Genomic DNA, 57671 nt, shown 5'->3' on the forward strand with positions numbered 1-57671 from the left:
GTGTTCCAAAGATTTAGTATTTTCAATCTCTTCTGCTCTTGCTTTGTCAACAATTTCGTTCATCTCTTGAACCTGTTTCATTGCACTCTCCATTTTATATTTTAATTTTTCTTCTGGAGTCATGTTTCTTAATCTTTCTTCTTCAGCTTTCTTTTCAGCTTCAATTTTAGCTTGTTTTTCAGCTTCTAATCTTTTTTGTTCTTCAATTTTTGCCTTTTCATCAGCTTTTTTAGCTTCTTCTTCAGCTTTTTTCTTTGCTATTTCCTGTTGTTTATAATACTCTCTTTTAACTTCCATTAATTTTATAGGATCATCTATAGTCCCTGGTTTATACTCAACTGTTGGTGTAGCTCCTGAACATCCTGTCATTGCTGCTGCTAAAATTAACATTCCCGCAATATATAATTTTTTTCTCATATTCCCTCCTAAGTTAACCTTAATTTTGGTTTCCTCTAACAGCACTTATCTTTTGGAAATCTGCAACGATTCCTTCATTTACTGCAAGTGACTGCTCAAGTTTACCTAAATACTCTTTGTATTTTTTAGTTAAGGCATCAAAATCATCTTTAAAATATCTACTTTCCCTCTCGATACTTGCATCAGCAATTTTTTCTTTAACTGTAGCTATAGCTTCATTTAACTGCACAATTTTTTGTTCAGCTAGCTGACAGTTTACTTTTTCTTCTTCAAATCTTGCATTTTCTTCATTTACTAACTGTTGGTATTGTGCATCTAAATCTTGAAATTCTGCCATGATGTCCTGTGAAGCATAAACCTGAGATACCAACAATGTTGCAAAAAGCACCACTAAAACTTTCTTCATAATGTCCTCCTTTTATTCGTTATGGGGATATTGGTCTCCATTTTTATACTTGTTTTGACTTTTTAAAACTTTCTTTTTTTTCACCAAAAAAATGTTCTCTATTTTTTCACAATTTTATCACGAATACAATAATTTTTCAACTATTAAAGCAGTATATAAAAAAAATTTTAACTTTTAAAACCATATAAATTGTCTTAATTAAATATCTTTTGAATGATTTTAAAATGTTTTTATTTCTTTTTTACTCCCTATACTTTATATTTAACTCTAGTAGTTAAATTTCCTTTAAAATAATTAGAAAAAATTTTATATCTTCATTATACCATATCTAGGCATCATCCCTCAACCTCTATTATAGCCCACTTTTATAAATTTTGCTTGATTTTTTTATTATTTTTTATTTTTTATAGATTTTAATAAAAAAATGACATCTTGAAGATGTCATTTTTATTGCAATTATTTCATATATTTATAAAGATTTCCTACTAATCCAACTGCTTCTTTTGCTTTCATTACTTTTTCCTGTGCTATAGCTCTTGCTTTCTTTCCACCTTCAAATAATACATCTTTTATGTAATCAGGGTGTTTAATAAGCTCTTCTCTCTTTTCTCTTGCTTCTCCAAAGTATTCAAGTATTGCATTTAATACTTCTGTTTTAGCATGCCCATATCCATAATTTCCAGCCAGGAATTTTTCTTTCATTTCATTTTGTTTTTCAATAGTTGCAAAAAGTGCATAAAGTTTTGCTACGTTGTTGTCTGGATCTTTTGGCTCTTCAAGAGGTGTTGAATCTGTAACAATACTCATAACCTGCTTTTTCAGTTCTTTTTTACTTGCAAACATATTTATAGTATTACCATATGATTTACTCATTTTTTGTCCATCTGTTCCTGGTACAATTGCTGAATCATCTAAAATTAAAGGTTCTGGAAGTTTAAACAGGTCAACTCCATATTGCTGGTTAAATTTCATAGCTATATCTCTTGCAAATTCAAGATGCTGCTTCTGATCTTTTCCAACTGGCACTATATCTGTATCATACATCAATATATCTGCTGCCATAAGTACTGGATAAGTTAAAAGTCCTGTGTTAGGAGAAATTCCTTTTGCAATTTTATCCTTATATGAGTGTCCTCTTTCTAATAGCCCAACTGGAGTAACGTTAGATAAAAGCCATGAAAGTTCAGTGTGTTCAGGCACATCTGACTGTAAAAATATTGTTGATTTTTTAGGATCAAGTCCTAAAGCTAAATAATCCAATACTATATTATATGTATTTTCAGTAACTGATTTTGGATCTGGTAAAGATGTTAATGAATGATAATCGGCAATAAAGTAAAAACAGTCATATTCTCCACTTTTTTGATTATCTACAAATTGTTTTATCGCTCCAAAATAATTCCCTAAGTGTAGTATTCCACTAGACTGAATACCAGATAAACTTCTTTTCATTTTGTCCTCCTAATTATTTTGATTTCTCTTGATTATACCACAATAATTTTTATCTTTCTACTATCTAAAAAAACATATTTCTTATAATTTTATTCTGTAATAGCAACTTTTGTAGTATAATCTAATTAGAGTATAATTAAGGGAGGTATGTCAGTATGCATTACTATGTGGGTATTGATTTAGGAGGTACTAATACTAAAATTGGAATTCTTGATATAGAAGGGAATATCTATGAAAGTACTTTTATTAAAACACTGTCAGCTAACGGAGCAGAAAAAACTTTACAAAGAATTTGGGATTCTGTTAAAGAGTTAGCACAAAAAGGAAACATAAATTTAGGGAATATTAAAGGTATAGGAATTGGAATTCCTGGACCAGTTATCGATCAAAGTATCGTAGCATTTTTTGCAAATTTTCCTTGGGGAGAAAATGTAAACATCAAAGCTATGATGGAAAAAATATCAGGTATTGAAACAAAACTTGATAACGACGTAAATATCATTGCGCTGGGAGAAGCTAAATTTGGTGCAGCTAAAGGAAGTCGTGCAAGTGTTACTATCGCTTTAGGAACTGGTATCGGTGGAGGAATCTATATCGATGGACGTCTAATTTCTGGTTTCAACGGAGCTGGTGGAGAAGTTGGACATATGAAGCTTGTAAAAGATGGTAGACTTTGTGGTTGCGGTCAAAAAGGATGTTTTGAAGCATATGCATCAGCAACTGGTCTTATAAGAGAAGCAACTTCACGTCTTCTGGTAAATAAAAATAATCTTCTATACACTTTAATTGAAGGTAAAATTGATTCTTTAGAAGCAAAAGATATATTTGATGCAGCTAAAGAGGGGGATCAGTTTTCACTTGACTTAGTTGATTATGAAGCTGAATATCTTGCAATGGGAATCGGAAATATTTTAAATATAATCAACCCTGAAATTGTAGTTTTAAGTGGGGGAGTTGCACTTGCTGGGGACATTTTAATGAATCCACTTAAAGAAAAATTACCTAAATATGCTCTTGCAGTAGTTACAAAAGATATAAAATTTGTACAGGGAGTATTAGGAAATCAAGCTGGTATAAAGGGTTCTATAGGATTATTCCTATAATTTGAAATTTTTTTTCAATTAATCAATTTTTCAGTAATTTTTTTATTACAAAGTATTGACAAATATTAAATAAAATATTATCATTATTATAAGGATGGTTAATAAAAAAACCAATTTTTTTGAAACAAATTTATTAGTTCGTATATCAAACATATATTCTTTAGGAGGGAATGAGAATATGAAAAAAACAGGACTTTTTTTAGGAGCATTATTATTAGCAGCTGGTTTAGCTGGATGTGGAGACAAACCTGCTGAACAAGCAAAATCTGCAGCACCTGAACAAAAAAAACTAAACATTGGATTTACTGCTTACAAGTATGATGACAACTTTATCGCACTTTTCAGAAAAGTAGTTCAAGAAGAAGCTGACAAGATGAAAGACAAAGTTAATCTTACTATGAACGACTCACAAAACGCTCAACAAATCCAAAACGACCAAATCGATGCAATGCTATCTAAAGGTGTAGATGGACTTGCTATCAACTTAGTTGACCCAGCAGCTGGTGAAACTGTTATGAAAAAAATCAAAGCTGAAGGAGTACCATTAGTATTCTACAACAAGAAACCTGCAAGATCAGTTCTTGATGCTTATGACAAAGCATATTATGTTGGTATCGACCCTAACGCTCAAGGAGTTGCTCAAGGTGAATTAATTATGAAAGCTTGGAAAGCAAATCCTGATTTAGACCTTAACAAAGACGGAGTTATCCAATATGTTATGATTAAAGGAGAACCAGGACACCCAGACGCTGAAGCAAGAACTATTTATTCAGTAAAAACTTTAAATGACAATGGAATCCCTACTGAGCAATTAGCTCTAGATGCTGCTATGTGGGATACTGCAGCAGCAAAAGACAAAATGGATGCATGGTTATCATCTCCTATAGGAGATAAAATTGAAGTTGTTATCTGTAACAACGACAGTATGGCATTTGGTGCTATAGAAGCTTTAAAAGCTGCTGGTAAGAAACTTCCAGTATTTGGTGTTGACGCTCTTCCAGAAGCATTAGTTAAAATTAAAGATGGAGAAATGGCAGGAACTGTTCTTAACGACGCTAAAGGTCAAGGTGTAGGAACTTGGGATATGGTAGTTAACTTAGCAGAAGGTAAAGACCCTACAGCTGGAACAGATTTCAAACTAGACAATAAAGAATTATTAATTCCTAGTATTGGAATTGACAAAGATAACGTTGATCAATTCGACAAATAATTTAAGTTTATAATTATTTTATTATATGTGATAGAAGGGGAGTTGTGCAGACAATTCCCTTTTTATAAAAGAAGGAGACTGTCATGGAAAACTGCAAATATTTACTGGAAATGAATAACATATGTAAGGAATTTCCAGGTGTAAAAGCATTGGATGGAGCAACTTTAAAAGTCAGACCACATTCAGTTCATGCACTTATGGGAGAAAACGGAGCTGGAAAATCAACTCTGATGAAATGTCTCTTTGGAATATATGAAAAAGATTCTGGAGAAATTTTATTTGAAGGAAAACCCATAAATTTTAAATCTTCTAAAGAAGCACTTGAAAATGGAGTATCAATGGTTCACCAAGAATTGAATCAGGTTTTACAAAGAAATGTTCTCGATAACATTTGGCTTGGAAGATATCCGAAAAAAGGACTTTTTATAGATGAAAAGAAAATGTATGAAGATACTAAAAAGATATTTAATGATTTAGGTATCAATGTTGACCCTCGTTCTAAAATGGGGGATCTACCAGTTTCTGCAAGACAGATGGTAGAGATTGCTAAAGCTGTTTCATACAATTCAAAAATAATAATAATGGATGAGCCTACTTCTTCGTTAACTGAAAAAGAGGTTGAACATCTATTTACAATAATCAGAAAACTTAGAGAAAAAGGTTGTGGAATAGTTTATATTTCTCACAAAATGGAAGAGATCAAAATGATTTCTGATGATATAACTATTCTAAGAGACGGTAAATGGATTGGAACTAAATCAGTTGCAGATCTTACAACTGACCAAATCATCAGTATGATGGTTGGTAGAGACCTTACAAATCGTTTCCCACCTAAAGACAATAAAGTTGAAGAAATGATTCTAAAGGTTGAAGGACTTACAGCTAAAAATCAACCTTCGATTAAAGACATATCATTTGAACTACATAAAGGTGAAATTCTTGGTGTAGCAGGACTAGTTGGAGCAAAGAGAACTGACATAGTTGAAACTCTTTTTGGAATTAGAGAAAAGGAAAGCGGAAGAATATTTATACATGGTAATGAGGTTAAAAACAATACACCTAATGAAGCAATCAAAAATGGATTCTCATTAGTTACAGAGGAACGTAGAGCAACTGGTATCTACAGCGTATTAAATATCTGTTTTAACTCTACAATATCAAACCTTGATCACTATAAGAAGAGTAAATTCTCTCTACTTAGCAATAAAAGTTTGAAAACAGACACTCAATGGGTAATTGACAGTATGCACGTTAAAACTCCTTCACAAAGAACAACAATCGGTTCTTTATCAGGAGGTAACCAACAAAAAGTTATTTTAGGTAGATGGCTTCTTACTGAACCTGAAATTCTTATGCTTGATGAACCTACAAGAGGTATAGACGTACTTGCTAAGTATGAAATATATCAACTTATGATTGATTTGGCTAAAAAAGGAAAAGGTATTATCATGGTTTCTTCTGAAATGCCTGAACTGTTAGGAGTAACTGACAGAATATTAGTAATGAGTAATGGTAGAGTAGCTGGAATAGTTAAAACTTCTGAAACAAATCAGGAAGAAATTATGGCTTTATCAGCTAAATACCTATAAAATTTAATTATTAAAAAGAGGAGATAAAATTATGGCCCTACGTACAAAAGATGGAAATATTGATTTTAAGAAACTTTTTATAGAAAGCGGATTGTATCTTGTTTTATTTATAATGCTTGTGTTAATTATTATTAAGGAACCTTCATTCCTTAGTATAAGAAACTTTAAAAACATTTTAACTCAATCTTCAGTTAGACTTATAATAGCACTTGGAATTGCTGGACTTATCGTTACAACAGGTACAGACCTGTCAGCTGGTAGACAAGTTGGATTTGCTGCTGTTATCTCTGCATCACTTCTTCAAGCAGCTACTACTGCTCATAAGGTTTATCCTTCAATTCAGGATTTTCCAATTATAGGTGCAATACTTGTAGTTATGTTTGTTGGTATGATTATAGGTGCTGTCAACGGTATCGTTGTTGCAAAACTTAATGTTCACCCATTCATTGCTACATTGGGAAGTATGACTGCGGTATATGGTATTAACTCATTGTATTATGACTTTGCTGGTGGTTCACCTATCTCTGGATTTGATCCTAAGTACTCATCATTTGCTCAAGGATATTTCCAAATTGGAGATTTCACTCTTCCATATTTGATTATCTATTCATTAATAGCTACTATAATCATGTGGATATTGTGGAATAAAACAAAATTTGGTAAAAACGTATTTGCTGTTGGAGGAAATATAGAAGCTGCTAAAGTATCTGGAGTTAACGTAACTCTAACTCTTGTAGAACTATATGCTCTATCAGGTATCTTCTATGCATTTGGTGGTTTCCTAGAAGCAGGACGTATTGGATCAGCTACTAACAACTTAGGATTCATGTATGAAATGGACGCTATCGCAGCATGCGTTATCGGTGGAGTTTCATTCTATGGTGGTGTTGGTAAGATATCAGGAGTTGTAACTGGAGTTATCATTTTAACAGTTATTAACTATGGACTAACTTATGTTGGAGTTAACCCTTACTGGCAATATATCATCAAAGGTGTAATCATAGTTGGAGCAGTTGCATTTGACGCTATCAAATATGCTAAGAAAAAATAATATAATAATTGAGAATAAGAAAAACGCAGTCGATGACTGCGTTTTTTATTATATGGAAATATCTTTCTTGTAATAAACTTTTCCTGTTTCATCTCTTATAGTTAAAAGTGCACTGTGCATATTTTTATTTTCAAGATATACTGCTGCACTTACAAGAGACTCTCCTGTTCTTGAAGAGTTTCCAAGCTTACCTTGATATACCTTTCCAGTAGCTCTATCCTCAAGGCTATAACTTAGTTTTAATGCACTATTTCCTTTTGAAACAACTGTTGCATCCATCTGCAAGCTATTTCCCCTTTTAAAGTAGTTTAATTTTGTTATCTCTCCTGAAACATTTACATTGTTTCCCATTCCATATACAGGTATTGATATCTCTGCAAGTATCCCTATATTAGATGAGATGGCATCTGAAGAACTTTCAGATGTTGTGGTTTTCTTCTCCTGCTCCTTAAAGGTAATGTAACTTTTAAACTCTCCATCCTCTTTTTTAGGAGTAACTCTGAATCTCACTATCTGTTTTCCTCCAGGTTTTACTGATACCTTCTTGGGAAATATTTTTATATTGTCATTAAGGTTATATTCCTCTCCAAAATTCTTATCAACTTCTGGAAAAATCTCTATTCTCAAAGGAACAGTAGTATTATTTACTATGAATAGCTCCTCTGTGTTCATCTTACTCAGATCAAACTCAAATCTTGTTGGATAGATTGAGAAATCAAGTGACAATGATACAGTTGAGATAATTAATAATAAGATTAATACTATTTTTTTCATATGTTTCTCCTATTCATACCATACTTTTACTTTTAAAGTTCCTTCATAATCTCCAGATTCTGCATTTTCTGGCACAAGTAGATTACCTTTTAATGTCATTTTTTTCTCTCCACTTTCTAAAGCTAGTGGTTGGCTTAATTTTAGATCCAATTCTGGACTATAAGTTAATGTTGTTGAATTTGAATTTGTTTTCGATTTTAATGCTACTGTAAGTCCACTTATAGTATCTTTCCAATCCTCTGTCATTCCATCAGCAAATTGAATTTTTACCTTTTCACTAGCTTGACCTTTGATTACGATTTCTCCATTTTCTATTGGTGCATTTTTTTTAGATCCTTTTGCAACTTTACCAAATTTAACTTCTTTTGTTGTAAGTTCTAAAGGTTCTACTACTGTAGCTGTAACTTTCACCTCTGCAGTTTGTTCACTATTAGTATTTTCTGCTCCTACTGCTGTTAGTGCCATAGCCATAAAACATACAGCTAACATTGTTTTTTTCATTTGTAAATTCTTCCTCCTTAATTTTTCACTCCGTATAACGGTAGTGCTATCTCTGTTATTATATTTAGATTAAAGATTAAATCTTTATTCCCATTATCTATATTTGCTCCATTTTTTGGAACAACCTCTCTTAAAACAAATAGATTCTTATATTTTCCTTTTTCTAATTTATCAAGTTTTCTTACTGTAAATCTGAGTTCTTTCTTTCCTCCAGGTTTTATTGAAATCTTTTTAGGAAAAATGACTATATTTTCAGAGAGAGCTTTATATCCCTCTTCACTTTCAAAATATGCCATTAATCTCAAAGGTTTTCCTGTATTATTGGTAACTTCAAGAGAGTAGGTTCTGGTCTTTTCCATATCAATTTTAAATTTTACAGGGGACACTGAAAAGTTAAGTGAATAACTTCTAATCCCTATAAAAAACAAAAATATCAGCAAAACTAATTTTCGCAATCTTTTCCTCCTGAATCTAAAAACATATCTACATCATAACCTTCAAAATATTCACCTGTGTCTCCACCTGTTGTATCAACATCTATCTCAAGTTCTTTCTCAGAAAATTCAATATCCTCTGGCCCAAAATATATAAATCTTATTTTGTATCTTCCAGGTAATACATCTTCAAAGAAATACATTCCATCAAATTCAGGTTTTGTCTCATCTACTATTTTTCCATCTTTTACCAGTTCAATACTTACAAGAGAGAGTTTTCTGCTGAATTTATTTTCTGGAACATCAAGTTTATTATATATATTTCCAGATATTATTGAGATAATATCCAATGGTATATCTAAAGCCATTTTTGTTGATGGTAAGGTTTTAATTCTAATCTTGCTAAAATTTGACTTATACATAGGGTCTATTGTTTTTCTATCTACTTCCAAAGACACCACTGTTGGAGTAGCAATACCATTTGCTATATAATCTCCATTTTCATTGCTGTAAAATTTACTTCCATCAATTAATACACATGCTCCTTCAATAGGAATATCTCCCTCATCAAATATATCATTTGAGTTTTTATCCAGATATATTTTCCCATGAATAGACGCATTTGTAACTGATGAACGGTTGTCATACTGTGCTGTAGGATTTCCCAAATCAAATACTTTTGTTACTTCCAAACCAGTTATTGTTTCAGATTTTGAATTCTGACTTTTTCTTGTATCAGTAGTTGTTCTCATATATATAAAGTCATCAAATTTAACACTGAAACTTATTCCATATCTCATTTTTTCCGTATCTCTGCATGGAGAATATCTTACAAATATTCCAATATCTCCATAAAGTTTATCCTGAATTATCTTTACATCCCTTTTATCAAGCTTTAAACTATAATAATCTTTCCATTTTCCTCTTTTATCTTTTTCAAATCCACCTTCTAGAATTGTAGTAAAAAATCCATAGTATGAAATAGTAGGATATACTCCATACTCATTACTTTCCTCTTCTAAACTTTTTTCAAACTTAACTGAGAGGTAGAAAGGATTAAAACTGTAGCTGTTCCAATAAATATACATATTTTTCCTTCTATTTTTCCTATATTTTAAATAATACTTTTCTTCCAGTCCAACTTCAAGATAATTTCTATTGAAAGTTCTTCCAAGAGAAAGTGAATTATATTCTTTAATTGAATTTTCATTGTATATATACTCAGAATATTTTTCATGTGCTAACTTCATCTGCATTTTCTTATACTTCTGAGTCAATGTTATATTATAGTTATTCTCATTAGAGTTCATTTCATAATAATTTTTAAATTCTATAAGTGTTGGTGCAATTTTATGTCTGCTGTTATACAGAATTTTATTTCTAAAAAAATCAAATTTTTTACCAGAAGGAGATGTTAACATTCCATATCCAACTCCTGCTGTAAGATTATCTGTCAATCCATAATATAAAACAAAATTTCCCTGCTCATGACCTGTTTTACTCTCTTTTCCAATCTGCATATTTATCTTATTTTTTCCCTTTTGAAGAATGTTCAGGTCATTTATAGAAAATACTTTTCTCTCTTCATACTTTCCATCAGCGTAATATATCTTCATAATATAACTGTCAGACATACTTCCATCTGATATCTTAAATTCAAAAGTTTTACTTGTAGGGTGGATATAGTCAAGGAGGAATGAACCAGTATAAAGTTCCACTGTTTCTGCTCCCTCTGCTTCCCCTTTTATTATTGTCATTCCACTATCACGAAAGAAATATGTCCTCTCATTGTTCAGACTTATCCCTATTACATCACCACTTGCATTTATAAAATGTGGTTTATCCATATAGATATTTCCAAGAACAAGGTCATTTTCTCCCAAAATATCATCATATGTAAGGTTTCCATAATTTACAATATCTCCATCTTTAAGATTTCCGTTTAAATATAAACTTCCATATAAAAACTGATTTCCATATTCATAGCTAAGATTGTCGTATTTTGGAAAATCGTAACTGTAATAATTCAACTTTACAAAACCAGGTGTTAAGACCTTTCTTCCCATAATTATATAATCATCTTTTGTATCCTCATCTTTTTGGGCATCAAATCTTAATCTGTCAATTTTTCCCTGTACTCTCTCTTCATTGGGCAAAAGAAAATTTGGTATCAGACTAAGTGTAAGCATGGAATAATCAAAAGTTATGTTTCTAAAATCAAATTTTTCCTTTAAGCTATCCATTTCAACATAAAGTTCATCATCTAAAATAAAAGCTTCTCTCTCATCAAGTTTTATCTTCTTTTTTTCTCCCTTAACTGTATAACTAACAGTCAATTTATCTAAATCTGTCTCTACATCATATAATTCTAAAAAATAAAAAAGTGCAGTAATCCCAATATACACTTTTTCATTTTCTCCATCATATCTCATTGGGAAAAAGCTGTTTCTTAACTGTCCACATCTTATCTCTGCATAGGACTCATCAAAAGTTTCATAATTTTCTACTCCTGAGGCTGTAACAAACAGTGATAAAAAACTTATTACAATAAGTATATATTTAATTCTCATCTGTATACTCCACCCTCACAATAAAACTCCCCTCATATTTTCCATATTCATTAGGTTTAGTTCTACATACACCATCTATTATAAAGTGGGTAAAAGCAAATCCATCTCTATGTTTAGAAGGTGAGTATCTTCCATCTTCACTTGCATTTCTAAATCCAAGATTAACATCTAAAGTCTGCTCATTCCTCTGAGTATTTTTTATTGTCACTTTCTTGGGCATATGTACCTTGAAGTTATTTCCCTCTTCGCTCTCTATAGTTATTTCTGCAGGTGTTCCTGTTCCTCCAAGTCTTGTGCTCAATGTTCCTCCTGCAAAGGTTTTTCCCAAGTCCATATTTTTATCAACTATAACCTTAAGTTTTTTTTGTGGTTCTATATCAGGTTGTGGCACTCCAATATAGATTGTTTCTCCATTTCCCAGTTTACCTAATTTACACCTAAGATTAGAACCATCTGTTTCTCTACTATTCCAATTAATTGTACAATCCAATACTAATTCTATCGCAGTTACTGGTTCCCACTCTCCTATGTAATGTCTAAAATAACAGTAAGGATTCTGCCAATCAAAATATAAACTATTTGGATTTTTTAATTCAGCTCTAGTCAACCATCCAGTGCAACTTATATCATTATTATGGGTCTCAAAAACAAAATAACTATAATTATCTTGATCGTTATAATTTTCTATAATAAATCTGATAATTCCCCTTGCTGCACTATCAAAACCTGGTTCTGGTTGAACACGTTGAAACTGCTTATCTACCTGTACTTGAATATTCCTGGCAAAACCTGAAACTGATATAGTAAATAATAATATCAAAAAAATAAAAAAATTCTTAATTGTCAAAACCTCCCATAAACTTTTTAAATGATATGTATCCAGTAAAATGAAAATTAAATAGTAACATCAAAAAATATTATAAGAATTATTTTAAATTAGGAATTTTAATTAATCTACACTATTTTTTTTTACTATATATGCACGAGTTTACAATACAACATAGCATTAATCCTCGTTTTCATTATGATGAATATATACTTAAAATATCACAATTGAAAAGAACTCACATTTTTTGCAAGTCCTTCATTTAAGTCTGTTATTTTAGTCTAAATCAAACATATTTAAGTTAAAATTAAATATAATTTGATAATTTTAATATGTTTTAATAAAAACATTGCTTTTACATTTTAATGTCACACGAATTATAGTACACTTTTTTTCAAAAATCAATTCTTTTTTAGAAAATTATATTTAAATTTTTTATTGCATTATTTAATCAGTAGATGATATAATTTATTTGGTACAGATGTACCTATATTAAAACCTTGTGGGAAAGAGAGCTCAATTTTGGCTCTTTTTTCTTTTAAATAAAAAAATACCCCCTTTACTGTTTGTCCAGTAAAAGGGGTACGCATCAATCTCCAAACCTTAAGATTATTTATGTTCTATTTTTTAGAGTTAGAAACTATAACTCCATCCTTTATTATAAGCTTTCCATCAATAACGTAATCGTCACAATTGAGGTCCTTTGCTGTAATGTCCATGTCATCCTCTTCCTGAGAACCTAACTCTTTTCTAAACCGTCTGTGAAGTAAGTCCATAACGTCTTCTCTCGAATCCATAAACTACCTCCCTTATATCACTAATTAACACACAATTAAATAAAAATATACAGCAACTTCCCTTACTACATTATACAATATTTTCCTTAAAATGCTTAAACTTTTTTTATTTTACTTGCAAATTTTACTAAGATAAAGTATCATATTATGATAGCATTAAATAAATTATTTTAAAAAATAAGGCCATGCTTCTTATCAGCATAGCTTTTTTATTTTTAGAAGAGAAACGTGGTTATTTCGTTGCTTACCATAGAATATTTTGTGAATTTTTATAATTTTTAGAAAATATTTTTTCCTTTTATTTATTCTTATTTTTAGGAAGATTTCGCATTTTATGGTAAAATATATTGTAGTAAAGAAGAAAATTTAGAAAAAAGATTAGGTGATATTATGTTTTTACCTACAACGATGGAAGAGGTAAAAAAATTAGGCTGGGAACAGCTAGACATCATACTTGTATCTGGTGATACATATATTGATACCTCATATAATGGAACAGCCATAGTTGGAAAATGGCTTTATAAACATGGATTTAAAGTTGGAATTATTGCCCAACCAGACGTGGACAGTGATATTGATATAACAAGACTTGGTGAGCCAAAACTATACTGGGGAATATCTGGCGGATGCGTTGACTCTATGGTGGCAAACTATACTGCTACTAAGAAAAAAAGAAGAAGTGATGACTTTACTCCAGGGGGAGAAAATAATAAGCGTCCTGACAGAGCAGTTATCGTGTATACAAATTTAATTAAAAGATTTTTTAAAGGAAGTCCAATTCCAATAGTAATAAGTGGAATTGAATCAAGTCTAAGAAGAATTACTCATTATGACTACTGGAGCAACTCTCTAAGACGTCCTATAGTCTTTGATGCCAAAGCCGACATCATATCCTATGGTATGGGAGAGAAATCAATGTTAGCCCTAGCTGAGGCCCTTAGAGATGGAAAGCCATGGGAAGATATAAGAGGAATCTGTTATATAGGTAAGGAAGAAAAACATGGGTATTTAAGACTCCCATCATTTGAAGAGTGTAAAAGTGATAAATATAAATTTATACAGGCATTTAATACATTCTATCACAACTGTGATCCTATTACAGCAAAGGGATTGTATCAACAATGTGGAGATAGATTTTTAATTCAAAATCCTCCTACTGAAAATTATACAACTGAAGAGCTAGATGAGATATACTCTATGGATTTTGAGAGAGATGTTCATCCTTATTATAAGAAAATGGGTGAGGTAAGAGCACTGGATACAATACGTAACTCAGTAACAACTCACAGAGGATGTTATGGAGAGTGTAATTTCTGTGCAATTGCTATTCATCAGGGCAGAACAGTTATTTCAAGAAGTGAAGACTCTATAATTAAAGAGGTAAAGGAACTTGCTAGTGCTCCAAAGTTTAAAGGATACATTGCTGACGTAGGTGGTCCTACTGCCAATATGTACCAGATTGAATGTACAAAAAAATTAAAACTTGGTGCATGTCAGGATAGAAGATGTTTATACCCTGAAAAATGTCCTGCTCTTAAGATAAATCATCGTAAGCAGATTGATCTATTAAATAAACTGAAAAAAATAGATAAAATCAAAAAAATATTTATAGCTTCAGGTATAAGATATGATATGATTCTAAGTGATACTAAATGTGGACAGGCATATCTTGAAGAGATTGTTCGTGACCATGTATCTGGACAGATGAAAATAGCTCCAGAGCACACTGAAGATAAAGTATTAAATCTTATGGGTAAACAGGGAAAAGCTCCTTTAAAAGAATTTAAAGATAGATTTTATCAAATAAATAACAAATTAGGTATGAAGCAATTTTTAACTTACTATCTAATTGCAGCTCATCCTGGTTGTGATGAAAAAGATATGTTAGATCTTAAACGATTTGCTTCAAGAGAGCTAAAAGTAAGTCCTGAACAGGTTCAGGTATTTACACCTACACCTTCAACTTACTCAACACTTATGTATTACACAGAGATTGATCCATTTACTGGTAAAAAACTCTTTGTAGAGAAAGATAATAACAGAAAACAAAAACAAAAGGATATAGTTATCCCAAGAGAACAAAATCAAAATAGAAAAAGAAAATTTAAAAGAAAATAAAAAAATAGGAGGTTATATAATGAAACCTATTGTTGCAATAGTTGGAAGACCAAACGTTGGTAAATCAACTTTATTCAATAATCTTGTAGGAGATAAAATCGCAATTGTTGACGATGCTCCTGGAGTAACAAGAGATAGATTATATAGAGAAACTGAATGGAATGGAACTGAATTTGTAGTTGTTGATACAGGTGGACTTGAACCTAGAAACAACGAATTTATGATGACTAAAATAAAAGAACAGGCTGAAGTTGCTATGAATGAAGCAGATGTTATTTTATTTGTAGTAGATGGAAAATGTGGGGTAAATCCTCTTGATGAAGAGGTTGCATATATTCTTAGAAAGAAAAATAAACCAGTTATTTTATGTGTAAATAAAATTGATAACTACCTTGATCAGCAGGGAGATATCTATGAATTCTGGGCTTTAGGATTTGAACACCTGATTGGAATCTCAGGAGAACACAAAGTAAACCTTGGAGACATGCTTGATATGGTTACAGGTTTAATTGAAAAAATGGATTTCCCTGAAGAGGAAGAAGATGTATTAAAACTTGCTATTATTGGTAAACCAAATGCAGGAAAATCATCTCTAGTTAACAGACTTGCTGGAGAAGAAAGAACAATAGTAAGTGATATAGCTGGTACTACAAGAGATGCTATAGATACAATCATAGAGTATGATGATCAAAAATATATGATTATTGACACTGCAGGTATTAGAAGAAAATCTAAAGTTGAAGAGAGTCTTGAATACTACTCTGTATTGAGAGCTATCAAAACTATTAAAAGAGCAGATGTATGCCTTCTTATGCTAGATGGACAGGAAGGACTTACTGAGCAGGATAAAAGAATTGCAGGTATAGCTGCTGAAGAGTTAAAACCTATTATCATTGTAGTTAACAAATGGGACCTTGTAGATAAAAATACAAATACAATGGAAAAAATGAGAGAGAGCCTTTTAGCTGAACTTCCATTCTTAAACTATGCACCTGTAGAATTCGTTTCAGCTCTTACTGGTCAAAGAACTACAAGACTTTTAGAAATCTCTAGTCAGATATTTGATGAATACAATAAGAGAATTTCTACTGGTATCCTAAACAGCGTTTTAAAAGAGATAGTTATGATGAACAACCCACCTACAAGAAAAGGAAGAGTTGTAAAAATCAACTATGCTGTACAGGTATCAGTTGCCCCACCAAAATTTGTATTATTCTGTAATTACCCAGAATTGATTCACTTCTCATATGCTAGATATGTCGAGAATAAATTCAGAGAATCATTTGGTTTTGAAGGGTCTCCTATCTTAATTAGCTTTGAGAAAAAAAATAGCGAAGAATAATTTTTTTCTTTTCGCTGTAACAAAAAAGACATAAAAACATTGTATTATACATACATATAAATCTTTCCCCAAGATATTTTATATATTAGATAACGAACTAAAAGCAAACCGTCGGAACCCTACCGACGGTTTGTTACTATATGGTTCGTTTCCCAAATAACATTTTATAACTGAAAAAGCATCTGGAGATCCCCTAGATGCTTTTTTATTTTTCCATATTATATATCCTATAGGAATTTTGCTCCTATTTTTGCAAATTCTTCAACCATTTCTTCTGGCCAGCAAGATGCTTGAACTTCTCCAATATGAAGTTTTTCAAGGAAGAACATACAGATTCTTGATTGTCCAATTCCTCCTCCAACTGTATAAGGAAGTTCTTTAGCAAGTAGAGCTTTATGGAATTTTAATTCTTTTCTATCTTCTCTATTTGCAAGTTTTAATTGAAGGGCAAGAGTTTCTTCACTTACTCTTATTCCCATTGATGATAATTCAAAAGCTTGCTCAAGTATTGGGTTCCATACTAAAATATCTCCATTTAGTTCCCAGTCATCATAGTCAGGAGCTCTTCCATCATGTTTTTCTCCAGATTTTAAAGTCTTACCAATTTGAGATATAAATACTGCTTTATACTCTCTGCAGATTTCATTTTCTCTTTCTTTAGCTGTAAGTTCTGGATATCTATCTTCTAATTCCTGTGATGTAATAAAATATATATCCTCAGGTAATTTTTTAGAAAATACAGGATATTCTCTATTTACATACTCTTCTGTTTTTCTTAAAGCATCATAGATTCTCTTTACTATTTTTTGTAAAGTCTTAGTTGTTCTTTCAGCTTTGTCAATTACTAATTCCCAGTCCCATTGGTCAACATACATAGAGTGGATATTATCTAAATCCTCATCTCTTCTGATTGCGTTCATATCTGTATAAAGTCCAGTGTGTACAGGAAATTCATATCTTTTTAGAGCCATTCTTTTCCATTTAGCAAGTGAATGAACTATTTGATATTCTTCCTTTGCATCCCAGTGTGTATCAAACTTTACAGGTCTTTCCATACCGCTTAGATCATCGTTCAATCCAGAAGACTTTCTTACGTATAGTGGTGCAGAAACTCTTGTTAGGTTAAGTTCATAAGCTAGAGCTCTTTCAAAAAAGTCTTTTACTTTTTTAATAGCCACCTCTGTTTCGAAAAGATCTAGTTTGCAGTCATACTTTTTTTCCATTAATCTCACTCCTCTATAAATAAAATATTTTTATAAACCTTAGCTATTAATAAAAAAGCCATTCGGTTGCACCCGAATGGCTTTACTTACAATGTCGGGTACAAATCGTTTTAATCTCAAAAAGGATTTGTACCACAAGTAGAATACCTATACTACTTAAAGTCCAAATCTCGACATATTATTATTATTATTAAATTGTGCAGTTATTCCAAAAATAAGCGTTTTCATCTTCTGCCTCCAACTATTAATATCTACCAACTAGGATACACTTTTTTGAAAGAAATGTCAATGATTTTTTTGAAAAAATATTTTTATTTTATATTAATTGAAAAAGAAGTTCTAAAACTGTTTAACCAGAATTAAAACTTCTCTTTTATATCAAACTATTTATTCATCTCTTCTAAAACTTCTTTTAAAGCTTCTACTTTGTTACATTTTTCCCATGGAAGATCTAAATCTGTTCTTCCTATATGTCCAAATGCTGCAAGATCTTGATATTTAAAGTTTCCACTTCTTAATTCAAGAGCTTTTTCTATTCCTCTAGGACTTAAATCAAATACTTTTGCAACAGCTTTAGCTAAATCAATTTCACTAGCTCTTCCTGTTTTAAATGTATCTACTTTTATTGAAGTAGGTTCTACTACACCAATAGCATAAGATAATTGTACTTCACATTTATCTGCAAGGTCAGCAGCAACTATGTTTTTTGCTACCCATCTAGCAGCATATGCAGCAGATCTGTCTACTTTTGAAGGATCTTTTCCAGAAAAAGCTCCTCCACCATGTCTAAAGTATCCACCATATGTATCAACTATTATTTTTCTTCCTGTAAGGCCTGTATCACCATGTGGACCTCCGATTACGAATCTACCAGTAGGATTGATATGGTACTTGTTAACTTTGCTTGGATCAAGGTCATACGCCTCTAGAACAGGAACTATAACTTTCTCTATAACATCCTTTTTAATCTCTTCTTGAGTTACATCAGGATTATGTTGTACTGATAATACTATTGTATCAACGTGATCTATTCTTCCAAATTCATCATAAGCAAGTGTTACTTGAGATTTTGCATCTGGTCTAGCCCATAGAAGTTCATTACTTCTAGTAAGTCTTGTAAGTCTAACAATGATTTCTCTTGCTAATACAAGTGCAAGTGGCATAAGTTCTGGAGTTTCTCTTACAGCTCCACCAAACATTATTCCCTGGTCTCCTGCTCCACCTGTATCTACTCCCATAGCGATATCTGGTGATTGAGAATGAATTGCAGATAATACTCCACAGTTTGCATCAAATCCCATTCCTTCAGAATATCCTATTTCAGCAATTTTACTTCTTACAATATCTTGAACATCTATATAAGTTGAAGTAGTAATTTCTCCACCAACAATAACTTGTCCTGTAGTACAGAACACTTCACATGCTACTCTTGAGCTTGGGTCATCCTTAAGACATGCATCTAATACAGCATCTGATATTTGGTCTGCAACCTTATCAGGGTGTCCAGGTGATACAAATTCAGATGTAAAATAAGTTAAATTTTTCATTTTTTCCTCCTCTAATTTTTAAACAGCTCTAACCACAAAATCTCCAAAGGCATAAAAAAATCCCTTCATCCTCTGATAGATGAAGGGAATATATAACAATTTTATATTCCATCTATCAGGAGTTAGCACCACACTTCATAAAAAGCAGGTTGCTGAGATGTCACAGGGCCGGTCCCTCAATCTCTCTTGATGGTTAAATACGATTTTTAATATTTCATTTTACGTGTAGCATTATAACAGTAAAATGTAAAATTGTCAATTATTTTCTTATTTTTTTATTTGTCTTACAACGTCTACTACAGATCCATCTCTATATTGAACTACAGCAACAATTCTGTCTTCAAATTTGATTGGTTCTTCTTTTCCACACATAGACTCAGCTATTTCTTTTAATTCTTCAATAGTTTTTATTGGAAGATTTGAGTTTTTAAATCTTTCAATTAAGTCTTTTCTAAGTGGATTGATAGCTATACCTCTTTCAGTAACTAGAACGTCTACAGTTTCTCCTGGAGTAGTTACTGTTGTGATTCTGTCTTTAACAACAGAGATTCTTGCGTTAACTAATTGAGAAACGATGATACATAATTTAGCTCCTGCTGCAGTATCACTGTGTCCTCCTGATCCTCCCATGATTACTCCGTCAGATCCTGTTGTAACGTTAACGTTGAAGTTAGTATCCATTTCTGTAGCACCTAAGATAACAACGTCAAGTTTGTTTACTACTGAACCTTTGTTGTTAGCATTTGCATACATAGATGCAGACATTTTTAAGTGGTTAGCATTTTCTTTTGCTGATTTTATAGCGTTAAGGTCAAAACATTGTACGTCAAATAGAGCTTTGAATAATCCTTCTTTGAACATATCAACGATGTATCCAGTGATTCCTCCAGCTGCGAAACTTCCTACAATATTTTTCTCTTTCATTAATTTTTTAACTTCAGCTGCAACTGCAAGAGATATTCCTCCAGCTCCAGTTTGGAAACTCATTCCTTCTTTTAAGTATCCTGATTGTTCGATGAATTTAGCTGTTAAGTCAGCAACTTTTAATCCAATAGGGTTTTTAGTAATTTGAGTTGTACCAGAAACTATTCCTTTTGGATCTCCTATAGCATCTATAACTAATACATGGTCAATTAAAGTTTGGTTGATTTCAATAGTTGTATTAGGGAAAGGAACAAGATTATCTGTTATTGCTACAACAACCTTTGCATTTTCAACGTCTGAGTGTGCATATCCTAAAGATCCACAAGCTGATTTTCCATCTACTCCGTTGATGTTTCCATATTCGTCACATGTAGGTGCTGCAACAAAAGCTATATCAACTTCAACTTCTCCAGTTTCCATTATTCTAGCTCTTCCACCGTGTGTATGCATTACTGCTGGTTTTTGAAGTTTTCCCTCAGATATTGCTTGAGCAACTGGACCTGACATATATCCAGCATATATTTGAGTTACAATACCTTTTTCCATATATTCTACTACAGGTTTATGGCATGGGAAAATTGAACTTGCTACAAGAGTAATATCTTTGTATCCTCTCTTAACTATTTCAGCCATTACTAAGTTTAATACATAGTCTCCATTTCTTAAATGGTGATGAAATGAAATTGTCATTCCATCTTTTAATGGTAATTTATCCATTAAAGTTGCTAAATCTTTTTGTAATTTATTATCTTTGTGAGTTACAGTTTTAAAAGTGTAGTTCTTTTTCATAACTCCAGTTGTATTTGCAAGATACCCGTTATATTGAGTAACTTTTCCGTATCCTTCTATAAACTCAGGAACTTCTCTTCCTAGAACGTTTTTCATTTATAAACACCTCGCCTTAATAATTAATCAATAAGTCCCATTAATTTCGCCATATCTAATGTATGAATAGCTCTGTTGATAATAGGAAGGTCAACCATTTTTCCATCAAGTGAAAATACTCCAAGTCCTTGTTTAGCAGCGTCTTCTTTAGCAGCCATAACTCTTTGAGCGTGGTTGATTTCTGCTGCTGATGGAGCATATACACTGTGAATAGTATCGATTTGTCTTGGGTTTATACTTAATTTTCCTGTAAATCCAAGCATTTTAGCTTTTAAAGTGTCAGCTATTAATCCATCGTAGTCATTTGTATCTGTAAATGGAGTATCTATAGCATCAACTTTACATGCTTTACAAGCATTTATAATTTTAGTTCTTGCATATAGAAGTTCATCAGATGCTTTTGTTCTCTTAACTCCTAAATCCACAGCCAAGTCTTCTCCTCCTAATAAAACAGAGATAATTCTTGGGCTTGCTTTAATAGTTTCGTATACTTTTTCTACTCCGTAAGTAGTTTCTACTAATGGGTGAACTTTTATTGAGTTATGTTCAAATCCCATTTCTTCTTCTATTTTAGTTAATCTCTTATCTAATTCTGCTACGTCTTCTGGACAAGCTTTTGGAAGTAATATAGCATCTGGTTTAAGTCTTGCTATAACATCCACGTCTTTATCTGCATAAGGTGTAGATAAAGGATTTATTCTTACAACTACTTCTACTTCATCATAGCTCATAGTTTTTAATGCTTCGCTGATAAGTACTCTTGCAGCATCTTTTTCTGTAAGTGCAACAGCATCTTCTAAGTCAAATATAACAGCATCTGATCCGAAAACAGCAGCTGTTTGAAGCATCCCTGGGTTATTTCCAGGCATAAATAACATTGTTCTTCTTAATTTCACAATAAAACACCTCTCATAAAATGAATAATAGAATATTATAAACTTCTAGCTACAGCAGCTTCGATTCTAGCTCTAATAGTATAGTCAAGAGCTCCTTTGTCTTGAGCTTGTACCTGTACGCTATCAATACCAAGTTCTAAAAGTTTAGCTTTTATAACCTCTCTGATATGGTCACCAAACTGTTTTTCTACAGTACTTTCTAATTCTATTTCAATCCCATCTTCAGAAGGAGTAAGAATTAAGAATATATCATTTGATTCTAAAGTTCCACATTTTGCAGCTTTCTTTATAGTCATTTACTTCACCTCATCATAATTAAAGGAAAAAGGTAGTCATAAACTACCTTTCCCATAAGTTTATTATTAATTTTTAAAAGAAAACTATTTATTTTTTCTTCTATTTACTAAAGCTTCAACTCTTCCCATTTCGTTGAATACGATCATGAATCCTTCGTCAACACCCATTCCTGGTTTAGCTAGTACTTGAAGAGCTCCACATGCCATACCGATGTTAGTAGTAACTTCAGCAGATCTGTTAGTTTCGTTACAAGTTCCTCCACAGTAAGATCCGATTCCTACTTTGTTACAGTAAAGGATAGCGTCAGCGATGTTGTTAACTCCTCCTAAGTCTGGAGTTTTTATTTGTACAACGTGTCCAGCTTTTTTGTCTGCGAATAATTTGATGTCTTCTAAAGTATTACACCATTCGTCAGCAACTAATTCTGCTCCAATTCCTCTTCCGTCGATTTCTGCTCTTAAAGCTGCCATAGCTTCGATTTGTTTATCTCTATCTTCAACGTCCATAGGTCCTTCTATTCTTAATTTGAATGGTTTTGCAGCTTCAACTAAAGTAGCGATGTAATCAGCCATTTTTTTAGTATCGCAATCAAATGCTGCTCCGATTGTTCCATAAACGTCAATGTGGAAAATTGGGTTGTAATCTTCGTTAGTTCTTTTTGCTAAGATTCTGTCTCTTAACCATTTAACGTAGTCAAGTAAGATTTCTCCTTTTTCTCCTAATTTTTCTTTTACGTTGTTAATTAAAGCGTGAGGTAAAACGTCAGCACCTTTAATTATCATTTTGTCAGCATTTTCATATCTGTTGTCTCCAGATTGAGTGAATATAGGTCTTCTAGTAATTTCTAATCCTGTATTGTAATCTTTTTGGATAACTTCTGCCATAGTTACTTTTCTAGCTTTTGCAACTGCATCTAGTAAAGCTTGAGTTATTCCGTATCTGATAGCTGTATGCATTCTTTTTCCATCTATTTTCATAGAGTCGAATTCTTCAGCTAATGATTTAAAGTTGTCTAATTCTCTTCCTATTAATTTTGGAGCGATTTCTTTCTCGATAACTGGGATGAAATCTTTAGCTAGGAATAATGGGTCTCTTCCTCCTGCACCTGAGTATTGAACTGCTGCACAGTCTCCGAAAGCCACTTGACCATCTTCAAGAATTAATTGAACAGAGATTGATTCTCCTGCTTGTCTGATGTTTTCAAATCCTGGAGTTACAGTTTCTCCTAAATAGAACATACCATCATGTCCTGCTCCTGCTTTTATAGCTCTTTGGTCATCAAAATAGAATCCAGTTTTTCCTGCTGAACAAACTACATCTATAATTTTCATATATATTCCTCCTAAAGTATTTTTGTAAAGGTTGAGGGCGATGTGTATCATCCCCAACCTCTCTATATTATTATTAACCTAATTTTATAAAAAATGCAACAATTATATATAACTTGCTAATATATAATATATATCATTCATTAGATATATACTACATATTCTCTCAGATTATACTTATTTTCCTTCTGGTCTTCCAATTAATGTTCCTTTACCAACTGCGAATATATCGTCAACTGTCATTTGGAAATTAACAGGTCTTCCTTCGTATTTTCCTCTTTCTTCTAATTGAGCTTTATTGTAGTCAATTAATTCTTTTGTGAATGGAACGTTTCCAACTGATAGGTATCTTACTTTTCCTACGTTGTCTCTAGCTGGCATCATTTTACCTGCGTTGTAGATTGATGGAGCGAATGGAACGTCTAGTACACCTTGTTCGAATGCTTTAACGATTCCTACTGCCCAGTCTCCATTTCCTAATTCATAAACTTTATCTAAGATACATTTAGTTTCAGCTTTGATTATTCTGATATCTTCTTCTAATTCAGGTGAAGATGATAATTGTTGTCCTCTAAGTAGGTTTAATACCATCTTAGTTGCTCTGATTCCTGCAGCGTTAGCTTCTTTTGTAGGTACTCCAATTGCTTCGTGAGGAGTTTTTACGATAACTTTAGTTGCTCCAGATAATGCAGCAGCAGAAGCTCCATTTGAAATTACTCCAAATGCTTTTGCTTCATCTTCAGGGAATCCTCCCATCCATTGGTGGAATACAGTTGTTAATTCGATTCCTTTGTATCCTTGTTTGTCGAAGTATTCATTTGCTTGTTCTTCTAATGCTCTGATTGCAGCGATGTCTTGGATTAAGTTTCCACATTGTCCATATCCTAGAGTTATACTCTTAACACCTTGTTCTGCAGCTAGTAATCCTTCAAGAATTCCAACAGCATTTGACATTGAAGGTGGTACTAATGTTCCTGTTAATGGTCCGAATGGTTCTCTGTTTATTGATACTCCATGTTCTTCATACCATCCAACTAGTCTGTCAACATATTGCCAGTCGATTATTGTTTTTTCTATTGAAACGTTTTTAGCGTAAGGAACGTTATAAGAAATTCCTCCACCTTCGTTTGAAGTGAATCCAGCAGCCATCATGATTTCAGATAGTAATCTAGCATCTGGAGTTCCGTGTCTTAATTGTAAAGGTAGGTTAGTAGCTTCAACAACTTCTCTACATCCTTTAACTCCGTGGTTAACACCTGGGAATCCATTAAGAAGTGATCTTCCAGCTTTTTTAGATTCTTCTATACCTCTTTCACAGTTTTCATATTTATTTTGTCTAGTGTATGAGTCGATTGTACTTGGTAGTAAATCTGCTCCACCTTCTTTATCTAGGAAGTTTAGTAATTCTATATGTTGTTCAATTAGTGCAACCCCTGCTCTAGGTTGTGCTAATGTTATTCCTCTGTTTTTTGCGTCCATTAATTTTTTAGCAAAGCTTTTTGATGCAGGAAGTGATTTGTGATATTTTACAGCTTCTTCTAAGTCAACTTCTGCCCCTGTAGGCCATCCTTTTAAAACTTCTTCTCTCATTTGGAAGAACTCTTCTTCAGTCCATTTTCTAAATTTAAGTTTCATTTATTAAATAATCCTCCTTGATTTTTTCATTACTAATTTTCTGCTTTAGCTTCTACTAAGTATTTTTTCATTACTCTTATTGCCACTTCAGGATAATCCTGAGCTAATAATCCCATAGAAGATAAGATATAAGTTTTATCTACTAGGAATTTAGGGTTCAATGGTTTTAAATGAACAGGGTCATTTTCATTGAAATTTCCAGCTTTTAATATTCCACCTGGATTTAAGCTGTGAATTATAACTCCTCCTGTACCTATAACATATGGAGTTTCAATTAAGTCTTTTCCATTTTGATTAAACATTGTTCCCATTGGTGTGTATACGCATTCTAGTACTCCACAGTGTCTTGTCATAGCAAGCTCAGTTGCAGCCATTGCCATTGCTTCATCAAATCTGATTTCTTCTTCAGTTTGAGGAACAATTCTAATGTTCTCAAATCTACGTTTACACTCTGATTTTACGTCTACTTTTTTCAATGAATCATGTAGATAGTTTCTGATTTTTCTAGTTCCAGCAGCTTCTAGAAGTGCTAGAGCAGAATATCTCATTCCTAAGTCTCCCTCAACAGTTCTCTTAGCAAATGGTTCTTCTAATCCTTTTATCATTACTGAAGGTTTAGTAGGTTCTCCTTTTGCAATTGAGTGAATATCTGTAGTAGCTCCACCGATGTCAACGACTATTAAGTCTCCTATACCTTCTTCATCATCAGTTCCTGTTGAAAGAATTTCAGCCGCTTTTAGTACCGCAGCAGGAGTAGGCATTAAAATTCCTCTTATAAACTCTTCTGCCTGTTTCATTCCTTTTGCTTCAACTATTCTATTCATAAATACCTTACGTATTTCCTCTCTACAAGGTTCTACGTTAAGTTTATTTATAAATGGCATAACGTTTTCTGCAATGTAATAGTCTATCCCAGCTGTTTTAAATACCTCTTCAATTTCGTCAATAGCTGCTTTATTTCCAGCCACAACTACTGGTACCTTAATCTGATGCTCAGCAATCATTTTTGCGTTGTGAATTATACATTCCTTGTTTCCACCATCTGTTCCACCAGCTAACAATATTATATCCAAAGCTGTGTTTTCAATTTCTTCCATCTCTCTGTGGTTTAGTTCATAAGAGTAAGTTTTGATTACTCTGGCACCTGCACCAAGAGCTGCTTTCTTTGCAGCTTCAGCTGTTAGATCAGGAACAAGCCCTATAGCAATCATCTTAAGGCCTCCTGCAGCAGATGAACATGCAGTTTTACCTACGAATTCGATTTGATCAAAATCAATTTTTTTACTGATTTCGGCTTTTAACTTTGTATAAGCCTTTTCAAATCCTATCATAATGTCATCTTCTACAGTGGTAATATCTTTGGCAGTAGCAAGGATAACTTCGTTGTCCATATCAACAGCTGTTAACTTAGTATATGTACTTCCGAAATCTATAGCTAAGTAAACTTTCATAATTACCACTCTCTTCTAAAATAATATTTTGTACACTATAATCTGTATTTTTTAAAATTTTTATTTAAACTATGCAATACCTAAATCTTTTTTAAGATCTTCAGTTGTTTCTTCAATTGGAGTACCTGGTCTGTATACTCTGTTGAATCCCATAGCTTTAAATCTTTTTTCAACGTCTTCCCATACTTGTTTACCAACAACTATGTTTCCTCCAACATAAAGAAGAATGTCGTTTAGTCCAGCTTCTTCACATTTTTCTCTCATTCCTTGACAGTCTAATTCTCCGTGTCCGTATAGAGAAGAAACGATAATTGCATCTGCACTTGTTTCAACTGCTGCGTTGATAAAGTCAGCTTGTGGTGATAAAACTCCAACGTTTACCACGTCAAATCCATTAGCTTCTAATACGTGATGAATAATTTTGTTCCCAACTGCGTGACAGTCTGAACCTATAACTCCAATTACTACTTTTTTTCCATTTTTCTTCATGAAAAACATCCTCCTTGTGTCTTATATTAAAACCTTTTGATAATAATATACTACATTTTTACAAAAAAGCAATAGTTATTTATATTATGAATAATTAACATTAAAAAATTTAATTTAATATATCCATCCTTTATTTTATAAGGTTTTTCAAACACTCACCATACTTTTTTCGAACTTTTTTTGAAAAAAATTTAAAAATGTAGCTTTTTTTATCATTTAATATATTAATGTTAAATATAACTATTTTATATTATAACACAAAATACGGAATTTTATTATATTTTTCTTTTTTTGTCATTTTTTAACCGAGAAATTTCTCTCATATGTAAAAGGTAGAAAAAAAATATTTTATTCCTACTAACAATTGATTTTTTTACAATTATATGCTACAATAACTTGAATAAAGTAGTATGCTAGTTATAAAGGGAGTGGGTAAATTTCTATCCACTCCCTCTTTAGTAGAGTATAGAAATTCTTTAGTATTTTTTTTAGAAATGAGGTGAAAACTATGGCAAATTCAAGCAATGAAGCGATTATTCAAAAAATTGAAAAAATAGTAACTCCAGTTATAGAAGAGATGAATCTTTCTCTTGTTGATGTTGAGTATATGCAAGATGGTGGTTACTGGTATGTGAGAATATACGTAGAAAATATGAGTGGTGACATCACATTAGAAGATTGTGCAGCAATCAGTAATAAAATTGAAGATGACGTAGATAAGCTAATTGATAAAAAATTCTTCTTAGAGGTTTCTTCTCCTGGAATAGAAAGACCTCTTAAAAAAATAGGAGATTTTGTAAGATTTAAAGGTGAAAAAGCAAAATTAAGTTTAAAACATAAAATTGACGATTGTAAAAACTTTGAAGGTATCATAACTGATTGTAAAGATGAAATTATATTTTTGGAAATTGATGAAAACAAAACACTAGAAATTCCTTTTTCAGAAGTAAGAAAAGCTAATCTTGTTTATGAATTCGATGAGTTTTAAAAAGGTTTTCAGGAGGGTATATTAGGATGAAAAGTAAAGACGCTAAAGTATTTTTACAAGCTTTAGAAGAGCTAGAAAAAGAAAAGGGTATTAGTAAAGAAAGTCTTCTACTAACTGTTGAGCAAGCTCTGTTGGCTGCCTACAAGAAAAATTACGGAGAAGAGGAAAATGTTGAAGTTGAAATAGACAGAGAAACTGGAGATGTTAAAATCTATGAAGTTAAAACTGTTGTTCCAACTGAAGATCTATATGATGCAGCTGTTGAAATTTCTTTAGACGATGCTCTAGAAATTAAAAAGAGAGTTAAAATCGGTGATGTTATAAGAATCGAAGTTAACTGTGAAGACTTCAGAAGAAACGCTATTCAAAATGGAAAACAGATAGTTATCCAAAAAGTGAGAGAGGCTGAAAGACAATATATATATGACAGATTTAAAGTCAGAGAACATGATATCATCAATGGTATAATCAGAAGAATAGATGACAGAAAAAATGTTTTCGTAGAATTTGACGGAATAGAAGCTGTCCTAACTCCAAATGAACAATCCCCTGCTGATACATACAGAGTTGGAGAAAGATTAAAAGTTTATTTAGCTGAAGTAGAAAAAACAAACAAATTCCCTAAAATAGTTATATCTAGAAAGAACGAAGGTCTTTTAAGAAAACTATTTGAATTAGAGATACCAGAGATAACTTCAGGTCTTATCGAAATCAAAGGGGTGGCAAGAGAAGCAGGGTCAAGAGCAAAAGTTGCTGTATATTCTGCTGATCCTAACATTGATACTGTTGGTGCATGTATAGGACAAAAAGGACTTAGAATCAAAAATATAGTTAATGAACTAAATGGTGAAAAAATAGATATCGTTGTATGGAAAGAATCTGTACAAGAGTTCGTATCTGCAGTTTTAAGCCCAGCAAAGGTTATAAGTGTAGAGGTGCTTGAAGATGAAAATACAGCTAGAGTTATTGTTGATAATTCACAACTATCTTTAGCTATTGGTAAAAATGGACAAAATGCTAGACTAGCTGCTAAGTTAACTGGAATGAGAGTTGACATAAAAACTGCAAATAGTGTTGAAGAAGGAGAATAATTTTGGAAAGCACAACTGTTCATGAAAGAACTTGTTTTATTTGCAAAAAGAAAGATGAAAAAAAGAATCTTTTCAGATTGGTTAAAACTGGAGATTCACAATATAGTTTTGATGAAAAGCAAAGACAACAAAGCAGAGGTTATTACGTGTGTAAAAATCATGAATGCTTAAAAAGATTGTCTAAACACAAAAAAATAAAAATGAGTACGGAAGATTTAATGAAAATGCTAAATCTTTTGAAAAAAACGGAAAAGGACTATTTAAATATTTTGAAGGCAATGAAAAACTCACAGGCTTTATCTTTTGGTATGAATATGGTTTTAGAAGATATTGAGCATATACATTTCCTAGTTCTTGCAGAAGATATAAGCGAAAAGAATGAGAAAAAACTTCTTGCAAAGGCACAAGAACTGAACATTAGTTATGTGTATTACGGAAATAAGAACCAACTTGGAGAAATATTTGGGAAAAGTGAAGTCAGTGTTATTGCTGTGAAAAGTAAAAAGATGGCCCGTGGACTCATAGACTAACCTAAATTTAGGAGGTATGTGAATGAAAAAAAGAGTACATGAGTTAGCTAAGGATTATGGAATAAATAACAAGGAGTTTATGGCTTTGTTAAATGATGAACTTCAAATAGAAGTTACGTCTCATCTATCTAGCTTAGCTGAGAAAGATATTGATAAAATAAAGTCTTATTTTGACAATATGAGTAAACAGAAAGCAGAGAAAAAAGAGAAGAAAGATAAAAAAGGAGCTACATTGAAAAAAAGATTTTTAGAAGAAGAGGAAATGTTTGACGAAGAGGACACCTCAACAGGAAGAAAAAACAAAGGTAACAACAATAAAAAGAACGGTAAAAAAGGTTCTTTTGAAAACAAAAACGATGACAAGAACAAAAAGAAAAATAAAAAGAAAAAAGGTAGAAGAACTGACTTCGTAATGAAGACTGTTGAAGCTGCTGGATCTGAAACTATTGAAGAAGATGGAATGAAAATCATAAAAATCAGAGGAGAAATCACAGTTGGTGACTTCGCTGATAGACTTGGAGTTCCTAGTTCTGAAATAATCAAAAAACTGTTCCTTAAAGGACAAATGCTTACTATTAACAGCCCACTATCTATAGATATGGCAGAAGAAATCGCTGTTGATTACGATGCACTTGTAGAGGAAGAGGAAGAAATCGAATTAGAGTTTGGAGAAAAATTTGCACTTGAAGTTGAAGATAAAGAGGAAGATCTTGTTGAAAGACCACCTGTAATCACTATCATGGGACACGTTGACCACGGTAAAACTTCATTACTAGATGCTATCAGAGCAAGTAACGTTGTATCTGGAGAAGATGGTGGAATCACTCAAAAGATTGGTGCTTACCAAATAGTTAAAAACGGTAAGAAAATAACATTTGTTGACACACCAGGTCACGAAGCTTTTACTGATATGAGAGCTAGAGGAGCTCAAGTAACTGACATAGCTATACTAGTTGTAGCTGCAGATGACGGTGTAATGCCACAAACTGTTGAAGCATTATCACACGCTAAAGCTGCAGGAGTACCTATCATTGTTGCAGTTAACAAAATAGATAAACCTGAAGCTAACCCTATGAAAGTTAAACAGGAACTTATGGAACATGGGCTTGTTTCTGTAGAATGGGGAGGAGATACTGAGTTTGTTGAAGTATCTGCTAAGAAAAAACTTCATCTTGACGATTTATTAGATACTATACTTATAACTGCTGAAATTCTTGAATTAAAAGCAAATCCTAAGAAGAGAGCAAAAGGTGTAGTTCTAGAATCTAAACTTGATCCAAAAGTTGGACCAATAGCAGACGTACTAGTTCAAGAAGGAACTTTAAAAATAGGAGACGTTATTGTTGCTGGAGAAACTTATGGTAAAGTAAGAGCACTATTAAATGATAGAGGAGAAAGAACTGAACTAGTTGAACTTTCTCAACCAGCTGAAATTATTGGATTTAACGAAGTGCCTCAAGCTGGAGATACTATGTATGTAATTCAAAATGAACAACATGCAAAGAGAATCGTTGAAGAGGTTGCTAAAGAGAGAAAACTTGCTGAAACAAGCAGAAAAACAATAACTCTTGAATCACTATCTGAGCAATTTGATCATGAAAATGTAAAAGAGTTAAATCTTATCTTAAGAGCTGATTCTAGAGGATCTGTTGATGCTTTAAAAGAATCACTTTTAAAACTTTCTACTGATGAAGTTGCAGTTAACATCATTCAAGCTGCTGCTGGAGCAATTACTGAAAGTGACGTAAAACTTGCTGAAGTATCAAATGCTATCATTATTGGATTCCACGTAAGACCTACTACTAAAGCTATAAAAGAAGCTGAAGATGATGGTGTAGAAATCAGAACTTCAAATATTATTTATCATATTACTGAAGATATTGAAAAAGCACTTACTGGTATGCTTGATCCAGAATTTAAAGAAGTATACCTTGGAAGAGTTGAAATCAAAAAAGTATTCAAAGTTTCTAAAGTTGGAAACGTTGCTGGATGTGTCGTAGTTGACGGAAAAGTTAAAAGAGATGCCAGCGTCAGAGTACTTAGAAATGAAGTAGTAATATATGAAGGAAAACTTGCATCACTTAAGAGATTTAAAGATGATGCTAAAGATGTAATTCAAGGTCAAGAATGCGGACTTGGAATAGAAAATTTCAACGATATCAAAGAAGGAGATATTGTTGAGGCATTCGAAGTGCAAGAAATAAAAAGAACTCTAAAATAATCTGGAACATAATAACAGAAAGAGAGTGATAATATGAAAAGACAAAGATTGGCTGGAATTGAAAAGGAAATGGCAAGAGTAATATCTCAAGCTATATTCTTAGAAGTTAAAAATCCTAAAGTTAAAGGACTTGTATCAGTAACTAATGTAAGAGTTACTGAGGACCTTAAATTTGCTGATGTATATTTCAGTATACTTCCAAGTTTAGATAATCAAGAAGCTGACAAAGAAACTGTTCTTGAAGGTTTAAATGAGATCAAAGGATTTTTAAGAAAAAAAGTAGCTGAAGAAATTGAAATTAGATACATTCCTGAAATAAGAGTTAAAATAGATGATTCTATTGAACATGCAGTAAAAATATCAAAACTTTTAAATGACTTAAAAGGGTAGTGATTTACATGCACTGGGAATATAGTTCACTACCTCAATCTCTTATTGAAACTAAGGCTATGCAACTAAAAAAAGACAAACTACTTACAACCTTATTACTCAATAGAGGATTTTCAGATGAAAAGAGCGCAAATGAATTTATAAACCCTAAAATTGAAGATTTTAGAGATCCCTTTAAATTTGAAAAAATGGATGAAATAGTAGATCTCATACTTGATAAGAAAAATAAAAATGAGAAAATATTTATTTATGGAGATTATGATGTAGACGGAATAACTGCTGCAGTGTTCTTGGTGAAAGTTTTAACTGAAATTGGAATGGATGTAGACTATTATATTCCTAACAGAATGGAAGAGGGTTACGGCCTGGATAAAAAAGCCATTAACTTCATGCATAAAAAGAACTGTACTTTAGCAATAACTGTTGATACTGGAGTAAACTCCATAGAGGATGTCAAATATGCAGAGTCTTTGGGAATGAAAGTAATCGTTACAGATCACCATAAATCTATTAAGGATAAAGAGGATGAGGAACTTCTCCTTTTAAATCCAAAACTTAGTGACACTTATGAGTTTAAATACCTTTCTGGTGCTGGAGTAGCACTAAAGGTAGCTCAGGGTGTATACTTAAAATTAAAGGAAGATTTGAAAAAACTATACCAATATATGGATATAGTGATGATAGGTACAGTTGCAGATGTAGTACCTATGATTGATGAAAATAGAATAATAATAAAAGAGGGATTGAAAGTCTTAAAAGATACAAAAGTTAAAGGACTTATGTATCTTCTGAAATATCTAAAATTTCAGAATAAGACTCTCAATACCACTGATGTGAGCTATTTCATTTCCCCTATGATTAATTCACTTGGAAGAATAGGTATCTCAAAAATGGGAGCTGATTTTTTTCTTAAAGATGATGAATTTGAAATATACAATATTATAGAAGAGATGAAAAGAGCTAATAAAAAAAGAAGAGAGCTCGAAAAAAATATATATGATGATGCCAATGCCAAAATACTTAAAATGAAAGATGGAAAACCAAAATGTGCTTTCCTTTATTCAGATAAATGGCATCCTGGAGTCATTGGTGTCGTATCTTCAAGGCTAAGTATAAAATACAATATGCCTATTGCACTAGTTGCACTTAAAGACAACATTGGAAAAGCATCTTGTAGAAGTGTAAAAGGAATTAGTGTTTTCAATATTTTTGAAAAGATGAAAGATAAACTTGTTAGATTTGGTGGCCATGATTTAGCTTCTGGATTTATTGTAAAACAGGAAAATCTTAGACTTATAGAAAAAATATTTAAAGAAAATATCCGTAAAATGGAAGTGCAGGAAGAAAAAAAATCATTAAAAATAGATTTAGAGTATCCTATTGAAAATATAGGTGATAAAATATTTAATGCAATGGAGTCTTTAGGCCCTTTTGGACTTGATAATCCTCACCCATTATTTATTGATAGGGACCTGTCTTTTGAATATATAAAAAAATTTGGTGTCAATAACAGGCACTTTAATGGTATTATAAAGAAGAATGGAAAAACCTACCACATGGTAGCCTTTGATTTAGGTCACAAAATCAATGAACTTGAATCTAGAATACAAAATTTTGATATAGTCTACTACCCTGAAAAAGTAATTTATCGTGGGGAAGAGATTGTACAAATCAGAATAAAAGATATAAAAATAAAAGATGACTTTTATGAAATCTTTACTAAATAGAATTTAAGGAGGAACAATGAAACACGAATTAAAAAAACTTGCAAACTCTGCAGTAGAAATCACAATTTCTTTAACTGCTGAAGAAGTAAAACCTATTAAAGAGGAAGTAACAAAGGAATTAGCTAAAAAAGTTGAAGTTCCAGGATTCAGAAAAGGGCATGTACCAGTAAGTACTGTTGAAACTCAATTCAAAGAAAACATCAAAGAAGAAGTTACTGACAAAGTATTACATAAATACTATGAAGAAGTAATCAAAGCTGAAGATATTATGCCTATCAGCTACATTTCTAATGTAAATGCTGAACTTAAAGATACATTTACAGTAACATTTAACGTAGATGTTTATCCAGAAGTTAAATTAGGAGAATACAAAGGATTAGAAGTTGAAAAAGAAACTTTCGAAATGACTCCAGAAAAATTAGATGAAGAAATCAAAATGATGGTAAACAGCAGAGCTAAATTAGAAGATACTGAAGAAGGATACAAAGCTCAAATGGGTGACACTGTTGATTTAGCATTTGAAGGATTCATGGATGGAGTTCCATTTGAAGGTGGAAAAGCTGACTCTCATATGTTAAAATTAGGATCAAAAATGTTCATCGATAACTTCGAAGATCAACTAGTTGGATACACAGCTGGACAAGAAGGAGAAATTACAGTTAATTTCCCTGCTGAATACCACGTTGCTAGCTTAGCTGGAAAACCTGCAGTATTCAAAGTAAAAGTAAACGCTATCAAAAAACTTTCAGTTCCTGAATTAAACGACGAATTAGCAAAAGAATTTGGTGCTGAATCAGTTGAAGATTTAAAAGCTAAAACTTCTGAAAGAGTTACAGCAAGAGAAGAAGACAGAATCAAAGGACAATATATTGCTAAATTATTAGAAAAATTAGCTGGAACAACTGAAGTTGAAATCCCTGTATCTATGGTAGCTTCTGAAGTAAGAGCTAGAATTGGAGAAATGGAACAACAATTAGCAGCTCAAGGAATCAAACTTGATATGTACTTACAAATGACTGGAATGGATTTAAATAAATTACAATCTCAAATCGCTCCAATGGCAGCAGGAAAAGTTAAATCTGACCTAATGTTAAGAGAAATCATCAAAGCTGAAAATATCGAAGCAACTGATGAAGAAGTAAATGCAAAAATGACTGAACTTGCTAAGATGTATGGAATGGAATTACCTCAATTAGAAGAACAACTTAAAAAACATAACAACTTAGAAAACTTCAAAATGTCTGTAAAAGAAGAATGCTTAATGCAAAAAGCTATAGATGTTTTAGTTAATAATGCAAAATAATAATATAAAGTACAGGAAGTAATATTACTTCCTGTACTCTTAAATAAATATTTAAACAATTGAAAGATTCTATTATTTAACTATTTATTTAAGGAGGTAGTTATGTATAATCCAACTGTTATAGAAACAAATGGTAGGTCAGAAAGAGCCTACGATATATATTCAAGACTTTTAAAAGATAGAATAATTTTTTTAGGAACAGAGATAGATGACAACGTTGCTAACGCAATAGTTGCTCAACTTCTTTTTTTAGAATCTGAAGACCCTGAGAAAGATATTATTATGTATATAAATAGTCCTGGAGGAGTGGTTACAGCAGGTATGGCAATATATGATACAATGAACTATATAAAGCCAGATGTTCAGACAGTATGCATTGGACAAGCTGCAAGTATGGGTGCTCTACTTCTTTCTGCAGGAGCAAAAGGAAAAAGATTTGCTCTTGAAAATTCAAGAATAATGATTCACCAGCCACTTGGTGGGGCTAAAGGACAGGCTACTGATATTGAAATTCAAGCTAAAGAAATAGTAAGAATTAAGAAAAACTTATCTGAAATCCTGTCTAAAGCAACTGGAAAAGATATTGACCAAATTATGAGAGATACTGAAAGAGATAATTATATGTCTGCTCAGGAAGCTGTTGAGTATGGTTTAATTGACCAGGTTTTTAAAAAATAAGAGTAGAAGGGAGATTTAACAATGAATAATAAAAAAGCAAGATGCTCTTTCTGCGGAAGTACTGAAGATGAAGTTTCAAAGTTATTTAGCGGAATAGACGGATCTCTTATTTGTGATAGATGTATCGAAAGCTGTTATGATATTTTAGAGCTATCAAGAGAAAATATAAAAGAAGCTCTTCCAGCAGATTTATCTGACGATACTTTATTAACACCAAAAGAGATAAAAGCAAAACTTGATGAATATGTAGTTGGGCAGGAAGGACCAAAAAAAATACTTTCTGTAGCTGTATATAACCACTATAAAAGAATTTTAGACAATGCTAAAAACGAAGAAGAAAACAATGTTGAAATTCAAAAATCAAATGTACTTTTAATAGGTCCTACAGGATCTGGAAAAACTTTACTTGCTCAAACTCTTGCAAGAAGTTTGAAAGTACCTTTTGCAATTGCTGATGCTACAACTCTTACAGAAGCTGGATACGTAGGAGATGACGTTGAAAATGTATTAGTTAGACTTTTACAAGCTGCTGACTATGATGTAGCTGCTGCAGAAAAAGGAATAATATACATAGATGAAATTGATAAAATAGCTAGAAAATCTGAAAATGTATCTATTACAAGAGATGTTTCTGGTGAAGGGGTTCAACAATCACTATTAAAAATTATAGAAGGAACTAAATCACAAGTTCCTCCTCAAGGTGGAAGAAAGCATCCTAATCAGGAACTTATTGAGATTGATACAACAAATATCCTATTTATTGTTGGTGGAGCATTTGAAGGACTTGAAAAAGTTATCAAAACAAGAACTAACAAAAAAGTTATAGGTTTTGGTGCTGATGTAACTAAACAAAATGATGAAAAAGTTGGTGAAATTTTTGCTAAAGTTTTACCAGAAGACCTTGTAAAACAGGGAATAATTCCTGAACTAGTAGGTAGATTACCGATAATCACTACTTTACAAGATCTAGATGAAGAAGCACTTATAAAAATACTTACAGAGCCTAAAAACTCTATAGTTAAACAATATAAAAAATTATTTGACTTAGAAAATGTGGAGTTAGAATTTACTCCAGAAGCTCTTAAGAAAATTGCGAGCCTTGCACTAGAAAGAAAAATAGGTGCTAGAGGATTAAGAGCCATCATTGAACAAACAATGCTTGAGCTTATGTATGAAGTACCTTCTGATGACACTATAGAAAAAGTGGTTATCACTGAAGATGCTGTTCTTGATCCTAAAAAGGCTATTGTTGAAAAAAATACAAAATAATGGAGGAATGACTGTATGAGTAAAACATTACTTTTACCTACTAGAGATTTGATCGTATTCCCTGGGATAGTGACTCCTCTTTATGTAGGTAGACTAAAGAGTATCAATACTCTAGAAAATGCTGTAAATAATAAAAGCAAATTAATATTGTGTATGCAGAAAAATCCTTCTGTTGAAGATCCTGATTTATCAAAGGATATCTACACTTTTGGTGTATTAGTTAACATATTACAAATAGTTAAAATGCCTAATAATAACATCAAAGTTCTTGTAGAAGCAGAAGACAGAGTAGAAATATCTAATCCTGAAATTGTGGATGATTTATATAAGGCAGATTTTAATATATTAAAATCTGAAGATAGCAACACTAAAGAAGTACAGGCTATATATAGAAAGGTTTTAAACCTATTTGAAAAATATATCTCAGTAACAGGAAAAATCTCTTCAGAACTTCTTCTAAATCTGAAAGGAATAAAAAATATAAGTAATGCATTAGATATAATCGCATCAAATGTTCCTACTAAAACAGATACAAAACAGGAATTACTTGAAATCCTTGATGTAAAAGAAAGAGGAATGAAGATACTTGATGTTCTTACAAATGAAATGGAAATCGCTGCTTTAGAGAAAAAAATAGATGATAGAGTAAGAACAAAAATGAATGAAGCACAAAAAAACTTTTATCTAAGAGAAAAAATCACTGCCATGAAAGAAGAGATGGGAGATTTTTCTCAAGATGATGATATGTTAGAATTAGCTAAGAAAATAAAGAAGGCAAAACTTCCTAAAGAGGCAAAAGAAAAAATAGACAGCGAAATGAAAAAATTGGCTAAAATGCCTCCATCTTCAGCTGAGTCTACAGTTACTAGAAACTATATTGAAACTGTAATTGAGCTTCCATGGGCAAAATCTACTAAGGATATCGTTGACCTAAAAAAAGCCAATGAAATACTTGAAAGAGATCACTATGGTCTTAAAGATGCAAAAAATAAGGTCCTTGATTTCTTAGCAGTTAAAAAACTTAACTCAAATATGAAAGGAAGTATCCTTTGTTTTGCTGGACCTCCTGGTATCGGTAAAACTTCACTTGGAAAATCTATTGCTGATGCAATGGGTAGAAAATTTGTAAGAGTTTCACTAGGTGGAGTAAAAGATGAGGCTGAAATAAGAGGACATAGAAGAACATATATTGGATCAATGCCTGGTAAAATTATGAAAGCTCTTAAAGATGCTGGAACTAATAACCCAGTTATTCTTTTAGATGAAATAGATAAGATGTCAAATGACTTTAAAGGAGATCCTGCTTCTGCTATGCTTGAAGTATTAGACCCTGAGCAAAACAGCCATTTTGAAGACCATTACATCGATATGCCATTTGACCTTTCAAAGGTATTCTTTGTAGCTACAGCTAATGATTTGAGAACTGTGGCTCCACCATTGGTAGATAGAATGGAAATTGTTAGTCTTTCTTCTTATACTGCATTTGAAAAACTTCATATTGCAAGACAATATCTTATAGATCAGGCAAAAGAAGAAAATGGACTTAAAAATATAGAACTTTCTCTTTCAGACAATACAATTCTTAGAATTATTTCTGAATACACAAGAGAAGCTGGAGTAAGAAGCTTAAAGAGAGAAATTATAACTATCTGTAGAAAAGTAGCCAGAGATGTTGTTGAAAATAAAAAGAAAAAAGTTATTATCAAAACAAATAACTTAGAAAAATATTTAGGAAAACCTAAATATAGACCTGAAAGACAAGCTGGAAAAACTCCTAAAGTTGGAGTTGTAAATGGTCTTGCATGGACTTCAGTTGGAGGAGTTACTCTTGAAGTACAAGGTGTAGCTATTCCTGGTAAAGGAGAACTTTCTCTTACTGGTACTTTAGGTAAAGTAATGACTGAATCAGCTCAAGTTGCATATACATATGTTAAAGCACACCTTGATAAATATAAACCAACTCAGGAAGATTTCTTAGAGAAAAAGAATATTCACCTACACTTCCCAGAAGGAGCTACTCCAAAAGATGGACCTTCAGCTGGTATAACTATTACAAGTGCTATAATATCTGTAATAACTGGAAAGAAATTAAGACAGGATATAGCAATGACTGGAGAGATCACTATAACTGGTGATGTACTTGCTATAGGTGGAGTAAAAGAAAAAGTAATAGGGGCTCACAGAGCTGGTATTAGAGAGGTTATTCTCCCTGAAGACAACAGAGTTGATCAGGATGAAATACCTGTAGAAGTATCAAAGGATATGACTATCCATTTTGCTAAAACTTATGATGATGTAGAAAAGTTGGTTTTTGCTGATTAATTAAATAGAAAAGAGGTAAATATGAAGATAAAACAAGCTGAATTTGTAAAATCAGCAGTGTATGAAAAAGATTATCCTGAAGAATTAGACAATATGGAATTTGCATTTGTCGGAAGATCAAATGTTGGGAAATCTTCTCTTATCAATAGTATTACTGGAAGAAAAAAATTAGCAAAAACAAGTAAGACACCTGGAAGAACTCAACTAATAAACTACTTTAAAATAAATAATGAGTTTTATATAGTTGACCTTCCAGGATATGGATTTGCAAAGGTTCCAAAGGCTATGAAAGCTGAATGGGGTAAAACCATGGAAAGATACGTTGCAAGTCCTAGAAAAAAACTTGTATTTGTTCTTCTTGATATAAGAAGAGTTCCAAGTCAAGAAGATATAGAGATGCTTGTGTGGCTAGACCACCATGAAATCCCATTTAAAATAATATTTACAAAGATGGATAAAGTTTCAAATAATGAAAAATTTAAATGTTTAAAAGATATAAAGAAAAAAGTTGAATTTCATAATGATGATGTACTTTTCCATTCATCATTAAATGATTCAGGTAAAGAAGATATATTAGATTATATAGAGTCTCTTTTAAAGAAAGAGAATGTTATAGAGGAGGAATAAATGGAAGAGTTGAACAAGACATATTCCCCTAGGGAAATAGAGTCAAAATGGTACAAAATATGGGAAGAGTCTAAGTATTTTGCAGGAAAAATGGATGAAGGAAAAGAGAGCTATTCAATAGTAATCCCTCCTCCAAATGTAACTGGAATCCTTCATATGGGGCATATACTGGATAACTCTATTCAAGACACACTTGTTAGATATAAAAGAATGTGTGGATACAATACTTTATGGGTTCCTGGATGTGACCATGCTGGTATTGCTACTCAAAATAAAGTAGAAAGAATGCTTGCAGAACAAAATCTTACTAAAGAAGATTTAGGAAGAGATAAATTTATTGAAGAAACATGGAAATGGAAAGAAAAATATGGTGGAATTATCACTACACAACTTAGAAAAATCGGAGCATCTCTTGACTGGGATAGAGAGAGATTCACTATGGACGAAGGACTTTCTAAGGCTGTTAAAAAGATATTTGTAGACCTATACAATGATGGTCTAATCTACCAAGGAGAATATATGGTTAACTGGTGCCCAAGATGTGGTACTGCTCTTGCTGACGACGAAGTTGAACACGCTGAGCAAGATGGGCATTTATGGCATCTTAAATACCCAGTAAAAGATTCTGATGAATATATCATCATTGCTACTTCAAGACCTGAAACTATGCTTGCTGACGTTGCAGTAGCTGTTCATCCTGAAGATGAAAGATATAAACACCTAGTTGGAAAAAAACTTATTCTACCATTGGTAGGAAGAGAAATTCCTGTTATAGCTGATGAATATGTAGATATGGAATTTGGAACTGGAGCTCTTAAAATAACTCCTGCTCATGACCCTAATGACTTTAACTTAGGTAAAAAATACGATCTTCCAATTATCAACATGCTAACTCCAGATGCAAAAATCACTGCTGAATTCCCTAAATATGCTGGAATGGACAGATTTGAAGCTAGAAAAGTTATTGTTGAAGAATTAAAAGAAAATGGAACTTTAATTAAAATAGAAAATCTTCACCACAATGTAGGTCACTGCTATAGATGTGATACTGTAATTGAACCAAGAGTATCTAAACAATGGTTTGTTAAAATGGAACCACTTGCTAAAAAAGCTCTTGAAGTAGTTAGAAATGGTGAAATTCAAATAATTCCTAAGAAAATGGAAAAAATATACTTCAACTGGCTTGAAAATATAAGAGACTGGTGTATCTCAAGACAACTTTGGTGGGGACACAGAATCCCAGCATGGTATGGTCCTGATAACCACATCTTTGTTGCAATGTCAGAAGAAGAAGCTTATGAACAAGCTAAAAAACACTATGGAAAAGATGTTGAATTAACCCAAGAAGAAGACGTACTAGATACATGGTTCTCATCAGCATTATGGCCTTTCTCAACTATGGGTTGGCCTGAAAAGACTAAAGAACTTGAAACATTCTACCCAACTTCTACACTTGTAACTGGTGCAGATATTATATTCTTCTGGGTAGCAAGAATGATTATGTTCGGTCTTTATGAAATGAAAGAGATACCATTTAAAAACGTATTCTTCCACGGAATCGTTAGAGATGATCTTGGTAGAAAAATGTCTAAATCTTTAGGAAACTCACCAGATCCAATCAATCTAATTGAAGAATTTGGTGCAGATGCTATAAGATTCTCTATGCTTTATAACACTTCTCAAGGACAAGACGTATATTTCTCAGAAAAACTTCTTGAAATGGGAAGAAACTTTGCTAACAAAATCTGGAACATGGCAAGATTTGTTATAATGAACTTAGATGGATTCGACATTACAAAGGTTAAAAAAGAAGATTTAAAATTTGAACTAGTTGATGAATGGATATTCTCAAGAATGAATGAAACAGCTAAAACTGTTCATGAAAATCTTGATAAGTTCCAACTTGATAATGCTGCAAAAGCTATATATGAATTCTTAAGAGGAGACTTCTGTGACTGGTATGTTGAACTTGCAAAAGTAAGATTATACAACAATGAGGACTCTGAAAAAGCATCAAAAGTAACTGCTCAATATGTATTATGGACAGTACTTGAAAATGGACTTAAAATGTTACATCCATTTATGCCATTTATAACTGAAGAAATTTGGCAAAAAATAAAAGTTGACGGGGACACAATTATGCTTCAAAAATTCCCTGAAACTGATAATTCACTTATAAAACCTGAAGTAGTTAAATCATTTGACTACATCAAAGAAGTAATCTCTTCTCTTAGAAATATAAAAGCTGAAATGGGAATATCTCCAGCTAAAGAGGTTAAAGTTGTTATTAAAACAAGTGATGAAAATGAACTTAAAACACTTGAAGACAACTATATTTTCATTACAAAATTAGCTAAGATAGAAGATATGAAATATGGAAAAGATATGGAAAAACCTGATCAAAGCGGATTTAGAGTTGCTGGAAATTCAGAAGTATATATGATTCTTACTGGACTTCTTAACTTAGAAGCTGAAATCAAAAAAATACAGGATCAAATTGAAAAAGTTCAAAAAGATCTTGATAAAGTAAATGCTAAACTTGCAAATGAAAAATTCGTTTCAAGAGCACCAGAACATATCTTAGAAAGAGAAAAAAGAATTCAGAAAGAATATCAGGATAAAATGGATAAACTTACTGAAAACCTTAAAAATTTACAGTAAAATATTCTTTTATGCACATAGAAGTATAATCTAAAAAGAGGGATAAGGAGATGAAGTTATGAACTTAGAAGAGAAAATTTTTAGAGCGTTACTTGATTTTGAAGCAAAAGGAGATATTTACGAAGAAAAAGAAAAAGTTATACTTGGATGTATGGCAAATGGAACTGAAGTAGAAAAAGTAAAAAAATGCTTAAGTACTTTGGATCTTGAAAAAACTCTTACTGATCACTCATTAGATGAGATAAATGATGCAGTACAACGTCTAACTGAAAAAGATTTTATACAATCAAGAAAAATATCTGAAACTACTGGAAGATATTTCTATGAAATAATAAAATCTGAATGTGATTTGGATGAATTTTTAGAAGGATAAAATTTAAAAAGGGGGAGAAATGGGTATCTCCCCTCTTTTTTTGGAGGTATAGAATAAATGATAAAGGCTGTTTTTTTTGATGTAGATGGAACTCTTGTAAGCTTTAAAACACATAAAGTACCTAAAAGTACATTAGATGCTATAAAAACTATGCAGGATAAAAATATCAAAGTATTTGTAGCTACAGGACGTCACCCATCTATTTTATATATGGGTAATAATGTTGCTGAGATTAAATTTGATGGTTTTGTAACTCTAAATGGTCAATACTGTTTTAATGATAAGCATGAAGTACTTTATGAAAATCATATTTGTAAAGAAGATATAGAAGCTATTGTTGATTTTGTTAAAGAGAACAATATCACTTGTACTTTTGTTGAAGATAAAGAGATGTATGTAAATCAGATTGATGACTGTGTAAGAAATGTATTGGAAAGTGTAAATCTTCCATTACCACTAGTTACAGATGTATCAAGAGCTGTTAAAGCTAAAATATTCCAGCTTAATCCTTATATTCCTGTAGATTACCAGGATACATTTATGAGTGTACTTCCAAATTGTGAAGCTACCAGATGGAGCCCTCTATTTATAGATGTTATTCCTGCTGGTGGTGGAAAGCATGTAGCTGTTAAGAAAATAATGGAACACTATGGGTATACTAAAGATGAAGTTATGGCTTTCGGTGACGGTGGAAACGATAAAACTATGATTATGGCTGCTGGAATAGGTGTAGCTATGGGAAATGCCAACGAAGAATTAAAAGAGGTAGCAGACTACATTACAGACACTGTAGATAATGATGGTGTTGTTAAAGCACTTAAACATTTTGGTGTTATATAAAAAATAAATAAAATTATAAAAAATAATTATACTTTATCCATTTTTTATGATAGAATTAAACATATGTAAAAGTATTTATTTTATATATGAAGAATATAATTTAGGGAGTTGGTGTCTTTGGATTTACATTATTTGAGAATATTTTACGAAGTAGCTAGAGAGAGAAGTTTTACCAAAGCTGCAAGTAAACTTTATATAAATCAGTCAGCAGTCTCTATCCAGGTAAAAAAGTTTGAAGAGATTTTAAATGCTAAACTGTTTGATAGAAGTTCTAAGAAAATCAAGCTAACTTATACTGGGGAAGCATTATACAAAATGGCTGAGGATATCTTTGATAAAGTTAAAAGAGCAGAAAAGGAAATTTCAAGAATTATTGACTTGGACAGAGCAAGAATTGCCATTGGTGCAACATCTGTAATCGGTGAACCATTAATTCCAAGACTTATGAATGGATTTTCAAAAGCTCATGAAGAGATTGAATATGAAATTGTTATTGGTCAAAAAGATTGGCTTCTAAAGCTTTTAAAAGAAGGGGATTTGGACATACTTATAATTGACGAACAACACTTAAATGACCCTAACCTTGAAGTAATAACAATAGAAAAAATGCCATATACTTTGGTAAGTACTAAGGAATATCATAGTATGGAAAGCGTTGCAAAAGATCCTTTAATTACAAGAAAAAATATTCCTAATAACAACGAGGCTCTTGCAGCAATTGAAGATAAGTTTAGAGTTTCATTTGATTCTAAAATAAATGTTAACGGAAGTCTTGAAGTTATCAAAGGAATGGTAAGAGAAGAGATAGGTAACGTTATTCTTCCTTATTACGCTGTACATAAAGAAGTTGAAACTGGAGAATTTAAAGTTATATATAAGGTAAATGAAGTAAAAGACGGATATCAAATCGTCATCACTAAAGATAAGAAGAGTCTTATCCAAATCATTAAATTTATCAACTTTATTCAAGATTATAAGATTCAACACTAGGAGGATATATGAACTTACTGCAATCGTATAAAACTGAATTTGAACTTCTTGAAAATTTTATAAAAGAAGAAGAAAAAAGAGGAGAAACTGAAAAAACAGCTAAAGCTTTAGCTGAGGTTTTTAAAAATGGAAATAAAGTTATGATATGTGGTAACGGTGGAAGCAACTGTGATGCTCTTCACTTTGCTGAAGAATTTACTGGTAGATTTAGAAGTGATAGAAAAGCTCTTCCTGCAATAGCTCTTTCTGACTCATCTCATATTACATGTGTTGGAAATGACTATGGATTTGACTACATCTTCTCAAGAGGAGTAGAAGCTTATGGAAAACAGGGAGATATGTTCTTTGGTATCTCTACAAGTGGTAATTCAGCAAATGTAATAAAAGCTGTAGAAGCAGCTAAAAAAATTGGAATGAAAACTTGTCTTCTACTAGGAAAAGATGGAGGAAAGTTAAAGGGAATGGGAGATTTTGAATTTATCATTCCTGGAAAAACTTCTGATAGAATTCAGGAGATCCATATGATGATACTGCATATTATCATTGAGGGAGTAGAAAAAATTCTTTTCCCTGAAAATTATTAATAAATTAAAAAGCCAGCTTTTTATTGCTGGCTTTTTTTATTATTCAAATTGAACTACTAGAGATGAATCATGTACTTCCTGTTTATCTTTATCTATTGATCTCACTGCTCTTATTACCCATTTTCCAGCTTTTGAAGGAACGAAGGCAAATACTCCATTGTCATCAGTAAAGACTCTTAATGAAGATTTAGGAATCTCTGCATTAGGAATATAACTATTTTTATTCATATCTATTTTAACATTTAAAAGATCTATATCCACTCTTGCGTTCTTAATTGGATTTCCATCTTTATCTACAAATTTAGCTCTAAATACATTATCTTTCCAAGCATTTACTGGATTTAGAAGTGGTACTATCTCATCATAACCTGGTGCTACTCTCTGATTATAGTCAGATCCTGCTGAATCTTTTGTAACAATTAATTTTACAATTGGATAAAAATGGTATCCAGAATCCTTTGTTTCTCCAGGATTCATTACAAATACCCAGCTTCCTCCACCTTTTAATCCATCCTGTTTACCATATACAGCGTCAAAGGTTACAGTTTGCCCTTTAGGACTCTTTATAAATCCCTGTTTAACTTTAGAAGTCAGGTCCTGTTTTTCTCCATTATGAATTACAAAGAAATCCACTGGTAGAGTAGTTTTTCCATCTACAGTCCCTACACTTATAGTTCCCATATCCTTTCCCTCAGCTGGATGCCCCAACATAACTTTCATTTTTACTTCATTTTTTCCACTGACATCAAGATTATCAGTATACATAAAATGATCATGTGCAAACAAACTTGATGAAAGAACTAGTGCTCCAAGTAAAAATATCCCTTTTCTCATATAAATCCCTCCGCTTTCTATATTTTATTTTTGTTGCTTACTTCTCAGTCATTGACTCTTTCCAATCACCAAAATCATAATCAGCTACTGCTTTTTTCCATTTTTCCATATCTTTTTCTTCAAGCTTTGGACCTTTTTTTCCCAATACGTGATCCTCTCCGCCATTGAAATATACTTCATATTTAGGGGTAAGTGGTTTTGGTATAGTTATTGAATTATCCTTTCCAAATTTTCCTTTATAGATAATCTCCTTCCCATTAAAAGTGTCCTCAGGGCCATTATAAGCTCTGTCTTTTACAATAATACACTCGACACCTTCAGCAGATGCACCATTTGAAAATCCTCCCTCTATATAGATAGTTCCATCATCATTGTCATCTACTGATAGAAGAGGTGCATGAGCAAAAGCTACAACACAAGTAAAAACCATAAGTAACGTTACAAGAATCTTTTTCATTGTTCCTCCTTAACTTAGTGATTCAACCCCTTTAAAAGAGCATCACTGTTTTCTCTATATACTTTTAAAATAGCTTGGGGATCCATCTTTCCATCTTTATCATATGGGATATCCAGGGTATTTATATATACAAATGTTCCACCTGCATTTTCTATTGCTTTTATTACTTTTTTCTTTACCCATCTATCTGAAACTATAGTTTTTATTCCATATTGTTCAATTATATCTTTAACATTCTCTTCATTTAATTTTGAATAATCATAATATTCTGTATAGATATTCATATCATTTAAAAAATAATTAAGATTTTCTGATAGAGATATAACTTCAGAAGTAGCTGTATCAAGAAGTCTTTTATCTATATTTTTTTCCTCAACTAATAATTCCTTTGAAAATTTTCTAAGGTTATTTTCAATTTTTTTACTATTTTTAGGATATATCTTCTCTAAATCTCCAGCTATAAGATTTGCCATCTTAATAAGATTTTTACTGCTCATCCAGATATATGGATTGATTTTTCCACTCCTATATTCATTTACAAATAAAGTCGGTTTCTTATCATCATAGTTGTGACTTGCATCTATCTCAATAATATGAATATTTTTAAGTCTTGCTTTTGCATATATCATATCCTCTGGCCAGACGTGAGCGATATCTACTACAGCCTGAGCTTTTTTAGCTATATCCAGATTGAAGTTTTCCTCTTTCATAGCTTCTCTTGATGTAGTCATAGATACATCAGATTCAAAAGGTGTATAGCTTTCAATATCAGTTCCCTCAGTTAGAATACTTACAAGGGAATATAAAGGCTGTATAGAAGTTATAACTATATTTTTTCCATAAGCTACAATACCAGTAAATAATAATATCAATATGAATAATAATTTTTTCATCACTACTCTCCCTCTCTAAATCCTTTAAACATAGCCCTCATAATTATAGTGAGGATAAATATAAATGCTGATATAAGTATAATTGCTCCTCCAGATGGAATAGATATCTCATAATATATAGGAATAAATATTCCAACAAGACAGCTGATTAAAGCAAATATAATGCTATAAAGTATAAAACTTCTCATGGATTTTGAGATATTTTTTGCTGCAGCTGCAGGAATAAGAAGCAATGCCTCTACCAATATTGAACCAATTATCTTAACAGAAGCTATTGTTATGATAGTTACCATTACTATAAAAATATATTCCAGAAGTTTTACTCTAACTCCCTTTACACTTGCAAGACTTGGATTAAAACTTGCAAGTAGCATCTTATTAAAATATGGCACAATAACAGTTAAAATGATTATTGATGTCACTACCAGTATAAATATATCTGTATCATTTACTGTAAGGACAGAACCAAAAAGGATATTCTCTAAAATATGGGAGTTAACTTTTCCTGCAACATATATTAGAAGTGCTCCTCCTAAGGCAATCGACATAGCAAGAAATACACCTATTAAGGTATCTGAAGACATCTTTGTTCTATTCTTTGTATAGTTTATTATCAGCCCAAAAAGTATACAGTAAGCAAAAAGCGATATATAAGGTGAGTAATACGGCTCACCTACAAGTATCCCTATAGCTATCCCTGTCATAGCAGCATGACCTACTGCTTCTGAAAAGAAAGCCATTTTTTTACTTACTACCATTGTTCCCATAGCTCCCAATATAGGCCCTACAAATAAACCACATATAAGTGCATTAATAACAAAACCATATTTAAATGGAAAGGGTAATACACCCTGTGTTGCCAGATTTATTAAAAATTCTCTTATACTATCCAAAATTATCCCCCACTTATCCAAATATTCTCATGATATTCTCTTCTGTAAGCTCTTTTTTTGGGTCTCCACTAAACATAACCTTTCCCCGAATGCATGTAACTACATCAGCCATCTCTTTTACCTGTAAAAGGTTATGATGAATCCATAAAATAGTTACTCCTTTAGATTTAAGCTCTTTTATAATTTCACGGAAATAATCTTCTCCCAATCTGTCTATTCCTGTCAATGGTTCATCTAAAATAAGAAGCTTAGGTGTTGGATAAAGAGCCTGAGCAAGTAGTACCCTTTGTCTTTCTCCACCGGATAAATTTCCAAGAAGTCTTTTTCTTTTTTCATATACACCTAATTTTTTCAAAAGTGATTCAACCTCTTTTTTTACCTTCCCAGATAATCCTAAAAAACAGGGTTTAATCTGACAGGTCATTCCCATAAAATCTTCCACTGTAATTGGAAGAGTTCTTTCAAAATCCAAAAGCTGTGGAACATAACCAATATTTCTTTCCCCTTCATATATCATATTTATCTCACCTTGAAAGGGCATCTGTCCCAGTATACATCTGAGTAAAGATGTCTTTCCTCCACCATTAGGTCCAACGAGGCAGTGAACTTCTCCTTCATTTATTGTGAGATTTATATCTTTTAATATCTCATTATTTGACAGAGTGAGACTTAAATTTTTTATCTCAATTTTTATTCCATTCATCTTATTTTCCTCTTTTTTTAGCTACTTCCTGTATAGCAGATACCACTTCATCTAAGTCCTGCTTTATAAATTTTTCAAAGCCATCAACTTCATAAGGTCCATTTGTCAAATGAGATAAATATCTTACTTCAACTCCAGTTTCCTTATTGATAGTGTCTACATACTTACTGTTAAATGCCTTTTCTCCAAATATGACATCTACCTTTTCTTTCTTTATTTTATTTATAACTTTTTCAAGCTCTGCTGCACTTGGTTGTACTCCATGAGCAGGTTCTATTACAGCTTTGACCTCAATTCCAAATTCTGAAAATAGATAGTCATATCCTCCATGAGCTGTTGCAACTCTTAAGTCCATTCCTTCCAATCCTTTTATTTTTTCTAAAGCATCTGATTTTATCTTTCTTAATTTTCTTGCATATTCCCTTGCATTTTTCATATAGAGAGCTTTATACTCTGGATTTATCTCTCCAAGTTCTTTTGCAATATTGTATACTTGCTGAATAGAAGCTGTTATAGATATAAAAGTATGTGGATTTAAAATCTTTTCAGAGTTTTGTGTTCCAGCAATTGGCATTAAAGATACATTTTTATTAGCATATATAACTTTTATCCTGTCTTTGTTTTTAGCTGCATCTAACATTTTAAAAACAAACTCGTCATGGCCAATACCATTTACCACTAATACATCTATATTATCCATTTTAGTAATATCTTCTGCTCTTACCTGATAGTTATGTGAATCATAGATATCCAATCTCACTACAGGTACTACATTTGCAGTATCTCCAACTATATTTGTTACATAACTATAATAGGGTTGAAGAGTTACTCCAATATTGAGCTTATCCTTTGCAAATGAAGCTATTCCCAAAATAAACATTGCCACAAGTAAAACTATCTTCTTCATAATTACTCCTCCTTGTACTTTCTTCTCTCTTCGTTTCCAGTGTATGATACTACTCTTTTCATAATATCTCTCATATCCTCATATCTATTTCTTACAACACTGGTATTGATATGCTCCTTAGAGTAGTAGATATTACTTTTACCTATATCTTCTTTATTTATCTCTACCAGAAAATTTCCTGTCACATCAAAATTATTACTCTTTCCAAGATATATTGGCTGATTATCATGATATATGAGCTCCCAGTCAATCTCTCCTTTATTTTTCCATGTTTCATCCTTTACAAATGGCGGAATACCCTCCTCTTCAAGGAGTTTTATCTCAGGATAATTTCCTGTTTCCTCTTTCAGTCCCTCTATATCAGTTAAAGAATTTAACAGCTCTGAATAAATTCCAAGTTCAATGCTATTAAAACTTTTATAAGAACTTATCTCATTCTTCTCTATCTTCTGTATAAATATTGGTTTTTCTCTCAATTTTAAAAGAGCCGAAGCTATAGAAATTATAACTATAAAAGCCAGTATCAGATAAAGAGTTTCCCCTTTTGAGCTTGAAGATTTTACCCTATATATACTTTTTTCCATAAACTCTTTCCACCTCATTTTTATTGACAAATTTCAAATTATTCTCTTAAATTAATTCACAATCTGTTCATTTAATCTATACTATTTTAGAATACACTATGAATTTTCTAAAGTCAACAAATATTTAGTATATCAAAATATTCATTTTTTATAATTTTAATATTTATTAATTTTATATGTTATAATATTCTATTATATCTTTTATCAATAGCTACTTTTCAATTTATATAATATTAATCAGGGAATAAATATTTAATTTATGGTATTTTTATGATAAAATATTGTATCTTTGCAGAAAGGGGATTTTTATATGGTAAAAACTTTTATATTTTTTATACTTCTTAGTATCTCTATCTATGCACATCCTCATGTTTTCTTCACAGGTGCTTTTCAACTTAATGTTGAGAAAGATGAAGTTAAGACTTTGGATGTAACTGTGTATCTCGATGAAATGAACACGGTACTTTTCACTGAAAAAATACCAAAAGGAAAGACCATTACAGATAAAGATCTCTCTTTTTATAAGGATGTTATACATGATCTTCGGATTCAGTGGGATGGAAAGGACAAAAAATTTAACCCAATATTTAAAGATGCAGAAATAGAGGATGACTCTTTAAAAATTAATATTGAAATACCTATCTATGAAAAGATAGATAATAAAACCTCAATTGTTTTTGCTATCTATGATACTGAATATTTTTATACATATGATTACGAAAAGGAAGATTTTCATATAACTATGCAAAATAGTGATTATTCTGCTAAGTTTTCCTTAAAGGAGAATATGAAAAAACCATTTTACTATGGTATGGTATACCCTAAAGAGTATGAGGTGAAATTCTATTGAAACGCAAATTTACTATACTTATAATCATCATTGGAATTATTGTACTTTTTTTATTTAACAGAGAGCTCTTTTTCAAACTTCAACAGATACAGCTTAAAATAATGAGGCAATTTGTATTCAGTGTAAAGAAAAATGATGTTATATACTGGTCTCTTTTAATATTTAGTTATGGTGTTATTCATTCTATAGGACCAGGACATGGAAAAACATATCTCCTTACACTTCATTTAAAGCATAAGAAGCCCACACTTATACTTTATTCAGCTTTCATAGCTTATACTCAAGCCCTTATTAGCTTTATAATTATCTATGTTATTTTTGGGCAAAATAAAGCTTTTAATGCTCTACAGGTAAAATATCTTGATGAATTTGGAAAGCATTTATATGGAATTACTCTTATACTTCTAGCTCTTTTTAATATGGTAAATGAATTTACAGAGAGAAAGATAAAAGATAAGTTTTTTGTAATAGGAGTATTTTTCCCCTGCTCAGGGGTACTGAGTCTTTTACTTACCATTACAGTACTGGGACATCGTGAGTATCTTTTTCCAAGTACAATTATAATGTCAACTGGAATGTTCTGTACCTTAGCTGTATTTTCAATGATTATTGATAAGATAAATTTTAAAATCAATCATGAAAACAGGGTAAATAAGATTATTTTCTCCTACTATACACTTCTTCTTTTAATTGGGATATATGTTCTTGTAAGATAGATTAATTCAATTCAAAAAATAAAAAAGTCTGTAGCCACCTGATATTTAGGCAGTTACAGACTTTCATATTATTACATTATTTTTTTATACACATCTATATATTCCTGTGCAGGTCTATTCCAGCTACTGTCTCTTTCTTTACCATGTTTTACAATAAGATTCCACTGTTTTTTATCTCTGAAAATCTTAATAGCGTAATCAATTATTTTCAACATTACTTCAGGTGTTGCATCAATAAAGCTGAATCCATTTCCCTGTCCAGTGTATTCATTATAAGGAGTAACAGTATCTTTAAGTCCTCCTGTTTCTCTTACAATAGGTACAGTTCCATATTCCATAGCTATCATTTGAGATAATCCACATGGCTCAAATAGTGATGGCATTAGAAACATATCTGCTCCAGCATATACCTCAAGTGAAAGTGGTTGATTGAATCCTATATATGAGCAGACTCTTCCTCTGTACTGATTTTCTTTCCATCTGAAGAAATCTTCATAATATGGCTCTCCACTTCCTAAAAGAACAAACTGTATTCCAAGGCCCATCATTCTATCAAAGGCTTGAGTAATCATATCTATTCCTTTTTGTCTATCAAGTCTTGATATTATTGCAACTAAAGGTACATTTGGATCTACATTAAGCCCTAGAGATTTTTGAAGTTTAGCTTTTAAAGAACTTTTTGATTCTTTTGGAGCCTTATATACAGATGTATCTATTCCATTTACTATACCAGTAAGTTTATAGTCAAATTTTCTAAATAGTCCATCTATACCCTCTCCATACTCTGGAGTCTTTATCTCATGTGAGTATGTTCTACTTACAGTAGTTACATAGTCTGCATATACCACTCCACCTTTTAAAAGTGATATAACATCATAGAACTTAAGTCCATCTTCCTGGTAATATCTTTCTCTATCTATTTCAAGAGTTTCCTCAATTTCAATATTTGGGAAAAATCCCTGGAATCTTAAATTATGAATAGTAAATACTGTCTTTATATCATGTTGAAGACCTCTTTCTCTTACATATATAGGAATCAAGGCAGTATGCCAGTCATTACAGTGAATAATATCTGGTGTAAACCCAGTGAGATCAAATGTCTCAACTACTGCTTTTGAGAAAAATGTAAATCTTTCACAGTCGTCTATCTCCCCATATACTTTAGGTCTTGCAAAATATTGCATATTATCTACAAAATAATATGTAACACCATCAAGCTCATACTCTTCTATTCCAACATAGGCATTATAGTGTGATACCCATATTTTTTTATGTCCTAGATGTTTCATTGCAAATCTGTATTGTTCAGGTATCTGTTGATACTTAGGTAGTATTACCCTTGCATCTACACCTTTATTTTTTAATGCTTTTGGCAAAGAATACGCAACGTCACCAAGTCCACCAGTCTTAATAAAAGGCCACGCTTCACCAGTAGCAAAAAGAACTTTTATCATTTTTCCTCCCTACTTATTGACGTTAAGATTTAAAGTTGATTTTTCTATAAAATCAAATATGTTTTTATAATGTTTATCATCCCATTGGATGCTCTTTTCAATTACTAATGGATAGTTTCTAGAAGCACTAAGTTTTTCATTAGATTTAACTACGTTGTTTTTATCTACAATGATATTTTTTAGTATAGCTCCTGATTTTACAACACTATCTTGAAGAAGTACACAATCTTCTACTACTGCTCCCTCTTCTACTACTGCTCCTCTTGCAAGTATTGAGTTTTTAACTACTCCACCTATTATACATCCATTTGCAATTAAAGTATTGCTAACTTCTGCTGTGTCTCTAAATAGTGAAGGTGGTGTATTTTTACTCTTAGTATAGATATTTCTGTCTTTGTTAAACAGGTCATCTCTAACCTCTTTTTTAAGAAGATCCATATTAAAGTTAAAGTACTCTTTTGTAGAGTTGATACAAGCAAGGTATCCTTTAAATTCGTAACCATTTATACTTACTCTTCCAAGGTTTCTAGTTAAAAGGTCTCTTACTGTATAGTAAACTCCCTCTTGGATTCCATCACAGATCATTTTAATAAGAAGTTCTTTACTTAGTACAAAGGCTTCAAGAGATATGTTTTCATCTCTTTTGAAGAAAAGGTTTTGTCCAATTCCAACTACTTCACCTTTTTCATTTACCTTTACACTGTCACAGTTGTCAAATCTTTCATTTGCCTGTTTAACTTTTTTATAAACCATAGTTATATCTTTTCCACTCTCTTCGTGAGCTCTTATTACATCATTTACATCAAGGTTACATACCATGTGTGAGCTTAGTACAACTACGTTATTTTGCTTACTACGGAAGAAATATTCCATATTTTTCTTAACTCTTTTTAAGTTAGTAGTATATGTAGAATCAGCCATTTGATTAAACATAAATATTCCATCTTTTCTTCTATCCAAATCCCATTCTGTTCCACGTCCAATGTGGTCAGTTAATGAGTTCAAATCTTCGTTTCCTGCAAATATTCCTACGTTTCTTATTCCTGCATTTACCAAGTTTGATAAAGCAAAGTCTATTATTCTATAAGTTCCCCCTACTGGTACAGAGGCTAATGGTCTCATTTTAGTAAGAGCTCTTATATTATCTAATTTCTCAGCTAAAAATATTATAGCCATATAATTGTTAATCATACTTTATCCTCCCCAACCTTATTTTATAGCGTTACTCTTTATAATTTCTCCAGCACCTATTACTACTATCTCTTCATTATCTCCAACAACTGTGTTCTTTTCAATAAATACATTTTCATCTATTATTGATTTATTGATAATTACATTTTCTTCAATTGTTGTATTAGGCATTATTACAGAGTTATAAATTTTACTGTTCTTTCCAATTTTTACACCTGGGAATATAACTGAATTTGAAATCTCTCCTTCAATTTCACAACCTTTTTCAACAAGTGAGTTAACTATTTTAGCTCCTTCACTTACATATAGAGGTGGATATATTCCTTGACGTGTATAGATTCTCCAAGACTTATCAAATAGTTGTAATTTGTTGTCTGGTTTTAAAAGGTCCATATGTGCATCCCAGAAACTTGAAATAGTTCCAACGTCTTTCCAGTATCCTTCAAATGGATAAGCAAATAGTTTCATCTTATCTTTTAGAAGATTTGGTATGATATTTTTACCAAAGTCATTACTTGAGTTTGGATCCTTTTCATCTTCAATAAGGTATTGTTTTAATACGCTCCATTTGAAAATATATATTCCCATTGAAGCAAGTGTGCTCTTTGGATTTTGTGGTTTTTCTTCAAATTCATATATAGATAGATCTTCATTTGTATTCATTATTCCAAAACTTGGAGCATCTTTTAGTGGTACATTGAATACCCCTATTGTTACATCTGCATCTTTATCTATATGGAATTTAAGCATTTTTGCATAGTCCATTTTGTAAATGTGGTCTCCTGAAAGAATCAGTACATGTTCAGGAGAATATTTATCTATAAATGCTATATTCTGATATATTGCATTGGCAGTACCTTTGTACCATCCACCTTCATCATTTTTCTTAGTGTGAGGTTGTAATACTGTTACTCCACCATTCATTCTATCCAAATCCCATGGTGATCCATTTCCTATATGCTCATTTAATACATGAGGCTCATACTGTGTAAGTACTCCAACTGTATCTATACCTGAATTTGAGCAGTTACTTAATGTGAAATCTATAATTCTATATTTTCCTCCAAAAGAAACTGCTGGTTTAGCTATTTTCTCTGTTAATTTTTTTAAACGGCTTCCTTGTCCTCCTGCTAATAACATAGCAATTATTTGTTTCTTCTTCATGGCTATCCCCCTAACACTATTTTTTTACTTTTTTGTTGTTCTTTAAAATAGTACCTGATATTTTATCCTTCTTGGTGCTCTCTTTTTTCTCTGTTTTCTTATCAACCTTCTTTCTCTGCTTCTCCGCTTTTAAAAAGATTACGGAATTTCCCTGTATGTCAACTTCTATATGCTGTTCCTTAAAATGCCATCCCTCATCCTTTGGTATATATATTTTTCTCTTTGTAAATCCGCTTCCACCATACTTAGGATCATCACTGTTAAGAAGTGTTCTGTATCTGCTTGTCTTTTCCACTCCTATTTTATATCCATGTTTTGCTTCACCTGAGAAATTAAATATACCAACTATACTTTCTTCCTGATCTTTAGATTTCCTTCTAAATATGATCACATTTCCATCGTGATTTTCATGCTCTATCCATTCAAAAGTGTCTCCAGTATCTGACCAGAGAGATTTTTCTTTAAGGTACATCTTATTTAAGTCTCTTGTATAATCAAGCATCTTTTTGTTCTCTTCTTTTTTTAGAAGATCCCATTCAAGTTGCTCATAAAATCTCCATTCAAGCCCCTGTGCAAATTCATTACCCATAAAATTTAATTTCTTACCTGGGTGAAACATCTGGTAACCATATAGTGCTCTTACATTTGCCATTTGAGCCCCTAGGAATCCAGGCATTTTATTCAATATAGATTTCTTTCCATGTACTACTTCATCATGTGAAAGAGGTAATACATAGTGCTCTGAAAAGGCGTACATAAATGAAAATGTAAGTTTTCCATGATGGTCTTTTCTGAATAACGGGTCAACTTCAAAATATTTTAAAGTATCATTCATCCATCCCATATTCCATTTTCCATCAAATCCAAGTCCTCCATCTTCAACTGGCTTAGTTACATTTGGCCAGGCTGTAGAATCTTCACCTATTATTACACAATTTGGAAAATCTTCATGAATTACAGAATTAAATTTCTTAAAAAATTCAACTGCACCAAGGTTTTCCTTTCCACCATATTGATTTTTAATATCATCATGGTCTAAAGTTGGTAGATATAGCATATTTGCAACTGCATCTATTCTTATTCCATCTATGTGGAAAATATCAAACCAAAAGTTTACATTTGAGATTAGAAAACTTTGTACTTCATTTCTTGTAAGGTCAAAGTTA

Annotated in this window: 53 protein-coding genes and 1 riboswitch (1 of these 54 running past the window's edge); of the genes, 24 read left to right on the top strand and 29 right to left on the bottom strand. The window is 31.9% G+C overall.

Annotated elements, in window-relative coordinates:
• From IX290_RS00385 to trpS, 3 genes are all read right to left on the bottom strand, one after another.
• Positions 1-417: hypothetical protein (locus IX290_RS00385; protein ID WP_211491243.1), on the bottom strand; the 417-nt coding region annotated here is incomplete at its 3' end.
• A 19-nt stretch (positions 418-436) separates the two neighbouring features.
• Positions 437-823, bottom strand: a complete 387-nt coding sequence (locus IX290_RS00390) for an adhesion protein FadA (RefSeq protein WP_211491244.1) — start codon at positions 821-823, stop codon at positions 437-439.
• A 456-nt stretch (positions 824-1279) separates the two neighbouring features.
• Positions 1280-2275 carry a tryptophan--tRNA ligase gene (trpS, locus tag IX290_RS00395; protein WP_211491245.1) on the bottom strand — a complete coding sequence of 332 codons (996 nt, stop codon included), beginning with the start codon at positions 2273-2275 and terminating at the stop codon, positions 1280-1282.
• Between the two features lie 155 nt (positions 2276-2430).
• On the opposite strand from trpS, the gene IX290_RS00400 reads away from it, so the two are divergent.
• From IX290_RS00400 to mglC, 4 genes are all read left to right on the top strand, one after another.
• Positions 2431-3378, top strand: a complete 948-nt coding sequence (locus IX290_RS00400) for an ROK family protein (RefSeq protein WP_211491246.1) — start codon at positions 2431-2433, stop codon at positions 3376-3378.
• Positions 3379-3556: 178 nt separating this feature from the next.
• On the top strand, positions 3557-4588 hold the full coding sequence (gene mglB, locus IX290_RS00405) for a galactose/glucose ABC transporter substrate-binding protein MglB (protein ID WP_211491247.1): 1032 nt from the start codon (positions 3557-3559) through the stop codon (positions 4586-4588).
• Between the two features lie 83 nt (positions 4589-4671).
• Positions 4672-6177: a galactose/methyl galactoside ABC transporter ATP-binding protein MglA gene (mglA, locus tag IX290_RS00410; protein WP_211491248.1), complete on the top strand. Its 1506-nt coding sequence runs from the start codon at positions 4672-4674 to the stop codon at positions 6175-6177.
• A gap of 31 nt (positions 6178-6208) precedes the next feature.
• Positions 6209-7228 (top strand): galactose/methyl galactoside ABC transporter permease MglC, encoded by a 1020-nt coding sequence (gene mglC, locus IX290_RS00415; RefSeq protein WP_211491249.1) that lies wholly within the window; start codon positions 6209-6211, stop codon positions 7226-7228.
• A 48-nt stretch (positions 7229-7276) separates the two neighbouring features.
• On the opposite strand, the gene IX290_RS00420 is transcribed toward mglC, so the two are convergent.
• The 6 genes from IX290_RS00420 to IX290_RS00445 all read right to left on the bottom strand — a co-directional run bounded on the left by IX290_RS00420 (position 7277) and on the right by IX290_RS00445 (position 13130).
• Complete coding sequence (locus IX290_RS00420; RefSeq protein ID WP_211491250.1) at positions 7277-8002, bottom strand: molecular chaperone; 726 nt, start codon at positions 8000-8002, stop codon at positions 7277-7279.
• 9 nt (positions 8003-8011) lie between these two features.
• Positions 8012-8503: a hypothetical protein gene (locus IX290_RS00425; protein WP_211491251.1), complete on the bottom strand. Its 492-nt coding sequence runs from the start codon at positions 8501-8503 to the stop codon at positions 8012-8014.
• A 17-nt stretch (positions 8504-8520) separates the two neighbouring features.
• Positions 8521-8958 (bottom strand): hypothetical protein, encoded by a 438-nt coding sequence (locus IX290_RS00430; RefSeq protein ID WP_211491252.1) that lies wholly within the window; start codon positions 8956-8958, stop codon positions 8521-8523.
• A complete protein-coding gene (locus tag IX290_RS00435) occupies positions 8946-11507 on the bottom strand; it encodes a hypothetical protein (RefSeq protein WP_211491253.1) in 2562 nt (853 codons plus the stop codon). The genes IX290_RS00430 and IX290_RS00435 overlap by 13 nt, the downstream gene beginning before the upstream one ends.
• On the bottom strand, positions 11497-12327 hold the full coding sequence (locus IX290_RS00440) for a DUF4402 domain-containing protein (protein WP_211491254.1): 831 nt from the start codon (positions 12325-12327) through the stop codon (positions 11497-11499). The genes IX290_RS00435 and IX290_RS00440 overlap by 11 nt, the downstream gene beginning before the upstream one ends.
• 626 nt (positions 12328-12953) lie before the next feature.
• The gene (locus IX290_RS00445; RefSeq protein WP_211491255.1) at positions 12954-13130 is read right to left on the bottom strand and encodes a hypothetical protein; all 177 of its coding nucleotides are present in this window, start codon (positions 13128-13130) and stop codon (positions 12954-12956) included.
• Between the two features lie 387 nt (positions 13131-13517).
• Here IX290_RS00445 and IX290_RS00450 point away from each other — a divergent pair, with 387 nt between their 5' ends.
• A complete protein-coding gene (locus IX290_RS00450; protein ID WP_211491304.1) occupies positions 13518-15248 on the top strand; it encodes a YgiQ family radical SAM protein in 1731 nt (576 codons plus the stop codon).
• A gap of 19 nt (positions 15249-15267) precedes the next feature.
• Positions 15268-16590, top strand: a complete 1323-nt coding sequence (gene der, locus IX290_RS00455; protein WP_211491256.1) for a ribosome biogenesis GTPase Der — start codon at positions 15268-15270, stop codon at positions 16588-16590.
• 227 nt (positions 16591-16817) lie between these two features.
• Here der and asnA read toward each other — a convergent pair whose 3' ends face one another.
• The 9 genes from asnA to glmS form a co-directional block, all read right to left on the bottom strand.
• Positions 16818-17813 carry an aspartate--ammonia ligase gene (gene asnA, locus IX290_RS00460; RefSeq protein WP_211491257.1) on the bottom strand — a complete coding sequence of 332 codons (996 nt, stop codon included), beginning with the start codon at positions 17811-17813 and terminating at the stop codon, positions 16818-16820.
• Positions 17814-18196: 383 nt separating this feature from the next.
• Positions 18197-19360, bottom strand: a complete 1164-nt coding sequence (gene metK / locus IX290_RS00465) for a methionine adenosyltransferase (protein ID WP_211491258.1) — start codon at positions 19358-19360, stop codon at positions 18197-18199.
• A gap of 105 nt (positions 19361-19465) precedes the next feature.
• A riboswitch (SAM riboswitch) is annotated at positions 19466-19556 on the bottom strand.
• A gap of 71 nt (positions 19557-19627) precedes the next feature.
• Positions 19628-21169, bottom strand: a complete 1542-nt coding sequence (citF, locus tag IX290_RS00470) for a citrate lyase subunit alpha (protein ID WP_211491259.1) — start codon at positions 21167-21169, stop codon at positions 19628-19630.
• A gap of 23 nt (positions 21170-21192) precedes the next feature.
• Entirely contained in the window at positions 21193-22065 is an 873-nt protein-coding gene (locus IX290_RS00475) for an aldolase/citrate lyase family protein (protein WP_211491260.1), read from the bottom strand.
• A gap of 35 nt (positions 22066-22100) precedes the next feature.
• Complete coding sequence (gene citD, locus IX290_RS00480) at positions 22101-22361, bottom strand: citrate lyase acyl carrier protein (protein WP_101473636.1); 261 nt, start codon at positions 22359-22361, stop codon at positions 22101-22103.
• Between the two features lie 84 nt (positions 22362-22445).
• On the bottom strand, positions 22446-23693 hold the full coding sequence (locus IX290_RS00485; protein ID WP_211491261.1) for a methylaspartate ammonia-lyase: 1248 nt from the start codon (positions 23691-23693) through the stop codon (positions 22446-22448).
• 174 nt (positions 23694-23867) lie between these two features.
• On the bottom strand, positions 23868-25325 hold the full coding sequence (locus IX290_RS00490; RefSeq protein WP_211491262.1) for a methylaspartate mutase subunit E: 1458 nt from the start codon (positions 25323-25325) through the stop codon (positions 23868-23870).
• 32 nt (positions 25326-25357) lie between these two features.
• Positions 25358-26776 (bottom strand): methylaspartate mutase accessory protein GlmL, encoded by a 1419-nt coding sequence (glmL, locus tag IX290_RS00495; protein ID WP_211491263.1) that lies wholly within the window; start codon positions 26774-26776, stop codon positions 25358-25360.
• 69 nt (positions 26777-26845) lie between these two features.
• Complete coding sequence (gene glmS / locus IX290_RS00500) at positions 26846-27265, bottom strand: methylaspartate mutase subunit S (protein ID WP_211491264.1); 420 nt, start codon at positions 27263-27265, stop codon at positions 26846-26848.
• A 508-nt stretch (positions 27266-27773) separates the two neighbouring features.
• Here glmS and rimP point away from each other — a divergent pair.
• From rimP to gmhA, 16 genes are all read left to right on the top strand, one after another.
• On the top strand, positions 27774-28253 hold the full coding sequence (rimP, locus tag IX290_RS00505; protein WP_211491265.1) for a ribosome maturation factor RimP: 480 nt from the start codon (positions 27774-27776) through the stop codon (positions 28251-28253).
• 26 nt (positions 28254-28279) lie between these two features.
• A complete protein-coding gene (gene nusA / locus IX290_RS00510; protein WP_211491266.1) occupies positions 28280-29344 on the top strand; it encodes a transcription termination factor NusA in 1065 nt (354 codons plus the stop codon).
• A gap of 2 nt (positions 29345-29346) precedes the next feature.
• On the top strand, positions 29347-29874 hold the full coding sequence (locus IX290_RS00515) for a DUF448 domain-containing protein (RefSeq protein WP_211491267.1): 528 nt from the start codon (positions 29347-29349) through the stop codon (positions 29872-29874).
• A 22-nt stretch (positions 29875-29896) separates the two neighbouring features.
• A complete protein-coding gene (gene infB, locus IX290_RS00520) occupies positions 29897-32095 on the top strand; it encodes a translation initiation factor IF-2 (protein WP_211491268.1) in 2199 nt (732 codons plus the stop codon).
• 33 nt (positions 32096-32128) lie between these two features.
• Positions 32129-32485, top strand: a complete 357-nt coding sequence (gene rbfA / locus IX290_RS00525; RefSeq protein WP_211491269.1) for a 30S ribosome-binding factor RbfA — start codon at positions 32129-32131, stop codon at positions 32483-32485.
• An 8-nt stretch (positions 32486-32493) separates the two neighbouring features.
• The gene (gene recJ / locus IX290_RS00530) at positions 32494-34212 is read left to right on the top strand and encodes a single-stranded-DNA-specific exonuclease RecJ (RefSeq protein ID WP_211491270.1); all 1719 of its coding nucleotides are present in this window, start codon (positions 32494-32496) and stop codon (positions 34210-34212) included.
• 16 nt (positions 34213-34228) lie between these two features.
• Positions 34229-35515, top strand: coding sequence for a trigger factor (gene tig, locus IX290_RS00535; protein ID WP_211491271.1), 1287 nt, complete (start codon positions 34229-34231; stop codon positions 35513-35515).
• 102 nt (positions 35516-35617) lie between these two features.
• Complete coding sequence (clpP, locus tag IX290_RS00540) at positions 35618-36193, top strand: ATP-dependent Clp endopeptidase proteolytic subunit ClpP (RefSeq protein WP_211491272.1); 576 nt, start codon at positions 35618-35620, stop codon at positions 36191-36193.
• Positions 36194-36214: 21 nt separating this feature from the next.
• The gene (clpX, locus tag IX290_RS00545; protein ID WP_211491273.1) at positions 36215-37462 is read left to right on the top strand and encodes an ATP-dependent Clp protease ATP-binding subunit ClpX; all 1248 of its coding nucleotides are present in this window, start codon (positions 36215-36217) and stop codon (positions 37460-37462) included.
• A 15-nt stretch (positions 37463-37477) separates the two neighbouring features.
• Positions 37478-39784, top strand: coding sequence for an endopeptidase La (lon, locus tag IX290_RS00550; RefSeq protein WP_211491274.1), 2307 nt, complete (start codon positions 37478-37480; stop codon positions 39782-39784).
• A 21-nt stretch (positions 39785-39805) separates the two neighbouring features.
• A complete protein-coding gene (gene yihA / locus IX290_RS00555) occupies positions 39806-40411 on the top strand; it encodes a ribosome biogenesis GTP-binding protein YihA/YsxC (RefSeq protein WP_211491275.1) in 606 nt (201 codons plus the stop codon).
• Positions 40412-43072: a valine--tRNA ligase gene (locus tag IX290_RS00560; protein WP_211491276.1), complete on the top strand. Its 2661-nt coding sequence runs from the start codon at positions 40412-40414 to the stop codon at positions 43070-43072.
• A 58-nt stretch (positions 43073-43130) separates the two neighbouring features.
• Positions 43131-43445, top strand: coding sequence for a hypothetical protein (locus tag IX290_RS00565; RefSeq protein WP_211491277.1), 315 nt, complete (start codon positions 43131-43133; stop codon positions 43443-43445).
• A 57-nt stretch (positions 43446-43502) separates the two neighbouring features.
• On the top strand, positions 43503-44285 hold the full coding sequence (locus IX290_RS00570; RefSeq protein WP_211491278.1) for a Cof-type HAD-IIB family hydrolase: 783 nt from the start codon (positions 43503-43505) through the stop codon (positions 44283-44285).
• Between the two features lie 117 nt (positions 44286-44402).
• The gene (locus IX290_RS00575; RefSeq protein ID WP_211491279.1) at positions 44403-45275 is read left to right on the top strand and encodes a LysR family transcriptional regulator; all 873 of its coding nucleotides are present in this window, start codon (positions 44403-44405) and stop codon (positions 45273-45275) included.
• 8 nt (positions 45276-45283) lie between these two features.
• Positions 45284-45859, top strand: a complete 576-nt coding sequence (gene gmhA, locus IX290_RS00580) for a D-sedoheptulose 7-phosphate isomerase (RefSeq protein WP_211491280.1) — start codon at positions 45284-45286, stop codon at positions 45857-45859.
• Between the two features lie 39 nt (positions 45860-45898).
• Here gmhA and IX290_RS00585 read toward each other — a convergent pair whose 3' ends face one another.
• The 7 genes from IX290_RS00585 to IX290_RS00615 are packed head-to-tail and all read right to left on the bottom strand — an operon-like array spanning position 45899 to position 51130.
• Entirely contained in the window at positions 45899-46693 is a 795-nt protein-coding gene (locus IX290_RS00585) for a DUF4198 domain-containing protein (protein ID WP_211491281.1), read from the bottom strand.
• A 37-nt stretch (positions 46694-46730) separates the two neighbouring features.
• Complete coding sequence (locus IX290_RS00590) at positions 46731-47150, bottom strand: hypothetical protein (RefSeq protein ID WP_211491282.1); 420 nt, start codon at positions 47148-47150, stop codon at positions 46731-46733.
• Between the two features lie 14 nt (positions 47151-47164).
• Positions 47165-48046: a zinc ABC transporter substrate-binding protein gene (locus IX290_RS00595; protein ID WP_211491283.1), complete on the bottom strand. Its 882-nt coding sequence runs from the start codon at positions 48044-48046 to the stop codon at positions 47165-47167.
• Positions 48046-48939 carry a metal ABC transporter permease gene (locus tag IX290_RS00600; protein ID WP_211491305.1) on the bottom strand — a complete coding sequence of 298 codons (894 nt, stop codon included), beginning with the start codon at positions 48937-48939 and terminating at the stop codon, positions 48046-48048. The genes IX290_RS00595 and IX290_RS00600 overlap by 1 nt, the downstream gene beginning before the upstream one ends.
• Positions 48940-48949: 10 nt before the next feature.
• Positions 48950-49639, bottom strand: coding sequence for a metal ABC transporter ATP-binding protein (locus tag IX290_RS00605; protein WP_211491284.1), 690 nt, complete (start codon positions 49637-49639; stop codon positions 48950-48952).
• Position 49640: 1 nt separating this feature from the next.
• Positions 49641-50546 carry a zinc ABC transporter substrate-binding protein gene (locus tag IX290_RS00610; protein ID WP_211491285.1) on the bottom strand — a complete coding sequence of 302 codons (906 nt, stop codon included), beginning with the start codon at positions 50544-50546 and terminating at the stop codon, positions 49641-49643.
• A gap of 2 nt (positions 50547-50548) precedes the next feature.
• Positions 50549-51130, bottom strand: coding sequence for a hypothetical protein (locus IX290_RS00615; RefSeq protein ID WP_211491286.1), 582 nt, complete (start codon positions 51128-51130; stop codon positions 50549-50551).
• Between the two features lie 310 nt (positions 51131-51440).
• Here IX290_RS00615 and IX290_RS00620 point away from each other — a divergent pair, with 310 nt between their 5' ends.
• Entirely contained in the window at positions 51441-51980 is a 540-nt protein-coding gene (locus tag IX290_RS00620) for a DUF1007 family protein (protein WP_211491287.1), read from the top strand.
• Positions 51977-52696 carry a hypothetical protein gene (locus tag IX290_RS00625; RefSeq protein WP_211491288.1) on the top strand — a complete coding sequence of 240 codons (720 nt, stop codon included), beginning with the start codon at positions 51977-51979 and terminating at the stop codon, positions 52694-52696. The genes IX290_RS00620 and IX290_RS00625 overlap by 4 nt, the downstream gene beginning before the upstream one ends.
• A gap of 71 nt (positions 52697-52767) precedes the next feature.
• Here the strand turns inward: IX290_RS00625 and IX290_RS00630 are convergent, their stop codons facing one another.
• The 4 genes in view from IX290_RS00630 to glgB are tightly spaced (at most 18 nt apart) and all read right to left on the bottom strand, a layout consistent with a single transcriptional unit that may run on beyond the window.
• Positions 52768-54147, bottom strand: a complete 1380-nt coding sequence (locus tag IX290_RS00630; RefSeq protein ID WP_211491306.1) for a glycogen/starch synthase — start codon at positions 54145-54147, stop codon at positions 52768-52770.
• A 12-nt stretch (positions 54148-54159) separates the two neighbouring features.
• Complete coding sequence (glgD, locus tag IX290_RS00635; RefSeq protein WP_211491289.1) at positions 54160-55341, bottom strand: glucose-1-phosphate adenylyltransferase subunit GlgD; 1182 nt, start codon at positions 55339-55341, stop codon at positions 54160-54162.
• Between the two features lie 18 nt (positions 55342-55359).
• Positions 55360-56505, bottom strand: coding sequence for a glucose-1-phosphate adenylyltransferase (locus IX290_RS00640; protein ID WP_211491290.1), 1146 nt, complete (start codon positions 56503-56505; stop codon positions 55360-55362).
• Between the two features lie 16 nt (positions 56506-56521).
• Positions 56522-57671 carry the 3' portion of a 1,4-alpha-glucan branching protein GlgB gene (gene glgB / locus IX290_RS00645; RefSeq protein WP_211491291.1) on the bottom strand. Its footprint extends 803 nt past the window's final position, so the window shows 1150 of its 1953 coding nt (coding positions 804-1953); its start codon lies beyond the right edge, outside the window — the gene reads right to left on this strand; its stop codon occupies positions 56522-56524.

This window comes from Fusobacterium sp. DD2, assembly GCF_018205345.1.
Lineage (GTDB): Bacteria > Fusobacteriota > Fusobacteriia > Fusobacteriales > Fusobacteriaceae > Fusobacterium_A.

Bases quoted from the DNA above. Each gene is read 5' to 3' on its own strand.
- IX290_RS00390 (WP_211491244.1), bottom strand. From the start codon at position 823: ATGAAGAAAGTTTTAGTGGTGCTTTTTGCAACATTGTTGGTATCTCAG.
- IX290_RS00490 (WP_211491262.1), bottom strand. From the start codon at position 25,325: ATGAAACTTAAATTTAGAAAATGGACTGAAGAAGAGTTCTTCCAAATG.
- IX290_RS00445 (WP_211491255.1), bottom strand. From the start codon at position 13,130: ATGGATTCGAGAGAAGACGTTATGGACTTACTTCACAGACGGTTTAGA.
- mglC (WP_211491249.1), top strand. From the start codon at position 6,209: ATGGCCCTACGTACAAAAGATGGAAATATTGATTTTAAGAAACTTTTT.
- tig (WP_211491271.1), top strand. From the start codon at position 34,229: ATGAAACACGAATTAAAAAAACTTGCAAACTCTGCAGTAGAAATCACA.
- glgD (WP_211491289.1), bottom strand. From the start codon at position 55,341: ATGATTAACAATTATATGGCTATAATATTTTTAGCTGAGAAATTAGAT.
- IX290_RS00610 (WP_211491285.1), bottom strand. From the start codon at position 50,546: ATGAAGAAGATAGTTTTACTTGTGGCAATGTTTATTTTGGGAATAGCT.
- clpX (WP_211491273.1), top strand. From the start codon at position 36,215: ATGAATAATAAAAAAGCAAGATGCTCTTTCTGCGGAAGTACTGAAGAT.
- trpS (WP_211491245.1), bottom strand. From the start codon at position 2,275: ATGAAAAGAAGTTTATCTGGTATTCAGTCTAGTGGAATACTACACTTA.
- IX290_RS00485 (WP_211491261.1), bottom strand. From the start codon at position 23,693: ATGAAAATTATAGATGTAGTTTGTTCAGCAGGAAAAACTGGATTCTAT.
- glmS (WP_211491264.1), bottom strand. From the start codon at position 27,265: ATGAAGAAAAATGGAAAAAAAGTAGTAATTGGAGTTATAGGTTCAGAC.
- IX290_RS00435 (WP_211491253.1), bottom strand. From the start codon at position 11,507: ATGAGAATTAAATATATACTTATTGTAATAAGTTTTTTATCACTGTTT.
- IX290_RS00620 (WP_211491287.1), top strand. From the start codon at position 51,441: ATGGTAAAAACTTTTATATTTTTTATACTTCTTAGTATCTCTATCTAT.
- mglA (WP_211491248.1), top strand. From the start codon at position 4,672: ATGGAAAACTGCAAATATTTACTGGAAATGAATAACATATGTAAGGAA.
- IX290_RS00590 (WP_211491282.1), bottom strand. From the start codon at position 47,150: ATGAAAAAGATTCTTGTAACGTTACTTATGGTTTTTACTTGTGTTGTA.
- IX290_RS00425 (WP_211491251.1), bottom strand. From the start codon at position 8,503: ATGAAAAAAACAATGTTAGCTGTATGTTTTATGGCTATGGCACTAACA.
- metK (WP_211491258.1), bottom strand. From the start codon at position 19,360: ATGAAAAATTTAACTTATTTTACATCTGAATTTGTATCACCTGGACAC.
- clpP (WP_211491272.1), top strand. From the start codon at position 35,618: ATGTATAATCCAACTGTTATAGAAACAAATGGTAGGTCAGAAAGAGCC.
- rbfA (WP_211491269.1), top strand. From the start codon at position 32,129: ATGAAAAGACAAAGATTGGCTGGAATTGAAAAGGAAATGGCAAGAGTA.
- IX290_RS00565 (WP_211491277.1), top strand. From the start codon at position 43,131: ATGAACTTAGAAGAGAAAATTTTTAGAGCGTTACTTGATTTTGAAGCA.
- yihA (WP_211491275.1), top strand. From the start codon at position 39,806: ATGAAGATAAAACAAGCTGAATTTGTAAAATCAGCAGTGTATGAAAAA.
- IX290_RS00615 (WP_211491286.1), bottom strand. From the start codon at position 51,130: ATGGAAAAAAGTATATATAGGGTAAAATCTTCAAGCTCAAAAGGGGAA.
- der (WP_211491256.1), top strand. From the start codon at position 15,268: ATGAAACCTATTGTTGCAATAGTTGGAAGACCAAACGTTGGTAAATCA.
- IX290_RS00640 (WP_211491290.1), bottom strand. From the start codon at position 56,505: ATGAAGAAGAAACAAATAATTGCTATGTTATTAGCAGGAGGACAAGGA.
- lon (WP_211491274.1), top strand. From the start codon at position 37,478: ATGAGTAAAACATTACTTTTACCTACTAGAGATTTGATCGTATTCCCT.
- infB (WP_211491268.1), top strand. From the start codon at position 29,897: ATGAAAAAAAGAGTACATGAGTTAGCTAAGGATTATGGAATAAATAAC.
- asnA (WP_211491257.1), bottom strand. From the start codon at position 17,813: ATGGAAAAAAAGTATGACTGCAAACTAGATCTTTTCGAAACAGAGGTG.
- rimP (WP_211491265.1), top strand. From the start codon at position 27,774: ATGGCAAATTCAAGCAATGAAGCGATTATTCAAAAAATTGAAAAAATA.
- IX290_RS00400 (WP_211491246.1), top strand. From the start codon at position 2,431: ATGCATTACTATGTGGGTATTGATTTAGGAGGTACTAATACTAAAATT.
- gmhA (WP_211491280.1), top strand. From the start codon at position 45,284: ATGAACTTACTGCAATCGTATAAAACTGAATTTGAACTTCTTGAAAAT.
- IX290_RS00570 (WP_211491278.1), top strand. From the start codon at position 43,503: ATGATAAAGGCTGTTTTTTTTGATGTAGATGGAACTCTTGTAAGCTTT.
- IX290_RS00605 (WP_211491284.1), bottom strand. From the start codon at position 49,639: ATGAATGGAATAAAAATTGAGATAAAAAATTTAAGTCTCACTCTGTCA.
- nusA (WP_211491266.1), top strand. From the start codon at position 28,280: ATGAAAAGTAAAGACGCTAAAGTATTTTTACAAGCTTTAGAAGAGCTA.
- citD (WP_101473636.1), bottom strand. From the start codon at position 22,361: ATGACTATAAAGAAAGCTGCAAAATGTGGAACTTTAGAATCAAATGAT.
- citF (WP_211491259.1), bottom strand. From the start codon at position 21,169: ATGAAAAACGTTCTAGGAAGAGAAGTTCCTGAGTTTATAGAAGGATAC.
- IX290_RS00560 (WP_211491276.1), top strand. From the start codon at position 40,412: ATGGAAGAGTTGAACAAGACATATTCCCCTAGGGAAATAGAGTCAAAA.
- IX290_RS00585 (WP_211491281.1), bottom strand. From the start codon at position 46,693: ATGAGAAAAGGGATATTTTTACTTGGAGCACTAGTTCTTTCATCAAGT.
- recJ (WP_211491270.1), top strand. From the start codon at position 32,494: ATGCACTGGGAATATAGTTCACTACCTCAATCTCTTATTGAAACTAAG.
- mglB (WP_211491247.1), top strand. From the start codon at position 3,557: ATGAAAAAAACAGGACTTTTTTTAGGAGCATTATTATTAGCAGCTGGT.
- IX290_RS00420 (WP_211491250.1), bottom strand. From the start codon at position 8,002: ATGAAAAAAATAGTATTAATCTTATTATTAATTATCTCAACTGTATCA.
- glmL (WP_211491263.1), bottom strand. From the start codon at position 26,776: ATGAAAGTTTACTTAGCTATAGATTTCGGAAGTACATATACTAAGTTA.